This is a genomic window from Pseudoalteromonas sp. ABV4_021, from assembly GCF_056159365.1.
This window is the reverse complement of record NZ_JBSWVB010000001.1, coordinates 1,929,520-1,987,190: the sequence shown is the minus strand read 5'-3', so window position 1 is coordinate 1,987,190 and position 57,671 is coordinate 1,929,520. Positions and strand designations below refer to the sequence as shown.

Sequence of the window (57,671 nt, the reverse complement as noted above, 5' to 3'; positions counted from 1 at the left end):
TGTCCTAAAGTCGCTGTTAAAGCATTTTGATTATGGCAAAAATAACTTTTTAAGCCGTTTGTTTTCACCCAAAATCGACAAAATTTTATTTGCTGCAAATAAAGTTGACCATTTGAGTGTTGAGCATCATAAAGACTTGGCGTTATTACTCAATAATTTAGTGCTTGATGCGCAAAATGAATTGAATTACCAAGGCGTCATGGTGGAAACCATGGCGATGAGTTCAGTGAAAGCAACCAAGCAGGTACAAGTAAACGAAAGCGGAGAAATACTTAATTGTATTTATGGTAAATCAATTGAAAGTGAGCAGTTGCTAACGTATTTGCCAGCGCAACCACCAATGCGTCTGCTTTCACCCGAACAGTGGCCAAAAAATGGCTTTAACTTTCCGAGTTTTTACCCGATGTTAAACGCGCAGCATCAGCTTGAGCATGTCAGGTTAGACCATGTAATAGAGTATTTAATTGGAGATAAGGTGCTATGAGTGAGTTGCAACAAGGGCGAGTTATCAAAGAATGCGACCCGCAGAACGATAGCCAACTGGAGTCATTATTAGAACAAAGTGAGCAATTGCAGCAAGGTAAAGTTGTTGTCCAATCACACAGCGAGCTAGAAATGGCTGAAACGCCACTTGAAACCGAATTAGATTCGTTATCAAAGCCTACTAAGCCCAACTGGCTGGCGCGTATTTTTGTTTTATCGCTGGTGACGTTAGTGTTGTCTGAAGTCATTTTTACGATTATTGAGGCAATTAGCACGTCACCGTTTTTAGCCGCTGTGTACGGCGTGGCGGTGTCAACGGCTCTGGCTTTAGTTGGTAAAGTCGCTTTTCGTGAATTCCGTTTATTACGAAAATTAAAAAATACAAAAATTCAGCAGCATGATGCCGCTAGATTAATGCAATCTGTGCAAATTGGCGAAGCGGAAAGATTTCTAACTAAAATCAACGGTCACCTTAGTAACGACAAGTTAGCGCAAATGCTCTCCAAGCTCGACGCCCATCACACAGACCAAGAAGTGATGTCTCTGTATGCCAATACTGTTTTGGTCGAGCAGGACGAAAAAGCACAGAATATCATTAAAAAATACGCTTCTACCTCAGGTGTGATGGTGGCGATATCGCCTATCGCATTAGTCGATATGGCGGTGGTGCTTTGGCGTAGCACTAAAATGATTGAAGACATCACGCAAGTGTATGGTTTGCCGTTAGGGTATGTTAGCCGCATAAAATTATATCGTATGACATTAAAGCAAATGCTGTTTGCTGGTAGTGCTGAGCTTATCAGCGATTTTGCTACAACAGCATTAAGCGCTGAACTAGCTGGCAAGTTATCTGCACGCGCCGCGCAAGGTGTGAGTGTGAGTATCTTTACGGCACGTATTGGCTACAAAGCAATGGAATTAAGTCGCCCTCTACCAGGCTTACCTAGTAAGAAAAACTTGTTAACATCGTGCGTTAAACTCGCTATAGACAGTGTGAAAAACAAAGACAGCGGACAGGCTGGAAAATAAACTTTACGCATTCTTGGTCTTTTGTATACAATTTTAGCCGTCTAACAATCTAGCTTGCTTGTTGTTTTTTCAGTTGTGCATTAATTATGTAGTTAATAATTATGACAACAATTTAAGCAAGTAGTATGAAATCACAACTTTCGGATAACAGTTTATGTATCCATGGCGGAAAGCAACACGATCACGCCCATGGTCCTCTTAGCACGCCAATTTACCAATCTTCTACCTTTGTTTTTGATAACGCAGCGCAAGGCGCAGCGCGTTTTGCGGGCGATGAAGCAGGCTATATTTATTCTCGCCTTGGCAATCCAACAACCCGAGAGCTAGAACTTAAAATCGCGGCATTAGAAGAAATGGAAGATGGCGCTGCCACAGCTACAGGCATGGGCGCTGTATCAGCATCTGTTCTGAGCTTTTTAGCGCAAGGCGATCACTTGATAGCCTCCAAAGCAGTGTATGGCTGCACCTTTGCTTTGTTTTCACATATGTTACCTAAGTTTGGTATTGAAGTAACATTTGTTGATATGGAAGACCATAACGCAGTTGAAAACGCACTTAAACCAAATACTAAAATGATCTTTGCCGAAACGCCTATCAACCCAAACCTTGTGGTTATTGATCTGGCGTTTATTGGTGATTTTGCCAAGCGCCATAATTTAATTTCGGTAATCGATAACACCTTTATGACGCCGCTACTGCAAAAACCAAAGCACTTTGGAATCGATATTGTGCTGCACAGCGCAACTAAATACTTAAATGGTCATGGTGATGTGGTTGCGGGCTTAGTGTGTGGTAGCAAAGAGCATATCGAAACTATTAAGTTAACTGTGTTAAAAGATATTGGTGCAACCATTAGTCCGCACGATGCGTGGTTAATTATTCGCGGTATGAAAACACTCAGCGTTCGTATGGAAAGACACTGTAACAACGCACAAAAAGTCGCGGAATTTTTAGCACAGCACGAAAAAATCGAACAAGTATATTACCCTGGCCTAAAATCTCATCCAGGTAACAAGTTTATTGGCACGCAAATGAAAGCGGCCGGCGGTGTAATTGCGTTTGAGCTAAAAGGCACACTTGAAATGGGCGCGCAATTTATTAACGCAACGAAATTGTGCACGTTAGCAGTAAGCTTAGGTGATGCCGAAACCCTGATCCAACATCCCGCATCGATGACACACTCTCCTTATACACCTGAAGAACGCTTAGCAGCAGGGATTTCAGATGGGTTAGTGCGTATTTCTGTTGGCCTTGAAGAAGCTGATGATATTATTGACGATTTAGCACAAGCATTAGCGCAAATTTAATGTTCTCTATTTGGCTAAGTTGAAGAGGCTTTTAGCCTCTTTTTTTAGTCTTACTAAAGCTGAAAACGGTTTTTGTTAACATTTACCTTCCTTGTGAAAGTGATTTTGTGTAATGTTATTTTTACAGTTGTCTTGGTTTTATTCTCTTTATTTATAATGTTGGTTTTAAATGTTTACTGATGTGTAATTGTAAGTTTACATTTTTTGGCTTTATGGTAAGTACCAAAACTGCCGCAGTCATTACCTTTTGAGTAACTTTGTCATAACATCTAGAACATCTGAATTCAGCGTGTAATGTCACCGTTTTGCGTTTGAATGTTGTGCTTAAGCAAGTACGTCACTTGCTGATGAAGAGATGAAATTTATGGGCAAAAGTAGTAGTTATATTTCTAAACAGCCGGATGATAATGGGTTTATCAATTGGTCTGATGAAGAAAATCAAATTTGGTCAGAACTGATCGCACGTCAATTAGAATGTATAAAAAACAAGGCGTGTGATGAGTACATGCATGGCTTAGATAAGCTAAACCTGCCGTTAGACCGTATTCCACAATTAGAAGAAGTGAGTAAAGTGCTGCGCGAATCGACCGGTTGGGAATGTGCGCCGGTACCTGCATTGATTGATTTTGATGAGTTTTTTCGTTTGCTGGCAAATAAAAAATTCCCGGTAGCGACCTTTATTCGCTCACGTGAAGAGTTTGATTATTTGCAAGAGCCAGATATCTTTCACGAGATCTTTGGTCACTGCGCGATGTTAACACACCCTGCATTTGCAGAGTTTACACATAAATATGGTCAACTTGGCTTAGCTGCAGAGAAAAAAGACCGCGTATATTTAGCACGTTTATATTGGTTTACCGTTGAGTTTGGCTTAATGCAAACTAAAGATGGTCTACGCATTTATGGCGGTGGTATTTTATCAAGCCCAGGCGAAACCCAATATGTGTACTCAGATGTACCACAAATCAAGCCGCTTGAACCACTCGATGTGTTACGCACGCCGTACCGTATTGATATTATGCAACCTTTGTATTACACCATTAATGCAATTGAAGATTTATTTGATATTTCACAGCTCGATATTATGTCGCTTGTAGAAAAAGCAAAAGAGCTAGGGCTCCACGAGCCACTATTTCCACCTAAACAAAAGAAAGCAAGTTAGAAAAGGGTTTATTATGTCTGAATTAAGTGCTCAAAAATGTGAAGCGTGTCGTGCTGACGCACCAAAAGTTTCAGATGAAGAGCTAGCCGTATTAGTTAAGCAAATACCAGATTGGACACCAATTGTGGTTGACGGCATTATGCAATTAGAGCGTGTATTTAAGTTCAAGAACTTTAAACTAGCATTAGAATTCACCAACAAGTTAGGTGCAATGGCAGAAGATGAAGGTCACCACCCTGGTATTTTAACTGAGTGGGGCAAAGTAACCGTAACTTGGTGGAGCCACTCAATTAAAGGTCTTCATAAAAATGACTTTATTTGTGCCGCTAAAACAGATGCACTGCTAGAAGACTAATTGCTTCTAAACAATAAAAAGAGCGCTAATTAGCGCTCTTTTTTGTGTTTTTAGTTTATGCGTTTAACGCATTATTCGCTTACTGAGCGAAGTAGGGCGTTGATGCCTACTTTTTCACGTGTTTGCTGGTCAACTTTTTTCACGATAATTGCAGCATATAAGCTGTGTGAGCCGTCTTTTGATGGCAGTGAGCCTGGTACAACTACGGCGCCAGCTGGTACGCGGCCATAGTGGATTTCGCCTGTTTCACGGTCATAAATACGCGTGCTTTGACTAATATATACGCCCATTGAAATTACCGCGCCTTCTTCAACCACTACGCCTTCTACAATTTCAGAACGAGCGCCAATAAAGCAGTTATCTTCGATAATGGTTGGGTTAGCTTGCAGTGGCTCTAGTACACCACCAATGCCTACACCACCCGATAAGTGTACGTTTTTACCTATTTGTGCACATGAACCTACGGTTGCCCAAGTATCTACCATAGTACCTTCATCAACGTAAGCGCCAATGTTTACATAAGAAGGCATTAACACAACATTTTTGCCTACGAAGCTGCCCTGACGAGCCACCGCGTTTGGTACTACGCGCATGCCTTCTTGCTTAAACTGCTCTGGCGTGTAGTCAGTAAACTTAAGCGGTACTTTGTCGTAAAACTGGTTAACACCGTCATTCATTGGCGCGTTGTCACGAATTCGAAATGACAGTAGTACCGCTTTTTTCAGCCATTGGTGTACAACCCATTCACCTGAGATTTTTTCAGCCACACGTGCTTTACCTGAATCTAACAAAGCAAGGGATTCGTTAATAGCGTTGAAAACCTCATCAGAAACTGATGCCGGAGAAATATTATCGCGATTTTCCCATGCTTGCTCGATGGTTAATTTCAATTGTTCCATAGTGTGCCTTTAATCGTTTTCGGAATTGAATCTTTCAAGAAGGCGGTTTTTTAAATCGCCACATTCTTGTTCATTTAATGCGTTATAGTCAGCGTTAGATACCACAAAGAAATCTTCAGCACGTTCGCCTATGGTTGTGATGCGTGCGGCGTGGATATGTAACGCTAAACTTGAAAATACATCGGTTATTTTGGTTAATAAGCCTGGAATGTCAACCACTTGAATTTCTACAAGGGTGCGGTCTTTACGCCCATGTTGTGACACTATAACTCGGGGCTTAATATTAAAGCCTTTAAAGCGCTTTTTACGGTTCTTTTTGACTCGAACTTTCTTATTTGGTTCGTCAATAACTTGTTGAATTGACTTTTTGATTGAACTGGCGCGACTTTGACTCGTTACCGGCTCACCGTTTTGTTCTAAAATAACGAAATTATCAATTGCATAGCCGTCTTTGGTGTTCATTATTTGCGCGTGTAGTATATTGGCTTTTTTAGCGCCCAACACCGCTACTAAACGCGCAACTAAATTGGCTTGATCTGGACAGTAAACAAATACTTGGCTACCGCCATTAATAGGCTGACCAGAAAGCAGTACCAATCCTTTACTAGGATCTTTTGACGCCAAGATATGCTCGCATTGCCATGCAATCATTTGTGTTGAAAATCGCGTGAAATAATCGGGTTTAAAACGAAGCCACAATGCATCAATTTGGCCTTCTGCAAAACCTAAATTAAGTAAACGTTGTTTTGCTTGCGCTTTTTTATCGCGAATTTGGTCACGTAAATCCATTGGGTTTTCAAGACCACGACGCAGCGCACGTTGTGTGTGGGTATAAAGGTCGCGCAGAAGTGTACTTTTCCAATCATTCCACAAGTTGTCGTTGGTGGCGCGAATATCAGCAAGCGTTAAGCAATAAAGGTAATCGAGTTGCTTTTCATTTTTAACACGCGCCGCAAATTCAGCAATCACGTCAGGGTCGTTAATGTCTTTGCGCTGTGCAGTCACCGACATAAGTAAATGGTTTTCCACAAGCCACGCAATAAACTTGCCTTCAAAGGTTGTTAACCCGTGTAATTTGGCAAACTCTCTGGCATCCACCGCACCTAGCTCTGAGTGATCGCCACCACGGCCTTTGGCAATATCGTGGAAAATACCCGCTAAATACAATAGCTCTGGTTTTTCCATGCGTACTACAATTTCACGACACAGCGGAAACGTATTGGCGCACTCTGGCTGGAAATAATGATACAAATTTTGAATCAAACGATGGGTGTGTTCATCTACTGTATAGGCATGGAATAAATCGAACTGCATTTGCCCGACGATATTACGCCAATTCGGTAAATACGCCGATAAAATGCCGTGTTTATGCATTAACGTAAACGCACGGCCCATGCCATTGGGGTGCGAAATAAGCTTGAGCAGCATAGTGCGACACAGCGAATAATCTTGTAGGTCGCCTAATAAACGACGTCTTACCTGACGCAGCAAGCGAATCGTACTTGGGTAAATATGGGTAATTTGTGGGTTATCTGCAATGTACCAAAACAGCTCAATAATTTTTTCACGGTGAAAAAATACTTGCGGATCTTTCACCCGAATTTGATGACCAATTTGTTCAAAATCAGCGTCAATACTGGTTACTTTATAGTTTACATGGCCTGTTAAAATGCTTTGTTCGAAGTAGGATAACAGCATTTGGTTAAGTTCACGTACACGCCCCATAATGCGAAATAGACGCTTCATCATGCGCTCTACGGCGGCACGCCCATCGTCGCCAAACCCTAGCAGTTTTGCCGCTACCGGTTGATGATCAAAGAGTAATCGGTTTTCCATGCGCCCAGCGGCAAGATGTAATGCAAAGCGAATGTTCCACAGGTTAACAATGCATTCAAGTAACTCTTGATGCTCTTCAAACGTTAAGTAACCGTGTTCTACTAGTTCTTCGAGCGTTTGTGAGCGGAAATGCTTTTTTGCTACCCAAATAATGGTTTGTACGTCGCGTAATCCGCCTGGATTTTCTTTTAAATTGGGCTCGAGGTTATATGCCGTTCCATGACATTTTTTATGTCTTATTTCTTGTTCATCGCGTTTTGCGATAAAAAAGGTATCCGACTTCCAGGCTGACGTTTCAACTAACTTTTTTTGTAAATGAGCAAAATTATCAGGATCACCACAGATCAAGCGCGATTCAAGCAAGCTAGTGGCAAAATTAACATCGCTTTTTTTCTGTTCTATGGTTTGTTTGATAGTACGAACGCTATGGCCGATATCGAGGCGCAGATCCCACAAGAAAGTAACAAACTGAGCGATAGTTTCTTGCGTTGCTTTGTCTGGTTCTTTGTTGACCAGCAATAAAAAATCGATATCTGAGAAAGGGTGCAGTTCACCGCGGCCATAACCGCCAATGGCAATTAAATCGCCATGTTCGCGTAATTGATAGTGATCATAAAGCTGGCTTAAAATCGCATCGATGAGTGCTGCGCGGGCTTTTACTAAGCGCTCAACAGGCTGATGTGAAAATTGCTCTTCGAGCCAAAGGTAGAACTGTTCTAGAAGGTGCTTGTAGTCATCAAGTTGCTCGCATTTAGCGAGCAACTGGGTAAATTTTTTTGTTATTGCCATTGATGGCCTTCTTATTCGCTGTGTTCGATCACTCTTGGAAGCTCATCATCTGATCGTAGCGTAAGAATTTCAACTCCGTTTTTAGTCACAAGGAGCGTGTGTTCCCATTGTGCCGACAGCGAGCGGTCTTTTGTTACCACAGTCCACTCATCTTTTAGCAGCTTACATTGGCGTTTACCAACGTTTACCATAGGTTCAATAGTGAAGCACATGCCTTCTTGCAGTACTTCACCTGTGCCCGGTTTTCCGTAGTGCATTACTTGTGGCTCTTCGTGGAATTCAGCGCCAATACCATGACCACAGTATTCACGTACAATTGAGTAATTAAAGCCTTCAGCATATTTTTGAATTGCGGCGCCGATGTCACCTAAACGAACACCTGGTTTTACCATTTCGATAGCAAGGTATAAGCTTTTTTGGGTAATTTCACATAAACGCTTTGCTTGAATTGACGGTTGACCAACGTAAAACATTTTAGAAGTATCACCGTGGTAACCATCTTTAATTACCGTAATATCAATATTGATAATATCACCATCTTTTAGCGCTTTATCGTTTGGAATACCGTGACAAATTACGTGGTTTACCGAGGTACAAATTGACTTTGGAAAACCGTGATAATTCAAAGGAGCAGGGATCGCATCTTGCTCGTTTACAATGTAATCGTGGCAAATCTGATTTAACTCTTCTGTGGTCACGCCAACCTTAACGTGAGGCTCAATCATTTCTAACACTTCAGCTGCTAAGCGTCCTGCAACTCGCATTTTTTCGATTTCAGCTGGGGTTTTAATCACTGCACTCATTTAGGCTCCAAAATTCTTTAAATTGTGGTCAAACACGACACTTTTTAGATAAGTTGTTTGACTGAAAATTACTCATAAAATTTGAGTTCTGTTTGTTAATATGGTATAAAGCGCGCCGTCTTTTTACAATTAAAATTTAAATTTCCTCGGGATTTTTGAGTTGATTGTAGTGAAGGCACTTAAACTTTAATTTTAACACACACACATATCGGCACATACACTTGGGTGCAGTGAGCAAAATGCAAACTGTTGGTGCTATGGGATATGTGGAGGCCTAACCCAAAATTACAGAGGAATATTAAAATGGCAAACGTTTCTATGCGCGATATGCTACAAGCTGGCGTACACTTCGGTCACCAAGCACGTTACTGGAACCCTAAGATGAAGCCGTTCATCTTCGGTGCACGTAACAAAGTACATATCATCAACCTAGAGAAAACTGTACCTTTATTCAACGAAGCAATGTCTTTCCTTAAAGGCGTAGCATCAAACAAAGGTAAAATCCTTTTCGTTGGTACTAAGCGCGCTGCAAGCGAAGCAGTTAAAGAAGCTGCACTACGTTCTGACCAGTTCTACGTAAACCACCGTTGGTTAGGTGGTATGCTAACAAACTGGAAAACAGTTCGTCAGTCAATCAAGCGTCTTAAAGACCTTGAAACTCAAAGCCAAGACGGTACTTTCGAAAAACTAACTAAGAAAGAAGCGTTAATGCTTACTCGTGAAATGGAAAAGCTTGAAAAGAGCCTTGGCGGTATCAAGAACATGGGCGGTCTTCCAGACGCTATCTTCGTTATCGACGCTGATCACGAGCACATTGCTATTAAAGAAGCAAACAACCTAGGCATCCCAGTAGTATCTGTTGTTGATACTAACTCAAACCCAGATGGTGTTGATTTCATCATCCCTGGTAACGACGATGCTATCCGTGCTATTCAGCTTTACACTAACGCTGTAGCTGACGTGGCTGTTGAAGGCCGTGAAAGCAACATCGCTGTTCAAGCTGAAAAAGACGATTTCGTAGAAGCTGAGTAATAGCGCTTATCAAGCTTTCATGAAAGTATCATAGAAAGCTTGATATTCTGATGATTAGGGGGAGCTTGCTCCCGCTTATTTTAAATAGATTTTGGATTTGAGGACATACTAATGGCTGTAACTGCTGCCCTAGTTAAAGAATTACGCGAGCGCACTGGCGCTGGCATGATGGATTGTAAAAAAGCACTAACTGAAACTAACGGTGACATCGATCTAGCGATCGAGAACATGCGTAAGAGCGGTGCTGCTAAAGCTGCTAAAAAAGCGGGTAACATCGCTGCAGAAGGTACAATCCTTATCAAGCAAGCTGCTGGTTTCACTGCACTTCTAGAAGTTAACTGTCAAACTGACTTCGTTGCTAAAGACGAAAACTTCCTAGGTTTTGCTAACACTGTTCTTGATGCTGCTGCTGAAGCAAAAACTGACATCGAAACACTTAAAGCACAATTCGAAGAAACACGTGTTGCTCTAGTTGCTAAAATCGGTGAAAACATCAACGTTCGTCGCGTTGAGTACATCGATGGTGACAAAGCGTCTGCATACCGTCACGGCGACCGTATCGGTGTTGTTGTTACTGGTGAAGCTGACGAAGAAACACTTAAGCACGTTGCTATGCATGTTGCTGCTTCTAAGCCTGAGTTCCTTAACCCAGAAGATGTACCTGCTGAGGTTGTAGAGAAAGAAAAAGCGGTTCAAGTTGAAATCGCAATGAACGAAGGTAAGCCAGCAGAAATCGCTGAGAAGATGGTTGTTGGTCGTATGAAGAAGTTCACTGGTGAGATCTCTCTTACTGGTCAAGCATTCATCATGGAACCTAAGAAAACAGTTGGCGAATTCCTTAAAGAGAAAGGCGCGACTATCTCTGGTTTCACTCGCCTAGAAGTAGGTGAAGGTATCGAGAAGAAAGAAGAAGACTTCGCTGCTGAAGTAGCTGCACAAATCGCAGCAGCTAAAGGCGAGTAATCGACTTTTTTCACTTAGCAAAATGGCTTTTGCTTTTGCGCTAAGAGATAAAATTATTTAGAATAACCGCGCTATCATTAGCGCGGTTATTTTTTGCAACTTTTTCAGCCAGGATTACTATGAACACAAATCGTAAGCCAGTTTTTAGACGAGTTTTACTTAAATTAAGCGGTGAAGCTTTAATGGGCCAAGAAGGCTTTGGTATCGACCCATCAATTCTTGACCGTATGGCACAAGAAATTAAAGAACTTGTAGAGTTAGGCGTTGAGGTAGGTGTGGTAATCGGTGGTGGTAATTTCCTGCGTGGCGGCACACTTGCTGAAAACGGTATGAACCGTGTTGTTGGTGACCACATGGGTATGCTTGCAACAGTGATGAATGGCCTTGCGATGCGTGATGCACTGCACCGTGCCTATGTAAATGCACGTTTAATGTCTGCGATTCCACTTAATGGTGTATGTGACGCGTATAACTGGGCTGAAGCAATTAGCTTACTAAAAACCGGTCGTGTTGTTATTTTCTCTGCGGGTACCGGTAACCCATTCTTCACTACCGATTCTGCTGCGTGTTTACGCGGTATTGAAATTGAAGCTGACACAGTATTAAAAGCAACTAAAGTTGACGGCGTATACAGCGATGACCCGGTGAAAAACCCTGAAGCAACGCTTTACCCAACATTGACTTACAACGAAGTAATCGAAAAAGAATTAAAGGTGATGGACCTAGCGGCATTTACCCTAGCTCGTGACCACAATATGCCAATCAGTGTATTTAACATGAATAAACCAGGCGCGTTAAAACGTGTTATCCTTGGTGAAGATGAAGGTACGCTGATTACACATAAATCAGCAGAATAAGCTATTAGTTAGGAAGATTAACGTGATTAAAGAAATCCAACAGCATGCTGCAGAACGTATGCAAAAAAGTGTTGACGCGCTTGGCTCACAATTATCAAAAATTCGCACAGGCCGCGCACACCCAAGCCTTTTAGATGGTATTCAAGTATCTTACTACGGTGCTGATACACCACTTAACCAAGTGGGTAACGTAACAATTGAAGACAACCGTACACTTGCTATCACTGTGTTTGACAAAACACTTACGCAAGCAGTTGAAAAAGCAATTATGGCGTCAGATTTAGGTTTAAACCCTATGTCTGCAGGTACGGTTATTCGCGTACCATTACCGCCGCTTACAGAAGAGCGTCGTAAAGATCTTATTAAGATCGTACGTGGTGAAGTTGAAGGCGGTCGTGTTGCAATTCGTAACATTCGCCGTGATGCTAACTCAGACGTTAAAGCATTACTTAAAGATAAAGAAATTTCAGAAGATGAAGCGCGTCAAAGTGATGACGAAGTTCAGAAGCTAACAGATAAATACATCAAAGAAATGGATGCTATTTTAGCTGCTAAAGAAGCGGAATTAATGGAAATCTAAATCAATTTTTGAGCGCTTTGGCGCTCAATCATTGAACAACTAAATTATTAGTTTTAAAGCGCTGTCTAGGGTATACTAGACGGCGCTTTTTACTTTAGGAAACGACACTTAATGACAATCACTAAGGATGCTATTACCCAACAAAGCTTACCGCGTCATGTTGCTATTATTATGGATGGCAATGGGCGTTGGGCACAAGCTAAGGGTAAGCCTCGTGTGTTTGGTCATAAAAAGGGCGTCGAATCGGTGCGTAATGCGGTAAAGTTTTGTCGCCAACTAAATATCGAATCATTAACGCTTTTTGCATTTAGCAGTGAAAACTGGCGACGTCCGGAACAAGAAGTCAGCACCTTAATGGAGCTGTTCATGTTTGTGTTGACCAACGAAGTAAAAAAACTCGATAAAAATAACGTCAAGTTGAAAGTAATTGGTGATATTAGCCGTTTCTCTGAGAAGCTACAAAAAAGCGTAGCAAAAGCAGAGCAAATGACCATGGATAACACCGGCTTAACACTTAATATTGCAGCTAACTATGGTGGACAATGGGACATAGCAAACGCTGCGAAACAACTGGCAAAACAGGTTGAGAATGGTGAAATAGCCGCTGATGATATTGATGAAACTAAACTGTCACAGTACATTAGTATGCAAGAACAAGCGCCACTAGATTTGTTAATTCGCACAGGAGGCGACTTACGCATAAGCAACTTTTTATTATGGCAGGCTGCTTACGCTGAACTTTATTTTACTGATACACTTTGGCCAGATTTTAATGAACAGGCATTTGCAGAGGCAATTGCGTGTTATGTTTCACGAGAGCGTCGCTTTGGTTGTACTGGCGAACAAATAAAAGAACTACTCGCTCAATCGTGATTTTTACAGGGTAATTTGATTTGTTAATAAAACGCATACTGACTTCTTTAGTGCTAGCGCCAGCTGCACTTGCACTAGTTTTTTTTACACCACTTGAATTGTTTAGCTTAATTGCCGGATTGATTGTATTGCTCTCAGCGTGGGAGTGGTCGGCATTTATGGGGCTGAAAAGATTCGCTTCTCGCATCAGCTATGTTGCTGGCATGGCTGTTATTCTATTTATTGCGAACATTTACTGGCCGATTGAAAGCTTATGGCAAAATGGCCAACTTGTAGGCTCGGCTAATTACGTATTTACGCTTGCTGTTGCATGGTGGCTTGTTGCCTGCGCACTGGTATGGACTTATCCTAGAACCGCAAAAGCATGGCATGGCGGTTTAATGATGCGCGCAATTGCAGGTTTGTTAACGCTTCTGCCTATGTGGTTAGCGCTTAATGTGCTGCGCAGCAGCGAATATGCAACAAACACGACACAAGGCTCAATTCTAATTATGGTTGTACTGGGTATTGTGTGGAGTGCTGATATTGGCGCTTACTTCTCAGGTAAAAACCTTGGTAAACATAAGTTAATGCCATTAGTTAGCCCAAATAAAACTATTGAGGGGCTAGTGGGCGGTCTAATTTGTTCTGCGATTTTTGTTTTAGTATTTTGCTATTTTACTAAGGTACCTAGCGATAAATGGTTTATTTACGCTGCAATGGCCGCTGTTGTTGCCTTATTCTCAGCTGTCGGCGACTTATTAGAGAGTATGTTTAAGCGTGAAGTTGGCTTGAAAGACAGCGGCTCATGTTTGCCTGGCCACGGCGGTATTCTCGATAGAATTGATAGTTTAACCGCTGCAGCACCGCTTTTCGCTGCATTTTATGCGTGGACCTTGGTGGCGTAATGCAACGTATTACCGTTCTTGGCTCTACAGGTTCGATTGGCACTAGCACCTTAGACGTCATCGCAAGAAACGCAGATGCTAACCAAGTGTTTGCGCTGGTTGCTGGTCGAAATTGGCGCTTAATGGCAAAGCAATGCACGCAGTTTTTACCACAATACGCTGTAATGCAATGCCCTGATGCGGCAAAACTACTTGAGGCTGAAATTACGCGCATAGGAATTTCAACCAAGGTGCTGTGTGGCCAACAAGCGGCAGCGGATGTGGCCAGTGACAATAACGTTGATGCGGTAATGGCTGCGATTGTTGGCGCTGCGGGGCTATTGCCTACTCTTGCAGCGATTAAAGCCGGTAAGCGCGTGTTGCTCGCAAATAAAGAATCACTTGTAATGTCAGGCGAGCTTTTTATTGATGCAGTTAAGCAATCAGGCGCGACGTTATTGCCGATTGATAGTGAACACAATGCTATTTTTCAGGCGATGCCAGCAAGTGTGCAAGAGCATTGTTACAGCGCAAATTTACAGCAACATGGTGTTAGCAAAATTTTGTTAACGGGCTCAGGCGGACCATTTAGAACGCGTGACTTAAGCACCTTTGCCAATATTTCAGTTGATGAAGCCGTAGCCCATCCAAATTGGGATATGGGTCAGAAAATATCGGTTGATTCAGCCACCATGATGAATAAGGGCTTAGAGTTTATTGAAGCAAAGTGGCTATTTAATGCTGAGCCTAGTGATATTCAAGTAATCATTCACCCGCAAAGTATTATTCACTCAATGGTGCAATACACCGATGGTTCGGTATTGGCACAAATGGGCAACCCCGATATGCGCACCCCAATCGCACATGCTTTAGCGTTTCCAAAGCGCATTGAAGCGGGCGTTGAACCGCTAGATTTTACTACTATGCTTGATTTTAGTTTTAACGCGCCAGACTTTGAGCGTTACCCAAATTTAAAGCTTGCAATAGATGCTTGTTCAGAAGGGCAGTACGCAACAACCACAATCAATGCTGCGAATGAAGTGTCTGTGGCCGCATTTCTGGCAAAGAAAATCAGCTTTTTGGACATCTATAAAATCAATGCTCAGGTACTCGATAAAATCGCAAAGAGTCATAAACAGCTAAAAATTAATGACCTAGATATTATTTTGCAACTTGATAGCGAAGCGCGTCATCATGCAACGAATATGATTGCAGGGAGTTGTTAATGGAATTTTTGTGGAACTTACTGTCTTTTATACTAGTCATTGGCATTATTGTTGTTGTTCATGAATATGGTCACTTTTGGGTGGCAAGGCGCTGTGGAGTTAAAGTGCTGCGTTTTTCAATTGGTTTTGGCAAACCTTTGTTTAAATGGTACGACAAACTCGGCACCGAATACGTTGTCGCGGCGATCCCATTAGGCGGTTACGTGAAAATGCTCGATGAACGTGTTGAAGAGGTTGCGAGCGATGAACGTCATTTAGCGTTTAATAATAAATCAGTTTACCAACGCATTGCGGTGGTTGCGGCAGGACCAATGGCGAATTTTATTTTCGCCATTATTGTATCTGCCATTATGTTTATGGTTGGTGTGCGCTCACTTCTACCTGTCATTGGCGAGGTGGTGCCTGGCAGCTTAGCAGAGCAAGCAAGGTTGCAAGCAGGACAACAGATTACCGCGATAAACGACAAAGACGTATATGGCTGGCGTGAAACCTTATTGGTTTTGATGGAAAATATTGGCGAACAGCAAGTACGCGTTAGTGTAAAAGACGATGATTTAGGTTATCAACAAACGTATCTCGATTTATCTAATTGGCAGTTAAAAGACGACGGCAACCCCATTGTTGATATCGGTATTAAACCGTTCAGACCTGCAGAGACCATGCGTCTTGGTCATGTGCAAAAAGGCAGCCCAGCTGAATTTGGTGGGCTTCGGGTCGATGATGAAATTCATTTAGTAAATGGTGAAGCAATGCCATCATGGCATGCATTTGTCACTCGAATTCAGCGCTCGCCAAATACGCCATTATTGCTTACTATAAGCCGCGGCAATGACAAGCTAAATATTGAGGTTACTCCTGGTAGCAAAAAAAGTGAGCAAGGGCTTAATCAAGGCTACTTAGGTGTGATACCCTTTGTTGAAAATTGGCCATCGTGGATGATTGCAACACAACAATACGGCGTATTTGATGCCATTGTTTTGGGTGTTGATAAAACAATTCAACTAATCAATGTCAGTTTTGCAACAGTAGTTAATTTGATAACAGGACAAGTCTCTGTTGCGAATCTAAGTGGTCCAGTGGGAGTGGCAATTGGCGCTGGAGCCAGCACCAGTAGCGGCATTATGCCGTTATTGGAGTTCTTAGTATTTGTTAGTGTAAGTATTGGTTTTTTCAATTTGTTGCCGCTACCAATTTTAGATGGCGGTCATTTAATGTATTACATCATTGAACTTATCCGAAAAAAGCCAGTCTCTGAAAAGACACAAGAATTAGGTTTTAGGATTGGTGCGCTAATCCTTATATTGTTAACTTGCCTTGCGCTGTTTAACGATTTTACGCGGTTATAAAGGAAATCAAATAATAACATGGCTATAAGAAAACAATTGGCTGTAATAAGTTTATTGGGAGCGAGTTTTACTGCTCTCGGCCAACAAGACTCCTTTATTGTAGAAGATTTAAGAGTTGAAGGATTGCAGCGTGTTGCACTAGGTGCAGCATTAACGCATATTCCAATTAACATTGGTGATAACCTCGACAGTTACACAATTTCAAAAACAATCAAAGCGCTTTACGGCTCAGGCCACTTTGACAACATCAAAGTGGTACGTGATGGTGATGCGGTTATCTTTCAAGTAACCGAAAGACCAACCATCAGCATTATCGAGTTTGAAGGCAACAAAGATATTAAAGATGAGCAACTTAACGACAGTCTAGAGCAACAGGGGATCCGTAAAGGCGAACCGCTTGATATGGTTGTTGTAGACGGCCTTGAAAAAGGCCTTGTTGAGTTTTTCCACGGTATTGGTAAATACAACGCTGAGATTGAAGTATCAGTGTCACGCTTGCCACGTAACCGTGTAAAGCTAAAGCTTGAATTTAAAGAAGGTGATGCTGCGTCAATTCGTCAAATTAACATCGTTGGTAACGAGTTATTTTCTGACGAAGAACTTCTCGCATTGGCTGAATCGCGTCAAGATTTACCTTGGTACATGTTTATGTCAAATGACAGATACCAAAAGCAAACGGTACAAGGTGATTTAGAAAAAGTACGTAGCTACTACTTAGACCGCGGTTATTTGAAGTTCAATATTGATTCAACGCAAGTTTCAGTAAGCCCTGATAAAGAATCAGTATACGTTACAGTAAACGTTACCGAAGGTGAGCAGTTTACTGTTAAAGAATTCGACTTTATGGGTGACTTGCTCGGCCGTGAAGAGTTAATTCGTGCGGTTATTCCACTTAAAACGGGCAAACTATACAACGGCTCAGTGGTTACGGCATCGGAAGAGTTTATCAAAAACTACCTTGCACGTTTTGGTTATGCCAATGCTGAAGTACGTACCATTCCTGATATTGACGAAGAAAATAAAGAAGTAAAATTAACGCTATCAGTTGATCCAGGTAAGCGTATTTATGTGCGTCGTATTAACATCGGTGGTAATGAAATTACGTCGGATGAAGTAATTCGTCGTGAAATTACCCAGTTAGAAGGTGCGTGGCTATCAAATAACACGCTTGAGCGCTCTAAATTACAAGTGCAGCGCTTAATGTATATGGAAAACGTTGAGTTTGATGTATCACCGGTACCGGGTAAAGATGACCAAGTTGATGTAGATTTCACTGTAAAAGAGCAATCAGCGGGTAGTTTTAATGCTGGTCTTGCATACGGCTCATACAACAAGCTGCAATTTAATATTGGTGTAAGCGAGTCGAACTTCTTAGGTACGGGTGACCAAGTTGCCTTTAACGTAAGTACGGCTAAAGGTTCTCAAAACGTAAGCTTGTCACATACCGACCCGTATTTCACCAAAGACGGTATCAGTTTAGGTAACTCAATTTTCTTCTCAAACTTTGATGCAAGTAAATACAGCCTAATCAACTATAAGAGCAAACGTTATGGTATTGGTTCAAATATCGGTATTCCGGTAAACGCCAACAACCGACTTAACTTTGGTGCGACTGTTTCTAAAGAATTCTTATCTGAACTATCAGAATATGAACAAACACGTATTATGCGAGAGACGTTCTTAGATCCAGAAAACCCAGATGCAGGCTTTGAGTTCTTAAAGCTTGAATTAAGTGCGGGATGGTCACGTGTAACGCTTAACCGTGGTATGTTCCCAACGGCAGGTTCTAAACAAAGTTTAACGTTTAAAGCAACGACGCCTAATTCGGACCTTAACTACTTTAAGGTTAACTACGATTCGCGTTTCTACTGGCCGTTAAGCACTAACCACAAGTGGGCATTTTCAGCGAAAGCTGGATTTGGTTACGGTAATGGTTACGGTACTACCAATGGTTACGATCAGATTTTACCAGTACAGGAATTCTTCCGTATTTCTGAAATGGATTTACGTGGCTTTGAGCGTAATACAATCTTACCACAAGCTATTGTAGTATCTCCTAATTGGTTACCGGGCACACCAAATCCTGATGGTACGCAAGGGCCAATTGGTAGTGATCCTCAATTTGATACAATTCGAACAGCGGGTCGTATCGGTGGTAACGTAAAAGCCGTTGCTGGCCTTGAAATGATTGTACCTACGCCATTTCTTGATGACGAAAACAGCAGTTCGGTGCGTACCAGCTTATTTATTGATGCGGCGAATGTTTGGGATACAGAGTTCGATGTAGATCGCTATTCTAACTTAACGCCGGATGAGCGAGCGATACTTGAAGATTATTCAGACCCAAGTCGTTTCCGTTCGTCAGCAGGTTTATCTATCCAGTGGATTTCGCCTATGGGCCCTATGGTAATTAGTTTTGCCTACCCACTGAAAAAAGAAGATGATGATAAGACTAAAGGCATCAGCTTCAACATTAGTAACACATTCTAAAAGGAATAAATTCGTGAATAAAATGATTAAAACAACCGCCATGACTTTGTTAGCTACTTTTCTAATGGGTGCTTCTGCAAGTTCATTCGCTCACAAAGTTGCTGTTGTAAATGTACAACAAGTATTTAGTGGTTCTCCGCAGGCGTCTGCGATTAAAGCGACGTTAGAAGAAGAGTTCCGCGAGCGCAGACAAGCACTTGAAAAGCTACAAGGCGATATTCGTTTTGAAGTTGAAAAATACCAGCGTGAAAACGCAACAATGAGCAAAGCGCAAAAAGAAGCAAGCCAAAAGAAAATTCAAGAGCTACAAAAAGCATTGCAAGAGCAAGGTCAGCCACTTCAGCAAGAAATGCAAATGCGTCAAGCACAGGAAACTAAAAAGCTAGAGACTGTGATTTTTGATGCTATCGCTGCAGAAGGTAAAGCAGGTAAGTATGACGAAGTAAAACCTGCGGGTTCACTTCTTTACTTCAACGAAAAATCAGTGGATAACATCACCTCTAAAGTAGCAGAGCGTGTAGCAAAGGCTAAATAATAAAGCTTATGAAATTACAGCAAATCGCTGAGATTTTAAATGCTGAGCTGGTCGGTGACGACTCGCTCAGCATTTCTCGTATAGCAACCCTAGAAAATGCGACCGGCAACGAGATTGGTTTTCTCGCTAACAAAAGATACCGCAGCAAACTTGCCAGTACTCAAGCAGGAGCGGTGATTTTGTCACCGCAAGATGCAGATTATTTTACTGGTAATAAAATTATTGTTGCGAATCCGTACTTAGCCTACGCGCTGTTAGCGCAAGCGATGGATACCACGCCAGAACCTGCGACTAATGTTCACCCCTCGGCAATCATTGACCCAACGGCAAAGCTTGATAAATCGGTATCGATTGGCGCTAATGTGGTGATTGAAGAAGGTGTTGAAATCGCTGCTGGCAGTTCAATTGGTGCTGGTAGCTTTATTGGTAAGGGTGCTAAAATAGGGACCAATACGAAAATTTGGGCTAATGTAACGATTTATCATCAAGTTGAGATTGGTAATTCGTGTTTAGTTCATGCTAATACCGTAATCGGTGCCGATGGATTTGGCTACGCCAATGAGAAAGGTCAGTGGGTGAAAATCCCGCAGCTTGGTACCGTTGTTATTGGCGATAATGTTGAAATTGGCGCAAGTACAACCATCGACCGTGGCGCCATTGATGATACTATCATCGAGCGCAACGTGATTATCGATAACCAAGTACAAATCGCGCATAATGTCGTGGTTAAAGAAGGCACCGCGATTGCTGGATGTAGCGTTATTGCAGGCAGCACAACTATTGGCAAGTACTGCCAAATTGGTGGCTTGTCAGGTATCGCAGGACATATTGAAATTGCCGATGGCGTTGTTTTAACGGGTATGTCAATGGTAATCAGTGGCATTGATAAACCGGGTGTTTATTCTTCGGGTGTACCGCACAGTGAGAATAAAGACTGGCGTCGTAATATGGCACAGTTACGACAGCTTTCAGCAATTAATAAGCGATTAAAGGCAGTGGAAAAATCCCTGCCGGAGCGTGACGAGTAGTCTTCGTCACGTACTAAATTATCGCGCAGTATAAATACTCGCGCGAAGAGATTAGTTAGGTTAAGGAAACACATTTTGGCAGAACAACTAAACAGCTTTGATATTCAAGAAATCCTAAAGCTATTACCGCATCGTTACCCAATGTTATTGGTTGATAAAGTCGTTGACTTTGAGCCGGGCAAAACGCTTCACGCGATTAAAAATGTCACAGCAAATGAGCCAATTTTCACAGGCCACTTCCCTGAACAGCCAATTTTCCCTGGCGTAATGATTTTAGAAGCATTAGCACAAGCAACAGGTTTATTAGGTTTTAAAACAACTGAAAACCGTGGTGACAATGAGCTATATTTATTTGCAGCCATTGATAACGCGCGCTTTAAACAACCTGTGTTACCGGGTGACACAATGCATTTACACGTTGAATTCTTAAAGGAACGCCGCAACATGTGGAAGTTCTATGGTGAAGCGAGAGTTGACGGCAAAGTAGTGTGTTCAGCTGAGTTAATGTGTGCAAGAAGAGAGTTATAATACGTGATCCATCCTACTGCAATTATTGAGCCTGGCGCTCAACTTGGCAACAACGTAAAAGTTGGTCCTTACAGCTACATCGGCAACGACGTGGTGATTGGTGATGATTGTATCATCGAATCACACGTCGTAATTAAAGGGCCGTCAACAATTGGTTCTGGTAACCATATTTTCCAGTTCGCTTCAGTGGGTGAAGCGTGCCAAGACAAAAAGTACAAGGATGAACCAACCAAGCTGATCATTGGTGACAACAACGTGATCCGCGAATGTGCCACAATCCACCGAGGTACCATTCAGGATGAAGGCATCACCAAGATTGGCTCAAATAACTTATTTATGGCGTATACACACGTTGCCCATGACTGCGTGATAGGCAATAACTGTATTTTCGCTAATAACGCAAGTGCTGCTGGTCACGTACATATCGGTGATTGGGTAATTTTGGCCGGCAATTCAGGTATTCATCAGTTTTGTCATATCGGTTCACATGCGTTTATTGGCATGTACTCTGGTGTTAACCAAGATGTACCGCCGTTTGTAACAACTATCGGCACACCAGCACGTCCTGTGGCAATCAACACTGAAGGTCTAAAACGTCGCGGCTTTGAGTCAGACGAAATTATGGCATTACGTCGCGCATACAAGCAGTTATACCGCAAAGGTAATAAACTGGATGCGGCACTTGTTGAAATGGAAAAAGAAGCCGAGCAGTTTAAAGCAGTGCAAAACATGATTGATTTTGCCAAAAGCTCAAATCGAGGGTTAATTCGTTAATGATCTCGAATGAGCCACTTCGAATTGCACTTATCGCCGGGGAACACTCCGGCGATATTTTAGGTGCAGGTTTAATTAAAGCACTAAAACAACATTACCCAAATGCCACATTTGAGGGCATTGGCGGTCTGCGTATGCTGGCTGAAGGGTTTAAAACCCATTTTCAAATGGAAGAACTCGCCGTAATGGGCGTTTTTGAAGTACTGCCTAAGTTATTTCGTCTACTCAGCATTAAAAAGCAAATTGTACAGCGTTTTATCGATAATCCGCCGGATATTTTCATTGGCATTGATGCTCCCGACTTTAACTTACGCGTTGAAAAGCCGTTAAAGGCTGCTGGTATTAAAACCGTGCATTATGTTAGTCCATCGGTATGGGCCTGGCGTGAAAAACGTGTTTTTAAAGTGGCAGAAGCCACTAATTTAGTGCTTGCATTATTACCATTTGAAAAAGCGTTTTACGATAAACACAATATTCCATGTGCGTTTGTCGGCCATACTTTGGCGGATGAGTTGCCGCTCGAAGATGAACAAACTGCTAGTAGAGCACTGTTTGATTTATCAGCTACAGATAAAGTGTTAGCTGTTCTGCCGGGCAGCCGAGGCTCTGAAGTCACGTTGTTAAGCGAACCCTATATTCAAGCGGTGTTGTTACTTAAAGCAGAGATACCAAAGTTAAAAGTGTTGGTGCCTTTAGTTAATGAAAAACGCAAAGAAGAGTTTTTGGCTGTCGCAACCAAGCTCAATGCGGCAGACATATTTACCCTTGTTGATGGCAAATCGCGTGAAGTGATGACCGCCGCTGATGCGGTGCTATTGGCGTCGGGTACGGCAGCACTTGAATGCATGTTGCTTAAGCGCCCAATGGTGGTTGGCTACAAACTAAAAGCCCTGACATATCACTTAGTGACACGCTTATTTAAATTTAACATTGAGCACTTTTCACTGCCTAATTTATTGGCGGGCAAGCAACTAGTGCCTGAGTTATTACAAAATGATTTAACCCCTGAAAACTTGGCAGCAACCCTAAAACCATTGCTAGAAGAAGATCAAACAGCATTAAAACAAACGTTTTATGAAATGCATAAGTCATTAAGGCTCGACGCTAGTAAACAAGCGGCGCTGGCTGTAAGTAATGTAATAGAGAACAAACATGACTGAGATTATTCGTCCAAATACGCAACTTATTGCAGGTGTCGATGAAGTAGGGCGTGGTCCGCTCGTGGGCGATGTGGTCACGGCTGCGGTTATTTTAGACCCATCAAAGCCAATCGCGGGTCTTGCCGATTCAAAAAAGCTAACCGAAAAAAAGCGCTTGGCACTTTACGAAGAAATTATTGAAAAGGCGCTGTGCTTTCATATTGCCCGCGCCAGCGTTGCAGAAGTTGACGAGCTTAATATTTTGCATGCTACCATGCTTGCCATGAAGCGCGCGGTAGAAGGGCTTAATATTCCTGCCGAGTTTGTATTTATTGATGGCAATCGTTTACCCGATATCAATGTACCTGCACAAGCCGTTGTTAAAGGTGATAGCTTAGTTGCCGAAATTAGCGCAGCATCAATTCTTGCCAAAGTGACCCGTGATAACGAAATGAAAGCACTCGATACTGAGTACCCAAATTATGGCTTTGCTGGCCATAAAGGTTACCCAACCAAGGCACATTTAGAAGCACTTGCACTTCACGGTGTTACGCCGCATCATAGACAAAGCTTTAAGCCCGTAAAAACAATAATAGAACAGACCAACAATTGCTAATTAGTGCTTGGTCAATCAAGTTAGGCAGATAATGCAAGACCCTAAATTTATACACTTACGTGTTCACAGTGATTATTCAATGGTGGACGGCTTAGCAAAAACTAAGCCTATCGTCGGTAAAATTGCAGAGCTGAATATGCCTGCATTTGCCATTACTGATCAAATGAACTTGTGCGGTTTAGTGCGCTTTTACGGTGCTGCGCATGGTGCTGGCATTAAACCAATTGTTGGCGCTGATCTGTGGTTACACAGTCCTGAATTTCCCGATGAGCCTTGTCGCTTGGTCGTACTTGCTAAAAATAATGCAGGCTATAAAAACCTTACACTGCTTATTTCCAAAGGCTATCAACGCGGCCACCTTATGCAACGTCCTATGGTTGATAGAGAGTGGCTTATTGAGCATAAAGAAGGCCTTATTTTACTCTCAGGTGCCAAAGATGGTGACTTGGGTAAAGCCTTATTAAAAGGCAATAATGATTTAACTAAATCCATTGGTAACTTTTATTTAGAACACTTTAAAGGTCATTACTATATTGAGCTAACGCGCACTGAACGCGAGCAAGAAGAAGATTATTTGCATAGTGCAGTTGCTTATGCCCAATATTCAGGTTTGCCAGTTGTTGCCACCAACGAAGTCGTGTTTCTCAATAAAGAAGACTTTGAAGCCCATGAAATTCGTGTGGCAATTCATGATGGTTACACTTTAGATGATAAACGCCGTCCAAAACGTTTTTCCGAGCAGCAGTATTTAAAAACCGAAGAACAAATGTGTGAGCTGTTCGCGGATATTCCAGAAGCACTGGAAAACTCGGTAGAAATTGCCAAACGTTGTAACGTTACGATTCAACTTGGCACTTACTTCTTACCAGATTACCCAACGGGCTCACTCTCGATTGAAGACTTCTTAGTAAAAGTATCGGAAGATGGTCTGGAAGAACGTTTGCAGTTCTTATTCCCCGATGAAGAAGATCGCAAAGTCAAACGCGTCGAATATGATGACCGCTTAAGAATTGAACTTGATGTAATTAACCAAATGGGTTTCCCAGGTTACTTCTTAATCGTAATGGAATTCATTCAGTGGAGTAAAGATAACATTATTCCGGTGGGTCCAGGGCGAGGCTCAGGTGCAGGTTCATTAGTTGCTTATGCGCTAAAGATCACCGATCTTGATCCACTGCAATTTGACTTACTTTTCGAACGTTTCTTGAATCCAGAACGTGTATCCATGCCCGATTTCGACGTCGATTTCTGTATGGACCGACGCGATGAAGTAATCGACCACGTTGCCAAACTCTATGGCCGTGATGCAGTGTCGCAGATCATTACCTTTGGTACGATGGCGGCAAAAGCGGTAATACGCGATGTAGGCCGTGTGCTAGGTCACCCTTATGGTTTTGTTGACCGTATTTCAAAATTAGTACCGGGCGATCCGGGCATGACATTGGCAAAAGCCTTTGATGTTGAACCGCGTTTACCAGAGGCCTACGACACAGACGATGAAGTAAAAGAACTTATCGATATGTGCCGCATTTTAGAAGGCTGTACACGTAATGCCGGTAAGCACGCCGGGGGTGTTGTTATTTCACCGACAACCATTACCGACTTCGCCGCACTTTACTGTGATGATGAAGGTAAATTCCCGGTTACCCAATTTGATAAAAATGATGTAGAAACAGCGGGTCTGGTTAAGTTCGACTTTTTAGGGTTACGTACTTTAACCATATTGCAGTGGGCTCTCGATATGGCCAATGAGCGCTTAACGCGCGAGCAAAAAGAACATATCGATATTGCCGCTATTCCGCTAGATGATCCGAAAAGTTTCGAGTTACTGCTGCGTGCAGAAACAACCGCAGTATTCCAGCTTGAATCGCGCGGCATGAAAGACCTTATCCGTCGCTTAAAGCCCGACTGCTTTGAAGATATGATTGCATTGGTTGCACTTTTCCGTCCAGGTCCGTTGCAATCGGGCATGGTAGATAACTTTATCGACCGTAAGCACGGACGAGAAGAAGTATCTTACCCCGATGCGCAGTATCAGCACGAAAGCTTGCAGCCTATCTTAGAGCCAACCTATGGCATTATTCTTTACCAAGAACAGGTAATGCAGATTGCTCAGGTATTAGCAGGGTATAGCCTTGGTGGCGCTGACTTACTGCGTCGTGCAATGGGTAAGAAAAAGCCTGAAGAAATGGCCAAGCAGCGTTCAACCTTTGAGGATGGTGCAAAGCAAAATGGCGTAGACGGCGAACTTGCGATGAAGATCTTCGACTTGGTTGAAAAATTCGCAGGTTACGGCTTTAACAAATCACACTCGGCAGCATACGCACTGGTATCTTATCAAACGCTGTGGATGAAAACCCATTATCCAGCAGAGTTTATGGCGGCAGTTATGTCAGCCGATATGGATAACACCGATAAGATTGTTACCCTTGTTGATGAATGTGAGAATATGAAACTCACATTATTACCGCCTGATGTAAACTCTGGTTTATATAAGTTTACGGTAAATAATCAAGGCGAAATTGTTTACGGTATTGGGGCAATTAAAGGTGTAGGTGAAGGCCCGGTAGACGCAATTTTAGAAGCGCGAGAAGCTGGCGGCCTATTTAAAGATTTATTCGATTTCTGTGCGCGCGTCGATATTAAGCGTTTAAATAAGCGTGTGATTGAAAAGCTGATTATGTCAGGGGCGATGGATAAATTGGGTCCTGAGCAAACACAAAGTGCACGTTCTATTTTAATTGCCAGCTTACCTGATGCGCTTAAATCGGCCGATCAACACAATAAAGCAGAAGCACTAGGCCAAAGCGATTTGTTTGGTTTATTGGCAACAGAGCCCGAAGAAGTTGCCGCTGCATTTGTGCAAGCACCTAAATTTACCGACAACGAATGGTTAGAAGGTGAGCGCGAAACACTGGGACTTTATTTGACCGGTCACCCAATTAATCAATATCGTGCAGAACTTAAAAATTATGTGTCTGGTCGACTTGTCGATTTACAACCGACGGAACGTGATGTAACGTCTACAGCGGCAGGTTTAGTGATTAATGCGCGTACCTTAATTAATAAAAAAGGAAAGCGTTGGGGGCTACTGACACTGGATGATAAAAGTGCTCGAATTGATATTCGTTTATTTCCTGAACAGTTCGAAACTTACCAAGAACTGCTGCAAATGAACAATATCTTGGTGATATCTGGTGTGGTCAGCTTTGATAACTTCTCAGGTGGTATTACAATGACCGCTCGCGAAGTTGCAAGTATTGAATCTGTTCGTGAAAAGCGGGTTAAAAACATAAAAATGACGGTGAAAATGCAGGAAGTGAGTGATAACTTCTTGTCTCGATTAGAGCATACCATCACCCCGTATAAATTTGGTACTTGCCCAATAAGAATTCAATATGAACGCCCAGATGCAACAACTGAGCTTTCATTAGGAACACAGTGGTGTGTTACACCCAGTGACGAGTTACTTGCTAATCTCTCACGCTTAGTAGCACAGAATATTGAACTAGAATTTAATTAGGTAGTTTAGAGCATGAGTCTCAATTATCTTGATTTTGAACTTCCAATTGCAGAGTTGGAAGCAAAAATTGAAGAACTTAAAAACGTAGGTCGCGGTGGTGAACTGGATCTGAGTCTAGAAGAAGAAGTTTCACGCCTTAAAGATAAGAGCGTAGAGCTGACCAATAAAATTTTCTCTGATCTAGGTCCATGGCAGGTTTCACAACTTGCTCGTCACCCGTTACGTCCGTATACCAAAGATTATATCGAGCGTATTTTTACCGAGTTTGACGAATTAGCAGGCGATCGCGCATTTGCTAATGATCCGGCTATTGTAGGCGGTATTGCACGTTTAGATGGCGAACCAGTAATGGTTATCGGTCAACAAAAAGGCCGCGATACAGCAGAGAAAATTAAGCGTAACTTTGGTATGCCAAAACCAGAAGGCTACCGTAAAGCGTTACGTTTAATGGAAATGGCAGAGCGTTTTAATATGCCAATTATCACGTTTATCGACACGCCAGGAGCATACCCGGGTGTTGGTGCTGAAGAACGTGGTCAAAGTGAAGCAATCGCTAAAAACCTTAAAGTGATGGCAGGCCTTAAAGTGCCAGTGATCTGTACGGTAATTGGTGAAGGTGGTTCGGGTGGTGCATTAGCAATTGGCGTGGGTGACCGTGTTAATATGCTTCAGTACAGCACATACTCAGTAATTTCACCGGAAGGTTGTGCGTCAATTCTTTGGAAAAGCGCAGAAAAAGCCCCGCTTGCTGCAGAAGCTATGGGTGTAAGTGCCGATCGTGTTAAGAGCTTAGACTTAATTAACTCGATTGTTGAAGAGCCACTAGGCGGTGCACACCGTAACTACGATGCAATGGCGAAATCGCTTAAAGCACAAATTAAACGTGACTTAGGTGATTTGAAAGCTTTATCATTAGAAGAAATGTTAGAGCAGCGCTATGAGCGTTTAATGTCTTTTGGTTACTGCTAATTAAAAGACTTTGGAAAAAGCCGCATTTTGCGGCTTTTTTTGTTTATGAAAGATATTTATTCCACTTTTAAATATGAGCTTAACAACACTGAAAAAACGCGCTTTACTGTTGCGCTTTCTGGCGGTGTTGACTCGGTTGTATTATTACATTTAGCGAAGCGTTATCGCGATGAATTCACGCACATTGAAATCGACGCTGTGCATATCAACCATGGCTTAAGTGATAATGCCGATATGTGGCAGGCGTTTTGTGCCGATTTATGTCAGCAATGGCAAATCCCGTATACGGCTTACCGAGTAAGCGTAAAGAAAGCTAATCGTGAAAGCTTAGAGGCGGTGGCACGCACGGCACGTTATAACGCACTAAAAGCGCACTTGCATAGCGATTCAGAATTATTACTTGGACAGCACCTTGACGACCAAGTCGAAACGTTTTTTATTCGTTTAAAACGCGGAGCAGGGCTGTTGGGATTAGGTGCGATGAAGCAACGCTCTCGCATTGAAAATGGTTTACCTGTATTTCGCCCATTACTAGGCATTATGCGAAAAGAAATCGTTGAGTACGCAAAGGCTCAGCAACTTTCAAATATTAATGATGAATCAAATCACGACGATCGCTTTGACCGAAATTTTTTACGTAATAAAATCCTTCCTGAACTTAATGTACGTTTTAAGGGTTTTAGCAATACCGTTGCTCGTGTAGTGAGCTTACTGCAATCTCAACAACAATTACTGGATGAATACATTGCCGAAGACGCGAAAAAGTGCATTTTTCAACAGCGTTTTCTGCTCAATGAGGTAATTGGTTTTTCGCGTGCGCGTATTGATAATTTAATACGCTACTGGCTACAGCAAAATAACCTAGTTTTACCATCTCAAAAGGTGCTCAATCAAGTTAACCAGCAAGCATTTAAGGCAAAAATGGATGCGCAAGTGAGTATTGAATGTAGTGGCTTTGCGATTAAACGCTACCAAGATGCTTTGTTTATCGTGTTACCTCAGGCGGCGCCTGAAAATCAAGATAACATTGGGCTAAGTTCACTGGTTATCGGTAACCAAGAGTTTAGTGTAGAAAAAACAGCTCAAGGTGTGCGTGCGCCATTTATGGATGAACACGTTAATCTACGTTTTGATATTGGCGCTGAAAAGTTTACCTTACAACACCGAAACTGCACTAAGTCGGTTAGCACATGGCTAAAAGAGGCTGGTATTCCCCCTTGGCAGCGCCCATTGGTTGCAGGAATTTACTATAATAGTCAACTTGTTCAAGTGATTGGCTTGGGCATATCAAAACATGCATACGCCGAAAATGGGCTATGTTGGCAACAAAAGGAAGCAAATGAAAACTAGTCAAGCAGTTGGTTTTTCACTTATCGGGCAAGCTTATATCGGCTTAATTGTATTTGCAGTGGTTTTGGCGGTTAGCCTTATTTTTTCGTTTAATCTCACTGTGGTGATCTATGGCGCTATTTTTGGTGCGATTACTGCTGCGTTGCTGCTGTGCTATTGGTTAGGGAAAGGCGGAAGTTTCTTTTTATTAGCGGTAATGTGTCCACTTATTTGTATTATCGTGACACCAATTACCAGCTTTTTTGAAATAGCCAATGTGCTCGGGGCTTTTTTTGTTGGTTTGTGTTTGCTGCTTACCGGTTATCGTCTAAAAAAAGGAAGCTAGTGCTTCCTTTTTTCTTCTTGCTATGCCTTAGTTTGTTTTGCAACAATCCCGTCCGTCTTGTTTTGCTGCATAAAGCGCTCTGTCTGCGCGTTCAAAAATACTGTTAGGAGTATCTTTTGCCTTACTTAATGAAAAACCAATGCTGGTGGTTACTGAATGGGTTTTCAGTAGTTGGTGACTGTGCACGCGTTTTTTAATGCGATTAGCTAAGATATGACTTACTTCATAGTTGTCGTCATCAATTAAAATGGCAAATTCATCACCACCAAACCTAAATACGGTGTCGGTGCCTCTTACGCAGTCTGTCAGAATATTGGCAAAATCAATCAATACTTGATCGCCCACTTGGTGCCCATGTTGATCGTTTACTTGCTTAAAGTTATCTAAATCTAGCAACATTAAACCAAAGCTGCGGTGATGACGGCGGCTTCGTTCAAGCTTACGGTATAGGCAATCATCAAACATACTGCGGTTATTTAGCCCGGTTAATGCATCTTTGGTAGCCAGTTTTTTCACACGTGAAAACAATAGTGCATTGCGCAGAGGGTAGACTAGTGCGGTATGTAATCTTGCTAACTTCTGCTTTGCGTATTGTGGTAAGTTTTGGCAAAAGTAAATAAGCTGGCCAAGACGTTCGCCATCAGCCATTAGGTCAAAGGCGTAGTTTTCACCTTCAATTTTACTGCCAGTCATTTCAATTACCCCTTCGGTACTATGAAATTGTAGGCCTGCAAATTGCACTACGCGTGATGCTTCAACCGAAAAGATGTTTAATAATTTTGTAAGCTCAAGTGTTTTTTGAAGTTGCGTTACTAACGCATGGGTATGGCTTATGTCATTCTGTTCAGAATAGATCTGGCCATACGGCAAATAATCGCCGTTGCTGTCTGTTTGACGCGTTAAAACATGTACGTTTTCCACTTAACTACCCTCATACTACCGCAAAATATTAAGTACATGGATATTTAAGCAAAATCTAAGCCATTTTTATTAAGTGGCAGAAAAACAGACACTTGCTATATTTAATTGATTAGAGAGACTCGCTTCTAATGAATTCGTCAGTTTTTCGACATAACGCTTATTATATTGGTAGAGGTGGTGTTTGCAGCATACGTTTGGTGTTTACTTCTATATCTTGATTGCCGCTGTGGTGCTGATTTGGCTGTTTAAACGCTTTAATCTGCCACCCATTTTGGCTTATTTAGCGGTTGGAATTCTCGCCGGTAAAGACGGCTTTGCGTGGCTTGAACAAAGCGAACAAATGCACTTTATTGCTGAACTTGGCATTGTTTTTTTGCTGTTTAGCTTAGGATTAGAGTTTTCAATTCCTCGTTTACTTGCTATGCGCCATATTGTTTTTGGCGTCGGCGTAATGCAAGTCGTAATAACTACCTTAGTGGTCATGGTGCTGTTGTGGTTATCGGGCATCTCAATGATCGCGGCATTCAGTATCGGTAGTTTAGTTGCCTTGTCGTCAACCGCGATTGTGGTCAAACAAGTCAGTGGCTCGCCATTATTGCGCTCAAGACCTGGGCAGCTGGCGATTGGCGTTTTGCTATTTCAGGATATCGCGGTAGTGCCTTTATTAATCGCACTTCCGCTTCTGGCAAATGGCTCAGAGTCGTTATGGACCACCATTTTAACGGCGTTGGCAAAAGGCGGGATGGTTGTTGCGCTATTGATGGCCGTTGGCAAATGGGTACTTCCGAGAATTTTCAGTGAAATAGCGCAAACACGCAGTGATGAATTATTTGTGTTGACCACCATATTGGTTGCACTTATTGCGGCAGCGATAACGTCTGCTTTTGGCTTATCCATGGCGCTAGGCGCTTTTCTAGCAGGCATGATGTTAGGTGAAAGTGAATATAAGCATCAACTAGAAGCCGATATCCGCCCATTTAGAGATATTTTAATGGGGTTATTCTTTATCACCATCGGCATGCAGCTTGATATGGCTTTTGTTGTGGCTAACTTACAATGGATTGCACTTGGGTTATTTGGCTTGCTGACACTGAAAGTGGCGATTACGTATTTTGTGACGAAAGTGGCGGGCGAGAATCATGAAAATGCGTTGGCAAGTGCACTTATGTTATGCCAGATGGGTGAGTTTAGCTTTGTCTTAATATCACTCGCATTAAAATACGCTTTGTTAAATTCGGCGAATGCATCCTTGCTGTTGTCAGTTGGTGTATTAAGTATGGCGATAACGCCTTATTTGGTGGATAACGGCGCTTCGCTGTCGTATAAAATTCTCAATAAAGTTGCCCCTAATTTGCTGACAAAAAATAGTCAAAGTTATGACAACAGCGATGCTCAGTTTGATGAATTTAGTCAACATGTTGTGATTTGCGGATATGGTCGTGTAGGGCAAATTATCGCGCGTTTTTTAAAAACGGAGGCAATTCCGTTTGTTGCGATAGATAGTGACACAGTGCGCGTTAAAGAGGCGCAGGCCGCTGGAGAAAATATCTATTTTGGTCAGGCAAAGCAAAAAGAGGTGCTAAAAGGTGCCAATATTGCAAAAAGCCGCCTTGTGATTATTACCTTTGCCGATAAAGACAGCACATTTGCGATTATTAATAGTATTAAGCAGCTTGCACCTAAGGTTAAAATTTTAGTGCGCATGCGCGATGATAGGTATTTATCTGAGCTCAAAGATAAAGGCGTTACAGAAGTAGTACCTGAAAAGTTAGAGGCCAGCCTTATGTTGGTATCACATGTACTGTTTTTAACTGGGGTACCCATGCGCCGTATTTTAAGGCGTGTGCAAGCAGAGCGTAGCAATCGCTATGGCTTACTACACGGTTATTTCCCAGGTGATAGTACACCATTGACCCCCGATTCATCTGATCACCTTGAATTTTTGCATGCAATCGCGATTACCGAAGATGCCTATGCACGAGGATTATCCTTAGGTGATTTAAACTTAACTAAACGGCGGGTTGATGTGACCGGACTTCGTCGTGATGGTAATGAATTAAGTTTCCCGCCAAGTGATACTGTATTAAAAGCGCAGGATATTTTAATTGTGCGCGGCAAACCGCGCCGTGTTGAACGTGCTGAGCGTTTTATACTAGAAGGGCGCTAGCCCGTTTACCATAAACTTACTGCATATTGGTGAACTCTAAAAACGCCATTATTTCATCTAATTGTGCTAAACCATCTTGGTAGCCAATATCAATCAAATGCTGGGTGTATTCTTTTTCAAAGAGTAAATAACTCACCAGTGACGATTCTGAATGTTTTTTCACACCAATACTGCGCAGTAGCATTTTTATTGGCACAGGCATAGTGTCGTAGTACTGAGTGGCAATGGCATTAAAGTTTTGCGAAGGGTTTATTACAAAGTGCGCGATGCGCTTAAGTTCTTTATGTTTATCGCGCGCAGGAATAAGGGACAAAGTTCGGTTAATACGTTCTAGCCGTTCAATGTCTGCACGTAAGGTATCGGAGAAAATGGTATCAAGCAAATGGCCGGCAATCGTTGAAATACCGGGGTAGTGTGGCTGAAAACCAAAATACTTATTATCAATAGGTTGCTCAACACCAATTACAAAGACTTTTTCCGCGCCTAAATGAATTGCAGGACTCAGCGGTGCATGTTGGTGCACCGAGCCATCGCCAAAGTAGCCTTGACGAATTTTGGTACTTGGGAAAACCATAGGAATGGCACTGGACGCCATTAAATGTTCAATATTAATTGTTGTTTTCTCACCACGTCTTTTGGCTCTGCGCCAAGAGTTGGCATGCTTAGCTTGGAAAAACGCGACGGAATCACCGCTCGAATAACTTGAAGCAGTAATCGATAGTGCCTCTAAGTAGTCGTTGCGAATATTATTATCGATGCGTTTTAAATCGAGCACTGAGCGCAATAACTCTCGTAATGGTTGGTTATTGAGCAAGCTTGCGGGTGGGTGGTTTTCATAATCCGACTGAAAACTACGTAACATATTAATAAAAATATGACCAAATACCGATGAAAAGTTGGTGTGATAAACCTGCTCGGTGCGAAAATTTTTCCACACATGTTCTAACTTTTTAACGGCTAGCTGATAACACGAAGCGTAACAACCGAGTGCCGTTGCATTAATTGCGCCCGCTGATGTACCATTTATGATAGCAAATGGCGTTACTTGATTACGCGGCAAGTTTTTCGCAATTGCTTTTAAAACGCCTACTTGATAAGCCGCTCGTGCGCCACCACCAGTAAGTAGTAATGCAATTTTTGTTTTATGTTTTGAACTATTCCCGCTACTATTCATCAGATACTTTGTATTCTCCCTTTATTGTTAATTTAGAGCACTTTAGATCTAAAATAAATATTTGAACAGTGAAAAATATGACAACGAATTCTCAAAATAAATTACCTTACATTGTCGGACTCTCTCTGGTAGCAATCGTGATAGCGGTAGCAGCCATGCAATTAATGAAAGGCGACAAACCAGTAGAGCCGGGTGAAAGGCAAGTAATTGAATTGCCTCAACCCACTGAACCTTTAGAGCCAGAGCAAGAAACACAAGTTGTGACCAACGACCCTGTGATTGAGCCGGTGGTTGAGCAAGTGGTTGTAACTAAAGAGCCTGAAACTGAAGAGCCAGTAACGCCAGAAGTGACACGTGTGCTGCCTTCGCTTGATGATAGCGATTCAGTTGTACGAGAGTCGCTAGCAGATGTTGTATCGGTTAATTTGTTAAAGCTTGTTGTTAGCGATGATTTAATTCGCCGTGCGGTGGTTTACACCGAAAACTTAGCGGACGGTAAGCTTGCTAAAAAGCATCAAATGTTTGTTTCACCAAAACAAGCGTTTAGCGTAAACGACGGTGCAATTATTACCGTAAATCCAGAGAGTTTTGAGCGCTACGATCCGTATGTCAGCTTATTTACTAAGCTTTCGGAAAAACAAATTGTCGCATTAATTGATGAATATAAACCGCTTATCCAAGATGCGTATGACGAGATTGGTTTATCGGATTATGAGTTTGAACAACGTCTTGCACTGGCGATTCAGCATTTACTTGATACTCCAGCTGTTCCGCTAGATACGCCGCTTACAAGCCAGTCTGTAACATATAAATATGCGGTACCTGAATATGAAGCCTTATCTGACGCACAAAAACAGCTACTGCGTTTAGGTCCAGATAATATGACGCAGGTGAAAGCCAAGTTATCGCGTCTGTTAAAACAGCTTTAAGGTTAATTGTTGCGCAGTTGATTAGCATGAACAAAGTTTTGCTTGAACTTCATCAGCAAAATAGTGATAATCCCTGCGCGCAGTTGAGCAAAACCCTTTGTTTAACTGAGTTATTATGGTGATCTTATTGGTCCTCCCGCAATAATAGCGCGTGAATCTGGTCAGGCCCGGAAGGGAGCAGCCACAGCGTGTGACTTATGTGCCGGGATGTGGCTGGTAAGATTGCCACCCAACTTCTCTCGTTTACTTTCTCAATGTTTACCTTTTAAGTTTCTACTTTCTCATTGATTATTAGTTATATTTTCTTATTTTACTCCTTTACTTAACAGTCATTGTTAAATCGTTATACCTTGTATTTACTTAACACGTAGCAACGCAATACGCTTGTTTTGATTGCCCTGCGTCGAATATTTCTTTTTCTCTTTTTCCTATATTTCTGTACTTCTGTGTCATCTAACTATCAGTTTTTATTCGGTTAATTGATGACGCATTAAAAGTGTCCGCAGCGGACACTTTTTCTGTCCGCGGACAATCTGATTTTTGCATGTTTAAATTTAAGTTGTTGAAATTATTTTAAATTTAAATTTGGCATGCAACTGGTATTAAGTTAATCAGTTTATCGTTTAGGAATAGAATAATGGTAGTAATGTCCGCTTTCTTTATTGTGCCAGCGTTTATGTTGTTGGCTTCATTGTTTATCAGCGTATTTGAACAACACACACGATTTTAGGGAAAAACATGATTAAAGATACCAGTGGCCAAGATCAAGTAATCAAACAAAAGCCAAAACTATTAAAACCGGCTTTAGCGATTACGTTAATGCTATCTGTTGTTACATGGACAGGGTTTGCCATGTTTAACAGTGATAACGCTAGTATGTCGATAGATAAAGCGCAGCTGCAGTTAGCAAAAGTAGAGCGAGGCAACCTTGTTCGTGATGTTGCTGCAACCGGTAAAATTGTAGCGGCGAATGCGCCAAAAGCGTACAGCCCTGAACAAGGCTTTGTCTCATTGAATGTAAAAGCAGGCGATACAGTTGAAAAAGGCCAAGTGATTGCTGAGGTTGAAAGTCCTGAGCTTAACAATAGCTTAAAACAACAAGAGTCAGAATTGGCTAGGCTCAAGGGCGAACTTGCACGAAGTGAGCTGGCGGCAAGACGCCAAGCACTCGCACTGACCAAAACACTTGATTTAGCACAAGTAGAGTTAAACGCGGCAGAACGTGAAAATCGCCGGGCTCAACTTTCAATTGAAAAGCGTTTGATCAGCCAAATTGATTTAGAAAAGGCGGTGGATGATTTAGCCAAAGCCAAACTCACTTACAAACATGCACAACAAGAAGTTGAATTGGCAAAAGATACCTTGTCATTTGAGCTTCAATCATCGAAAAGCCAAGTTGCAAGACAACAGCTGATGGTTGATGAACTGCAGCGTAAAGTGGGAAATTTAGCAATAAAAGCCAGTGTATCAGGCATTGTTGGCAATTTATTGGTTCAGCCAAAGACGATGGTGGTAAAAAATCAAGCCTTGTTAACGCTTGTCGATTTATCGGCATTTGAAGCTGAACTGCAAGTGCCAGAAAGCTACGCGAATGACTTAGGCATCGGCATGACGGTTGAATTAAAAATTGGTTCAGAGCAAATCACAGGGCAACTCTCGGCAATTTCGCCAGAAGTAAACAACCGCGAAGTGACCACCCGAGTGCGTTTTGAAACCAGTGATATCAGTAATATTCGTCAAAATCAGCGATTGTCAGGACGCATTCTACTTGAAAACCGAAGTGATATTTTAATGGTGAGACGCGGTGGGTTTTTAAATGCTGGGGGCTATGTTGCATATAAGATAAACGGCGACCTTGCGCAAAAAGTCGAAATTACCACGGGCGTTACCAGTATTAATCATGTAGAGGTGTTAGCCGGGTTAGATGCTGGCGACGAAATAATTATCTCAAACTACGACACATTCAAAAACGCGGATGCGCTATTGCTACGCTAATCAACAGGAAAGAAGGCAAAAAAATGTTAAAAATGAATAATATAAGCAAGGTGTATCAAACAGAAATGGTACAAACTCATGCACTTCGTGATTTTAATTTAAGTGTTGAGGAAGGGGAATTTATTGCCGTTACAGGGCCATCGGGTTCAGGTAAAACCACCTTTTTAAACATTGCCGGTATGTTAGAGCCATTTACCAGTGGTGAGTATCTACTTGATGGCATTGATGTCGGTAAGCTAAATGATAATCAACGTGCCGATCTGCGCAATCAAAAAATTGGATTTATTTTCCAAGGGTTTAATTTAATTCCAGACCTTAATTTATATGAAAACATTGAAGTGCCGTTGCGCTACCGCGGTATAAAAGCCGCAGAGCGTAAACGCCGTATTGAACAATGTTTAGAGCAAGTGGGGCTCGCAAGTCGCGCGAAGCATTTGCCGCAGCAACTTTCCGGTGGACAACAACAACGTGTAGCAATTGCGCGTGCGCTTGCCGGTGAGCCTCGTTTTTTACTTGCCGATGAACCAACGGGTAACTTAGACAGTTTAATGGCACGCCAAGTAATGGAATTACTCGAGCAAATCAATCGCGATGGCGCAACCATTATTATGGTAACTCATGATGCAGAACTCGCGCGTCGTGCACCACGTAATATCCAAGTTGTTGACGGTCAGCTTGCTGATTTTACCTTGTATCAAGTTAACCCTAATGTGGCTGTAGGAGCATAACCATGTTGAGTCATTATATTGATTTAAGCTGGCGGAGCTTTAAGCGAACGCCGCTTGTCAGCTTTTTAATGGTGCTGGCAATTGCTATTGGCATAGGTGTCACTATGACGAGTCTATCTGTGTATCACATGATGTCGATGGACCCAATTCCAAATAAAAGTAAAAAGTTGTTTGCTGTTCAATTGCAAACTATGGATGAGGTTGAAACATGGTTCTCGTCAGATGATTTGCCTTATCAGTTGACCTATAAAGATACAACTAATCTGCTCAATGCAGATTTACCGTACAAACGCGCGGCCATGATGAAAACGGGGTTTTCGGTACACTTAAACTCAGATAAGGTTAAACCGTTTTTTGAAACTACCCGCGTTTTTTCGCGTGATGCATTTGAAATGTTTAATTTATCGTTTATTCATGGCGGTGTATGGAGTATAGAGCAAGAAGAAAGTGCTGCACCTGTGGTGGTGATATCTCAAAGCTTGAGTAAAAAGCTATTTGGCAGCGACAACAGTGTCGGCCAAACACTTTATCTTGACGATCTCAGTATGCGCGTTGCCGGTGTGGTTAAAGACTGGCAGTTACACGTTAAATATTATGATTTAAACAATGGTTCATTTAACGACCCCGAACAAATCTTTATTCCGTTTTCGTTAATCAAAGCGAATGAAATTAATACCTGGGGTAATACCAATGGTTGGAAGTACGAAGTTGTAAAAACGTTCTCAGATAAATTAAATTCAGAAAAAGTATGGTTACAGTTTTGGGTGCAGCTCAATAACGCCGCTGAAAAGCAAGCTTACAGTGAATATTTGGCAAACTATATTGCACAGCAGCAAACTCAAGGGCGCTTTAACCGTAAAGATGCCCAGTACAAACTAAGAGATGTAAATGAGTGGATTGCTTACTGGGAAGTTGTGAACGAAGACAACAAAATAATGGTCGCACTGAGCTTTATGTTTTTGGCGGTGTGTATTGCCAATATTTTAGGGCTACTGCTCGCTAAGTTTTTACGTCGTGCACCTGAAGTTGGTGTTAGGCGCGCGCTAGGAGCAAGCAAACGTCAGGTGTTTTATCAGCATATTGTTGAGGTGGCGATGCTTGGTTTATTTGGCGGCGTAGTAGGGATTTTAATTGCACAACTTGGCCTTTTGGGTATTCGCCAAAGTTATAGTTATTACGACAGTCTTGCCAATATGGACCTTATCATGTTGCTAACAGCGCCGGTGATCGCGATTGTTGCGTGCATAATAGCGGCATTGTATCCCGCGTGGCTGGTGTGCAAAACTAATCCATCTACGTATTTGAAAACCCAATAAGGACCGTATTATGTTAGAAATTAAGCCTATTTTTAATGCGCTGTTACGCTCCAAAGTGGGAGCCGTGTTATTGCTTATTCAAATTGCAATTACCACTGCAATCGTCAGTAACGCTGCGTTTATTATTAACGACCGTATTGAATATTTAAATCAACCCACCGGCTACCAAGAAGACAATATGTTTAAATTTAATGTGATGATGTTTGGTACCGATGTGGATTTAATCCAGCAGGTTGAACTTGATGAAGCGACGTTGCGCCAAATACCAGGTGTCATAAATGCCGCACATATTAACGCCGTACCTTTAACTGGTGGCGGTTCTTCAACGACATTTCGTTTAAAGCCTGCGCCTGATAAAGCGAAAACAGATACCGCCAGTTATTTCGAGACTGATGAGCATGGGTTAGATACATTGGGTGTAGAGCTTATCGCAGGGCGCAATTTTACCCAAGACGAAGTAGTTATAAATCGAGATTTTAGCAAACACCCGAATGTAGCATTAGCGACAAAAGCATTGATGGATGAGTTTTTCCCCGATGGCGACGGGCTAGGTAAAATCATTTATATGGGCGACCAACCGCTAAAAGTGGTTGGCATTATCGGCATGATGAAAGGCCCATGGTTAAAGCTAGAAGAGCGCAAAGATAAATCGGTAATTTTGCCATTGCTATACCCTCATAAGTTACAGCAATTTTTGGTACGCACTGAACCGGGTCAACGCGCTGAAGTCATGAAGAAAATTGAGAGTGTTATGCATCAAAGCTACGGCAAACGCGTTATTCAAGACTTAAAAGGGTTAGATAAGAAAAAAGCGAATTATGTAGCGGAAGATTTATTAATGATGCGTATGTTGGTGATTCTAATCAGTGTATTAGTATTAGTGACCGCGCTAGGTATCTTTGGTTTAACCTTGTTTAATATTAATAAGCGTACAAAGCAAATTGGTACACGACGTGCGCTGGGCGCGCGAAAATCCGCAATTGTTAAGTTTTTTGTTGTTGAAAATAGCATTATTTGTTTGGCGGGCTTAGTGTTAGGTGTTTGTGGCGCAGTCTTGTTAGGTCAACAATTAATGACCCAATACTCAGTGCCCGCGCTATCGTATGAGTATGTTGCAATTACCGCGTTAGGCGTATTTGTGATGAGCTTACTTGCTGTAATCGGCCCAGCCAAGCGCGCGGCCAATATTGCGCCAAGTATTGCGACACGAACGATTTAACCATTTGCAATGTCTTCGTGCTACACTCAGAACCGTCGGTGTAGCACGAATAAATAAAAGAAAAACAAATGGATAAAATTCTAATCATTGATGATAACCCAGCCGTTCTTGAAGCATTATCGCTGCTGTTGGAAATTCATGGCTATGATGTTGTAACGGCCAAAACGCCGTTTGAGGCAGAGCAAACGGTACGTTATCAACGTATCGCGTTGGCGATTCAAGACATGAACTTTGCCGCTGATACCACTTCTGGAGAAGAGGGTATTAGCCTTTTCTATACGCTACGCCAATTAAATGCAAACCTACCTATCATTCTCATTACAGCCTGGACTGAACTTGAAACCGCAATTGAGTTAGTTAAAGCAGGGGCTGCTGATTACATTGCCAAACCATGGGATGACAACAAGTTACTTACCACCATTGCAAATTTAGTCGCGTTAGGCAAAGCGCAGCAGGATAATGCTGTGTTAGCGCGGCAGCACGATGAACGTCACTTACCACATCAACAAGCGAATTTAGCAGGGCTTATTTATGCAAGTACTGCGATGGAGCGGGTAGTGGATATGGCACTGCAATTAGCTAAGTCAGATGTGTCAGTGTTGATCACAGGGCCCAATGGCAGTGGTAAAGAGCGCATCGCTGAAATTATTCAACTCAACTCAAATTTAGCCCATCAGCCATTTATTAAAGTGAATGCAGGCGCATTACCCGGAGAATTAATTGAAGCCGAGCTATTTGGTGCGGAAGCGGGTGCCTACACCGGTGCCAATAAACAGCGTATCGGACGATTTGAAGCAGCCGATGGCGGCACGTTATTTTTAGATGAAATTGGTAACTTACCACCTTCAGGTCAAATGAAGCTATTGCGCGTACTGCAAACCGGCGAGTTTGAACGTTTGGGTTCAGTACAAACAAAGCAGGTTAAAGTACGCGTTATTTCAGCAACTAATGCTGATTTACAACACGATATTAAAGCAGGACGTTTTAGAGAAGATCTCTATTATCGCCTCAATGTAATAGAGTTACGCTTGCCGCCGCTGGCTGAGCGAAAAGACGATATTATGCCGCTCGTTAAACACTTTTTACCAAACCGTGAATGCGGATTAGCAACTGAACAAGCGCTGGTAAATTACCCTTGGCCTGGGAATGTTCGCGAGCTTGAAAATGCCTGTAAACGCGCAGCTGTATTAAAACCAAGTGGCCAATTAGCATTAACGGATTTTGGCTTGGCGACACCAATGAGCGAGGTAAAAACCGCGGTAAATAATGAGCCAAACAAAACAGAAATCGAAGCGGCGATGCGCGAATATCAAGGCGTTATTGCAAAGGTGGCTCGTCATTTTGGCTTATCTCGCCAAGCGCTTTATCGTCGTTTGCAAAAATTCGATATTGACTATTGATAACAGTTTATGAAAACTTTTTTTGCTCATTATCGTATCCAAACTAAATTGCAGTTGGCGGTTGTAATAAGCCTTATTCTGGTACTGATCCCGTTATTACTGGTTCTGGATGTCTCGCTGAAACAAAGTGCCCTGGTTATATTAATTACTTTGTGTGCGGCTTGGTTTCTTAGCGGCTTACTCACACAATCGGTCAGCTCTGGGTTTCAAGCCCTTGAAACCGGATTGTTAAATTTCAAAGATGGCGAATTTTCTAGCCTGCTAGCATACGATGCGTCAGATGAATTAGGCCGCCTTTGCCACATTTACAATCAAACGGCAGACCATTTACGCCAAGAAAAGCAGTGGATTTATCAGCGAGAATTAATGTTGGACAAAGTACTGCAATCTTCTCCTCAAGCCTTGGTGCTGATTGATAGCAATGATTATGTGGTGTTTAGCAACCACAGTGCTAATCGATTATTTGATAGCGAACACAAACTAGAAGGCTTAAAGCGTGACGAGCTCTACAACGCCGCTAATGAACAAATAAAACAAGCAATGGAAGCAGGCAGAGATGGTTTGTTCCATTTACAGCACGAAAAAGATGAAAGTGAAACATGGCATCTTTCTACAGGTCAGTTTCTATTAAACAATCACCAACACCGCTTATATATTTTTAAACAACTTACGCGCGAATTGAGTCGTCAGGAAGTTGCGGTATGGAAGAAAGTGATACGTATTATTAGCCATGAATTAAATAACTCGTTAGGGCCAATGTCATCGATGTTACACAGTGGCAAGTTGTTATCGCAAAATGTGGATGAACCGCGATTGGAGCGTGTTTTCTCAACATTGCAGGAACGAATTAGTCACTTGAATGAGTTTGTGCAGGGTTATGGTAAGTTTGCCAAGCTACCGCTGCCTAAATTGGAGTTACTTGATTGGCAAAGTGTGCTGAATAATGTGCAGCAGCAATATGCTTTTAAACTTGACGGGCACGAGCCAAAGCACCGATGTTTTGCTGATCATATTCAACTTGAACAATTGTTGATTAACTTACTCAAAAACGCCCATGAATCAGGCTCGAAGCCACAAGAAATTGCGGTTAGTATTGAAAACAAACAAAGCGGCACCGTTATCAGCGTGATTGATGAAGGGCCCGGCATGAGTGAATCAGTTATGGCAAGTGCATTGGTCCCATTTTACTCAACGAAAGCCAGCGGCAGTGGTTTAGGTTTAGCGCTATGTCGTGAAATTGCCGAAGCTCATCATGGTCAGCTCAGTTTGCATAATCGTTCAGGTGGTAAAACGGGGTTAGTGGTAAACGTATTTTTACCCCATGTAAAATAAATAGGTAGTCATTGAAGGTGTTAAATCACTTTTAATTTTCTTTAATCAAGGTGATTTATAACTTAGGCTGTTATTTGTATCAAACGCATAATCTAAACGAAATATAAACTCAGCTAGGTTACAATAACTAAAATCGGTTGTTTGTCCCCAAATTATGCAGCGTGTCTCTAATCAATGGCTTCTTTTCTAAAATTTTGTTAAATTTTTATGACTGGTTTAGATAAACAGCAATAAGCACGTTAAATATTACTTCCCCAGCAGGTTACCTTTGAAATTCCCGTTCACTAAATTTAGCATTTTTGTTTTTATTTGTTGGTGTTTGCCAGCCACAGCAAAAATAATATTGCACACTGATAATGCACATGATTTAGCAAGTTTTAAACAAAGTGAAATGCGCAGCTTATCGTCTGAAACAAATATCTTAGCCTTAACACTGCAAACTCATAAATTACATTTTGAGTTTGTGCCGCTTAAGCGTTCGTTAAAGTTTATGGCAAAAGGCCAATCGATTTGTATTACGAATAAAATTAAAACGCATCAGCGCGCTCAGCAATTTATCTTTAGTAAACCCATTAATTTGTTTTTGGGCAGACGGCTCTATCAGTTCTCAGATTTATCGTCGCAAGGTATTAACGAGCCGATTAGCTTGGCTGAATTGTTTGTGCAGTATCCACAACGACGCTTAATTGTGTCAGACCAGATTTCATACGGCGATAAATTAGATCAGCAAATTACCGAGTTGCCTGAGCAAAACAAAATTGTGCGACGCGGTGCATCTCATGTACAAGGTATGCATGATATGTTTAGTGAAAAACGCGGTGAATACGCGCTTTTTTATCCACTTGAAATGAGTGCGAGGAAATGGCAAGAATCAACGGTAAGTTACACGGTTGCGGGTATTGAACCTTATGTTTTAGGTCGTTTAATGTGTGTAAATAACCCGGAAACAAGGCAGTTTATTGAAAAAGTGAATAAGCAAATTGATGCATTAAATCAAAACGGGGCGTTATTGCGTGCTCATCTTAAATACTATCATAGTGATTTTCATCAAGACGTCACACGCTTTGTAACTGCTGAGTTTTCTGCCGCGCACTAGCGAACCAAAATACGGGTTAAGTCGCTTGCTCTTGGCATTTTTGAGTAAAGTCTTTTTGCACAATTTCAAGCGCTTGCAGTACAGTTTTTGCATCAAGTTCATGTTGTTCTAGCAGCATTATTAAATCAACGGCTAATTGAACGTGTTTAGGCGCGTTTGCTAGGGTATTACTCTCAGTCATCACTGTTCTCACGTTTTGCAACGGCAGCGGTTGCAAACTCGATAGCGTCTCTTACGCGTTGTTCCATTTCTAAGCGTTCACTTTGTGACGAATAAAACGCCATATCAACTTCAAAACGAATGTATCGTGCAGGTAATTGATTCAATGCAGTACAACAAAAATCAGCTAATGTGTCTTTGTCGTACTTCGCTTCAATTTTTTGCTTTTCAATTTCGTCGGTTAATAGTTTTTCGTAATAATTATGAATATCGTCATGTAATTTCATGCTATTCCTTAAGATTACTTAATGAGACTGTTCTTAGTATTGCTTATATCTTTGGAATCGTCTATGCATTTGTCATGCTTAAATAAAGTTGTTTATGAACGTTTACTAAGTTCTCAACATTTCGCTGGTAACCGCCACCTGACGCCGTAAAAATAGGTATGTCATGGGATGCACAAAATGAAATAACACTTTGCTCGCGTTGTTTTACGCCCGCTAAGCTGACGTTAAAATAGCCAAGTTCGTCGCCGCTAAAAATATCGGCTCCGGCATTGTAAAGCACGATATCAGGTTGCTCCATGAGCAATGTAAGTAAGCATTGCTGTAACATGGTTTGGTATTCTTGGTCATTGGCATGTTTATTGAGCGTAAAATCGTAATCTGAATGCTGCTTTTTAGCTGGGAAGTTTTGCGCACAGTGCAATGATATTGTCACGATATCTTCCATCGCTTGCGCGCATACCGCTGAACCATCACCTTGGTGTACATCAAGGTCGAGAATAACAACTTTGCTTACCAAGTTGTTATCAAGTAAATGACGTGCGGCAATTACCAAATCATTAAAAATGCAAAAGCCACTGCCAAAACTGGGGAAGCTATGGTGATAGCCGCCGCTTATTTGACTCGCGATTTGTGTTTCAAGGGCAAGCTTTGCTCCTTGAATTGATGCGCCAATTGAATAAAGCGTGCGCTCAACAAGTTGTGGCGACCATGGGAATCCCATTTTACGCACCGCTTTTGGCTCAAGGGTGCCTGCGACAAACTGCTGTACAAAGACTCGGCAATGTATTTTGCTAATATCATCTAAGCTTGCTTTTTCGGGCGTGATAAAGCGAAATTGTTCAGCTAATTCATGCTTAATAAATTGATAAAGCAATTGGTATTTTTCAATTGGAAAGCGATGGTTTTCGGGCAGTGATAAAGATGAGTAACTAGGGTGATAAAAAATCGGTATCGTCATTATCGGTTTGATTTCTCCGCCAGTTGAATTTTTTCTTCGACAGCCGTAATGGCCTTGCGGCAACGGCCCAACCTGCCATGTAGCACAAGAATTTCGTTATTTAATACCTTGGCGCGCTCACTACTGCAGTTTATTTTTTCGTTTTGCCTAAGTTCAATCATTTCTTGTAAGCGACGCTCAAACTCATGGTTTTGAGATAGTTCACGATACAACTCTTGCGATGATTGAATGATCTTTTTAACTGCTTTTTTGTAGCGGGTAACTGGCTTAAACTGCTGTTCTTTTTTCCAAACGCTGGTTGCTTTTAACGCGGTAATAATAGCGTTAATTTGCTGTGAAATTGACTCAAGAGCAAAGCGCTGAGCATGTCTTCGCTCGCTTGAGGGTAGGGCGTCGATGTTATCAAATACTTCGGTTAGGTAATCGCTAAGCTTTACGCTTTTGGTACGAAACAAATGATGTTCAAATAAACCATGCTGGTTTTTAACAAAGCGCTCACTTTTAAATAAATTTTGCTGGTCAAACTGTTGGCAGCTAACTTTTAAGCGTTCTACTTGGTTTTTAAGTGTTTCGACTTGTGCACTTGTTTTAAGCATAGACATCTAAAATTAATTTAATCGCTAACACAATGACAACGGTATTGAACACAGGTTTAATTAACTTACTGCCGAATTTAATCGCTGAATGTGCGCCTATCCAGGCGCCTAGCATGATAAACGCGCCCATAGTTAAACCTAGCATAAAATGCACATGGCCAAGTGCCACAAAGGTGGCCAGCGATACCACATTACTGATGAAGTTCATCGAGCGTGCTAAACCACAATTCAGTAATATACCCATTTTATACAGAAAGCTGTTTGAAGCGGTCCAAAATGTGCCCGCACCGGGCCCTGCAACACCATCATAAAAGCCCAGAATAAGCCCTTGCCAGCTTTGCTTTACTTTTAGTTGTGAGTTTTCGGGAGGTAGCTGCATATTTTCTGCGAATTGGCTTTTATTAAATAAGCTATATATTGCAACCACAATAATTACTATGGGAAGTAGTAAGTTAAGAAACTCTTGAGTAAGAAAATCAACAATTAATGTGCCAAGGATTGCACCTAGGGCAGTTGCACAGGCTGATACCAACCAAAAACGCGGATTAAAAAGCTTTTTCTTATAATACGTAAAACTCGCAGTTAATGAACCAAAACTAGCGGCTAATTTGTTGGTGCCAAGTGCTAAATGCGGAGGCAGGCCAGCGGTTAAAAGGGCTGGCACGGTTAGCATACCGCCACCACCGGCAACAGCGTCTATAAACCCAGCGGCTAATGCTGCGGAGCAGAGCACAAGCCAAGTTGTAGGCTCTAAAGCTAGTTCTATCATTAATACTCGATTTTTCGTTTGAACGGGGGCAGCGAATCCAACATGGCTTTACCGTAGCGCTTGGTAACTAAGCGTCTGTCTAAAATGGTTATTTCACCACGATCAGATTCTTTACGAAGCAGTCTACCACAGCTTTGTACTAATTTCTTTGCCGCTTCGGGTACGGTGATAGACAAAAATGGATTACCACCTTTCGTTTCGATATATTCACTTTGTGCTTGCTCTATCGGCGACGTGGGCACTGCAAATGGGATTTTGGTGATGATTAAGTTTGTCAGTAAATCGCCTGGTAGGTCTAATCCTTCTGAAAAACTTTGGGTGCCAAACAAAATTGACCCTTTTCCATTTTTAACTTTGTCGCGATGAAGCGTAAGTAACGCATCGCGAGAGGCCTCACCTTGCAGTAATAAACTGAAGCCTTTTTTTCTTAGACCCTCTGCCACTTGGTTCATTTGCCAATAAGAGGCAAATAACACCAAATTTGCCTGATCTTTTTTAATGTAATTGGGCAGGGTTTTAATTAACTCGTCGCTAAATTCTTTATGATTTGGCTCTTTGCTGATGTTTGGAATAGTCAGTACTGCATTTTCTTTATAATCAAAAGGCGATTGCGCTTTGATGTACTTAACCCCTTCGATAGGTTTCAAGCCAGCTTCAAAAGCAAAGTGGTCAAATGAACCAAGTGCCGATAAAGTAGCAGAGCAAAGCACCGCACCGGCACATTCTTGCCATAGCTTATCGTGTAAATAATAGCCGACTTGAATAGGACAGTCTGCTAACAGGTAATCAACGTGATTTTTGTATTCAAGTTGCTTAAGCCAGCGTGCATGGGGAGGATTAGATTGCTCGATAGACAAATTACCCCATAACTTAGCGAAGCCATCGAGGCGCGTTAAGTAATGGCCACTTTCAGATAGTAGCGGTTCGGCCACTTTTTTACTCACGTCGCCATCAGACAAATCTAAGGTAAGCGCGTCGTGCATTTTGGTGAGAAACTTAAGCATATTGTTTGATGATTGCTTTAAATCTTTCACCCAATTGCTGATACCTTTTGGCAACTGCCCTTGCTCAAAACGGTGTACATTATCTTCGTTAAATTCAAAGTAATTATCGGCAAAAAATGTTTTCACATTTTTTAAGTCTTTTGCACTGTCGTTAATGGCATCTGCAAGTTTAAAGTTGAGACCCGTTGCGCGTGTTGAGCTGATCGCATTAGCCATTTTTTGGTTAAATTTAGCTAGCTTATCTAACCACTCTAAGGTAGCGACTAAAGTACTTGATGCCGATGAAAAGTCGCGTGCTACTTGCGGCAAATGATGTGCTTCATCGATAACGTAAATACTGTCTGACGGTTCAGGTAAAATAACCCCAGCACCGAGTTCTAGATCTGCCAGTAATAAAGAGTGGTTTACAATAATCACATCAGCTTTGGCTAAACGGTCGCGAGCGCTATGAAAAGGGCAGTGCGCATGGCTAGCTAATTGACGCTGGCACGAGTGTTTGTCACTTTGAATTAAACGCCATACATTGTCGGAGATGACTTTAGGCCAAGTATCTCTATCACCTTGCCATGTGCCTTTTTTATAGGCGGCTTGCAGTTGTTTTAAACTCTCTTGCTCTTTTTCATTTAGAGGCGCATCGGTGGTCGTTAAAAAATTAAGCTGCGATGGATCATCAACGAGCGCGTTGTATAAACGCTCAGCGCAAACATAACGCTGGCGCCCTTTTGCGAGCTCAAAGCTAATTTCAATACCTGAGTTCTTTGCAAAAAATGGCAGCTCTTTATTGATTAATTGCTCTTGTAACGCAACTGTGGCGGTTGAAATGATCAGGCTCTTTTTGTGCTGCTTTGCGTAGGGAATAGCACCGATACAATATGCTAACGATTTGCCTGTACCTGTGCCAGCTTCTATGACCGCAATGCGCTCTGTGCGGTGGTAATTTCCTGCTAAGGTTTTAGCGATTTCCGCCACTAGGTAATTCTGACTCGGACGTGAGCGGTAATCAGGTAATTTGGCTGCAATATTAGTATGAATAGTGCGAATGGTTTTTTTTAGGGAGTCAGCCAGCATGTTAGGTCCGAGAAAAGGCGTTTTCGCGATTTTAAAGGTGCTTGTAATTAATAACAATGCAATACAGGGATTTTTTCTTTTGTTAGACTGTCGCGATAATCAAGTTTAATAATAGTTGTAATGGTAATTGAGCGTACTTTTTCTGGGTTAATTTTAACCAAACAACAGTTTGACCGCGACGGTAAGCTGATTTTAGTGTTTTGGTTAAAATCTAAAGAAGGCCCCGTACGCGTCGAAGTTACAGGCGAACAGGCGGTGGTATTTTGTTTGTCGGAAGATGTCAAATGGTATAGCGATGCGCTTAATCGTGAAGGTATCGCTTTTGAGCAAAAATTACTTCCTCTTAAACATTTTAATCAAAGTAACGTTAGCGGCTTTTATTTCACTAGCCTAAAAGCCTTTTTTGCTGCAAAAGAAACAGCAAATGAAGTCGGTGTGATCCTGTACGAACAGGATATTCGCCACGCTGAGCGCTATTTAATGGAGCGTTTTATTCAAGGGCAAGCGTGGGCAAAGGGGCAATATAAGTTTAGCCAGGGTGTGCATTGTTTGTATCAAGCAAAACTGGCTAAAAGTGAACAAACGAGTTTAGCCGCGCACGAATTGACTTGTGTCTCACTCGATATAGAGTGCAGTGGGTTAGGGGTGCTCTATTCGATAGGCTTTTATAATGCGAATTACCAAAAAGTGGTAATGATAGGGCAAGGTGAAGGTCATGAATGGTTGGAGTGGGCTGCTGATGAAACTGCTCTACTCAAGCGCTTTGTTGCTATCACACAAGAATTAGACCCAGACGTATTCATCGGTTGGAATGTTATTGATTTTGATTTTGTGATGTTAGCTAAGCGAGCAGAAGCGCTTGGTATAAAGTTATCGCTTGGGCGCTTTGCTAGCCAGCTTCGCGTGACGCAATCAAAAATCAATAAACTTAACTTACCCGGGCGTATGGTGCTCGATGGCATTGATATGCTGAAAAACGCAAGCTACCATTTTTCCAGCTTTCGTTTAGGGCAAGTAAGCCATGAATTACTCGGTGAAGAAAAGCTGATCCAAGGTGGCGATACACTTGCAGAAATCGAACGCCAGTTTAAGCACGAAAAACTAGCGTTAGCCAAATACAATCTGCAAGACTGTAAGCTGGTATGGGATATTTTTCAGAACAAATCGCTAATCGATTTTGCGATAGCAAGATCCAAACTAACAGGGCTTGATTTAAACCGCCTAGGTGGTTCCGTCGCAGCGTTTACCAATTTATATTTGCCGCATTTACATCGTGCTGGGTATATCGCCCCTAATTTAGGTGATTCCCCAGTACAATTTGAAAGCCCTGGTGGCTATGTAATGGACTCACTTCCTGGTCTTTATAAGAATGTCTTAGTACTCGATTATAAAAGTCTTTATCCGTCAATTATTCGTACTTTTAAGATTGATCCTATGGGGTTAGTTGAAGGGTTAATGCAAGATGGCACGATAGAGGGGTTTAACGGTGCTCAATTTTCTCGCACCAAACATTTTATTCCTTCGCTTATCAACCAGCTATGGCAAGCAAGAGAGGCGGCAAAAACAGCCAAAGATGAAACAATGTCTTACGCCATAAAAATTATTATGAATAGTTTTTATGGCGTATTAGGTTCGACCGGATGCCGGTTTTATGACCCGCGCTTGTCAAGTTCGATTACCATGCGTGGTCATGAAATCATGAAAAAAACCAAGCAGTTAATTGAAGAAGCCGGTTACCAAGTAATATACGGCGATACAGATTCAACCTTTGTCTCGATAGACGGAGAAGCCTCTAAAGCAAAGTGTAACGACATAGGTAAGCAATTAGTTAACAAAATAAATAGCTACTGGCAGGCTGAATTGAGTGAAAAAGGGTTAGACAGCGCACTAGAAATTGAGTTTGAAACTCATTATCAGCCATTCTTTATGCCTACATTGCGCGGTGAAACAACTGGGTCGAAAAAGCGTTATGCTGGTATTAACCAAGATGGAGAGCTAATATTTAAAGGCCTTGAAGCGGCACGTGGTGATTGGACTCGTTTAGCGAAAGAGTTTCAGACCGAGTTGTACCAACGACTATTTAGCAATCAAGCTGTCGATGAATACATCACACAACAGGTTAGTGCCCTTAAATCAGGCGCATTTGATGACAAACTTGTATATCGTAAGCGCTTAGGGCAAGAGCTTGAAATGTATCGCCGTAATATCCCACCTCATGTTAGAGCTGTATTAGATTACCAGCTAAAACACCCCGATTTTTTCATCAAACGAGGCGACTGGGTGAATTATCTTGTAACACTTGATGGCCCCGTTTACTTAGCTGATGGTGATGTGTCAGAAGTGAATCGAATCGATTATCAACATTACTTAGATAAGCAACTAAAGCCAATTGTAGAGGCGCTTGAAAAGGCGTTAATGTTAAATTTTGAACAGTTAGTTAATGAGCAACAAAGCCTTTTCTAAAAAGTTCAAAAAAAATGTAATTTTTTGATTACAATTAAAGCTTACGAGGTTGTTTTATTTTTTTTATTTTAAATCAATGTTTTATATTTATTTTGTACCTAAAAGCGGTGTGTTTCTAAGTGTGTATAAATGTGATCTAACTGAAACATCTAAGTCTTAAATGTTAAAACTTTATAAACACATGTTGACCGGTGTTTGCCCTTATGATTATTATTGCCCTCGGATAAATGAGTTTCGACTCAAAAAAATCAATCAACAATTTGTTAGATTGTGAATAAAAGTAAATCCACAAATGTGGTCCAGGGAGAAATCTAAATGTTAAATAATAAACTAGCGAAGGCGGTTCGTTTAGCGATCGCTTTCGGTGGTGCTAGCACTGCTGTTTTTGCAGCAAACGCTAATGCCGCTGAAGAACAAGCAGCTGAAGCTGTTGAACGTATCGAAGTAACAGGTTCTCGTATCAAGCGTACTGATATGGAGGGTGCTAACCCTGTAGTTGTAATCGACAGAGCATCTTTAGACAATTCAGGTCAATTAAGTGTTTCTGACGTGTTAAACAGATCTACGTTTAACTCTTTTGGTTCAATCCAACCTTCATCTGGTAATACTGCACAAAGTCAAGCTACTGTAAATCTACGTGGTTTAGGTTCAAGCCGTACATTAGTGCTTATCAATGGTAAGAAAATGCCAGGTTCACCTGTAATGGGCGGTGGTGCAGCTGACTTAAACACAATTCCTTTCGCTGCAGTTGAACGAATCGAGGTTATGAGTGACGGTGCGTCTGCTGTATATGGTTCAGATGCAATTGCAGGTGTTGTAAACATCATCCTGCGCGACGATTTTGAAGGCGTTCAAGTTCAAGCTCGAGCTGGTAGCCCTAGCCGTGACGGTGGCGGTGATGAGTCTTCATTCTCAATCATCACTGGTCTTTCAAATGACAAATCAAGCATTGTTTTCAGCTATGAACATGACGAACGCGATATCATTTTCGCACGCGACCGTTGGTTTACGTCTTCTACGGACGATGGTTCAGGCACTTACGGTGGTACTACTGGTTTAAGCTGGTACGGTCGTAATATCTTAGATATGACCACGTTTGAATTTAACCCAATGATCAGCGGTCAAGACTGTTCACAATACGGTGACCTATTCAGTTATCATAATGATGCGCCAGACTTCCCAGATGATGACGGCTGTCACTTCGATTACACAGCTGTATCAGCAGATGCTGCGTCAACGAAACGTGACTCAGTATTTGTAGACTATGACTATGAAGTAAGCGATAACACTACGTTTAACTTCCGTTCTTTACACGCTCGTAATGAGAGCTTTGGTCGCTATGCTCCTGCTGCAGGTTGGTTCACATTCCCTATGGATATGCCAGCTGAAAATGGTCTAACAGCAGTAAACGAAGGTGACCGTGGTTACTACCGTTTCAACAACGTTGGCCCATCACGTGATACTTGGCAGGTTAGTAACATGCAAGACTGGGCTGCTTCTTTAGAAGGTCTTACAGAACTATTTGACTGGCATGTAGACGCTCACTACAATCGTTATGACATGAACGAGTGGGGTCAAGGTTACGTTCACCGTCCAAGCGTTGAGCAAGCAATTCGTGATGGTTGGGACCCTCGTGACCCAGACCAGTCAAAATACACCTCGCAACTTGCTGACCTAGCTGCAAACAGTAACCGTCGCTCAGGTAGTACACTTCGTGAACTTAGTGGTGGCATGACGTTTAACGAACTAGCTGATTTTGGTGCAGGTTCAGTAGCTCTTTACGTTGGTGCAAACTATAAAGAGACAACATATTTTGACCAAGCTGAAGCACAAAACGAAGCTAAGAATATTATTGGTACAGCAGGTGGTTCTGCATCGGGTGACCGTGAAGAGTACGCAGTTTTTGCTGAATTAGTAGTACCAGTACTTGACAGTTTAGAATTTAACTTCGCTGGTCGTTATGATGACTTTAGTGATGTAGGTTCATCGTTTGTACCTAAGGCTTCACTTCGTTACCAACCATTTGAATCTCTTGTTGTACGCGCATCATGGGGTCAAGGTTTCCGTGCTCCTACACTTGAGGATTTATACAAAGCGCCTTCAGAGTCTGCAAGCAGCGCGAAAGACGTAGTACTTTGTTCATCAGCGGGAACTAACCGTGCAGATTGTCGCACGCAACAGCACACGACTTACTTCATTGGTACTGAAAACCTTAAACCTGAAGAGTCAGAAAGTATTAATTTTGGTATCGTGTATAATGTAACGGACAATGTTGACGTTTCATTCGATTACTACAATATTGACATCACTAACCAAGTTTCTTCTCTATCAACTCAAGACGTATTTGATTTAGAAAACATTGGTTTACTAGGCGACCCAGAGAATCCAAATGATAACGCGCCAGGTTATGAAGGTGCAGCTGTAGACCGTGGTGGTAACCCTACAGGTCGTTCACTTCTTGTTACAGCACCTATGGCGAATATTCCAGGTTTCTCTACAGATGGTTTTGACTTCAAAGCAAATGCATTATTTGATTTAGGTGGTGCAGGTGAAATTAAGACTAACTTCGCTTGGTCAGAAGTTTTGTCTTATGAAGAGCCAGATATCATCGGTTTACCTAAAGTTAACAAGATCGGTCGTAATGGTCTTCCTGAGCGTCGTATCTCACTAGGAGCGACATGGTTATTCGAAGATCACACTCTTAATGTGAATCTTAACCATATCGCATCTCAGGCTGAAGAAACTGAAACAGATGAAACTGGTACAATCTTCACTGCAGTTGGTGAGTTAGACGATTACAACATCGTTGACTTAAACTATACATATGCAACACCTTGGAATTTAGACATTACTGCTGGTGTTAATAATGTAACAGATGAAGATCCTGTTTTAGATAGTGACTTAGGTTACGATTCAAACTTATATAGCATCGTTGGTCGTTTATACTTTGTAGGTTTCCGCTACAAATTCTAATTAGATTTAAGATGTATTAAAGCCTGCAATTGCAGGCTTTTTTTATTTGTATTGGATCGATTTAGCTAATATACAACAATAATAAAGGAGTTTTTTTGATGACTTCACATTGGAGCGAGTATTGGAAACAAGGTCATTTAACGTCATTTGGTGAAAGTTATAAAAAAACTTATACGGGAGTGTTAAAAGATCAATGGCTCCCCTTATTTTCAACTCTAAAAGACGGATTTAAATGCCTTGATATTGCAACAGGAAATGGCGGGTTAGCGATTTTAGTTGATGATTTTACATTCGTTAATAAGATAAGAGGCAGTATAACTGCGATTGATTTTGCTAAAATTAATAACCATGCGATTGATAAAGCGCACAAGTTTAAAAACAATATTTTATTTAGAGAGTTATTTAAAGCTGAAGATGTAGACAAATTGGATGACAATTACGAGTTAATTATTTCCCAATTCGGTATCGAGTATTCTGATATTAGTGAGTCGATAATTGCATCTAAAAAGCGTCTAAGTGCTAATGGTAAGATCGGCTTAATGATGCATCATTCTAATTCTGCAATAATTCAGCGAAATGAAAGAACGCTTACGTTAGTGAGGTCAGAGGCGTTTAGAGCCTGTATGGATCATTTTATTAAGCTAATTAAATGCTCTTTTGATATAACGAGTAAAGAATCACTTAGGCTATTAAAAGTAAATAGAGATGCTGAGCATCACCGACATCAATTAAATTACTTATTAAAAGAATTATTTGAACATGATGAAATGGCTATAAAGGATACGAACTTACCTGAATATGTATCTCAGTTTATGAAAATTGGCGTAATTTCAGAACGTCATGTTAAAAAGCAATTTATCGAATATCTTAAGACACAGATCGAAACATTACAGAATCGTTTGTCTGAATTAGTAGAAGCGGCCTTAGCACCAGATAAATTATCTTCACTTATTAAATACGCGAAGTTAAATGGATTGGCCGCTACCGAACAAAGTGAAGTTCTGAATGAATCTGGCGAAATACTAGCTTGGTTTGTGGTCTTCGAACACAGTCATATTGAATGAAATCATAATCGTTTTGTCGAGTCTATAGAAGTAAGCTTATATAAAGAAGCATGACTTTTATGCTTCTTTATATACTTATGCGTACCCAAACGCATATTTAGTCATTAAAAAACAGAATATCTTTATCAATTCAGCCTAAAAACCTTTCAATAACATTCTACCTAGGCGTTTTTTTTGAAAAAAAAAAATAATTGCGTTAATTGTTAATAATTTTTTACTAAAGCCAATCTGATATGGCTATAAACTATCTTTCTTGGACGGTATAGCGCGATTAACAAAAGGTTAAATGTAAACAGTTTGTTTATTAAATTGTTGCATTAAAGCATTTGTTTATCTTAGAGCAGTATTTTACTAAGTTTGGCTGTTGACACTCTTCTATGCATTTAGCATTATTGGTGAGTTGGTGCATTTTTTATGTGCACCATTCATGATTGAGTTTTAATCAGTTTAAATTCTAAAAAAGTAACATTACTTAATTGGTTGGGAACTATGTCTGTTAAAATCAGAAAAAGTCTTGTAGCTTCAGCGTTGGTTGGCGCGGTTGCACTTACAAGCAGCAATGTGATGGCAGATCCTTTGAAAGACATTCACAATGTTGAAGGTCAGACTATTAAGGCTGCACAAAAGTCTCAGAACAAAATCGATAACGTATTCGAGCAAACAGTTGAACTGAAAGCGGAGTATGACACTACGATTAACCAAACTGAGATCCTAAAAGTTTATAATGATCACCTAGCACGTTTGGTTGCAGACCAAAATGCGGGTATCGAATCATTAAATAAACAAATCAAAGAAATCGATACAACTAAACGTAACGTTGTGCCTTTGATGTATCGCATGATCGATACGCTTGAGCAATTCATCAAAGCGGACGTTCCTTTTGACACTGAAAAGCGTTTAGACCGTGTTGAAAAGTTACGTGAGTTAATGACTAACTCATCAGTAACGACTTCTGAAAAGTACCGTCAGGTTCTTGAAGCATACCTTACAGAGAAAGATTACAGCACTGTTGTAACTGCTACTCAAGGTGCTATCAACCTAGATGGTCGTGATATCACTGTAGACTTCGGTCGTGTTGGTCGTATCGCTTATGTAGCTCAGTCTCTAGACCTTAAGAATGCTTGGGTTTGGAACAACTCTACAAAGCAGTGGGACAAGCTAGGTGACGAATACATCAGCCCTATTACTGATCTTATTCGTATGGCGCGTAAGCAAAAAGCTTACGATATTGTTAGCCTTCCAATCTTTGGCGCGGAGTAATCACGATGAAGAAACTATTTAAAGGTTTAGCAGTTGCTACTGTTCTTTCTGTTTCTGCAGGTGGCGCGCTAAACGCACACGCAGATACAGCTGCTCTAGATAAAATCCTTGAGCAAGTTAAGCAAGACCGTATCTCGTCTGGCAAAATTAACAAGCAACGTGAGCAAGAGTTCTTATCAGCTCGTGCTGACAAGCAAGCGTTATTAAAGAAAGCTCAACGTGAACTAGCGGCTGAAGAAGCTCGCGGTGATCGTCTTAAGAAGCAATACGCACAAAACGAAGCGACACTAGCGTCTAAAGAAGCAGAATTAGAAACTGCTAAAGGTACGCTTGGTGAGATGTTCGGTGTTGTACGTCGTGCTGCATCTGAAACAATCGGTTCAATCGAAGCGTCACTAGTTTCTGCTGAAAAGCCAGGACGTGAAGAAGTTCTTCGTTCTCTAGCTGCTGCTAAAGAACTACCAACTACTCGCGAACTAGAAGAGCTTTGGATTGGTCTTCAAACTGAAATGACTGAGTCTGCGAAAGTATCATCTTTCGAAACTACAGTTGCTCAGTTAGACGGTTCAGAAGTTAACGCTAAAGTTACGCGTATTGGTAACTTCAACCTTATCTCTGATCAAGGTTACTTAATTTACCACCCAGAAACTAAGCAAATCCAGCCGCTAGGTCGTCAGCCTGATGGTTACGTATTGTCTTCTGCTGAAGCGCTACGTGCTACTTCAGCTGGTTCTTACACTGGTTTCTATACAGATATCACTCGTGGTTCAATTCTACGTCTAAACACGCAGAAAGCGACTCACGAAGAGCGTTTCCACCAAGGTGGTACAGTTGGTTACCTAATCGCAGTACTACTAGTTATTGGTTTCATCATCGCGATTATTCGTCTTGCTGACCTTACACTAACTACTGGTAAGATCCGTTCACAGCTTAAGAATCTTAACACACCAAACGAAAACAACCCGCTTGGTCGTATTCTTAAAGTTTACCAAGACAACAAGTCAGAAGATGTTGAAAACCTTGAGCTTAAGCTTGATGAAGCGATTCTACGTGAAACGCCACGCATCGAAGCTGGTGTTAACATCATCAAGATCTTCGCAGCTATCGCAC

General features: G+C 41.7%; 49 protein-coding genes and 1 other RNA gene (2 of these 50 only partly in view). 39 read left to right on the top strand and 11 right to left on the bottom strand.

Annotation, left to right across the window (positions count from 1 at the left end):
* The 5 genes from ACXAFE_RS09300 to ACXAFE_RS09280 all read left to right on the top strand — a co-directional run.
* On the top strand, positions 1–484 hold the end of the coding sequence (locus ACXAFE_RS09300; protein WP_475151655.1) for a YcjX family GTP-binding protein. 953 nt of this gene lie to the left of the window's left edge; the window shows 484 of its 1,437 coding nt (coding positions 954–1,437); its start codon lies off the left edge, out of view; its stop codon occupies positions 482–484.
* Entirely contained in the window at positions 481–1,512 is a 1,032-nt protein-coding gene (locus ACXAFE_RS09295; protein ID WP_475151652.1) for a TIGR01620 family protein, read from the top strand. The genes ACXAFE_RS09300 and ACXAFE_RS09295 overlap by 4 nt, the downstream gene beginning before the upstream one ends.
* Positions 1,513–1,637: 125 nt before the next feature.
* The gene (locus ACXAFE_RS09290) at positions 1,638–2,819 is read left to right on the top strand and encodes a trans-sulfuration enzyme family protein (RefSeq protein ID WP_010559686.1); all 1,182 of its coding nucleotides are present in this window, start codon (positions 1,638–1,640) and stop codon (positions 2,817–2,819) included.
* Positions 2,820–3,183: 364 nt separating this feature from the next.
* Positions 3,184–3,981 (top strand): phenylalanine 4-monooxygenase, encoded by a 798-nt coding sequence (gene phhA, locus ACXAFE_RS09285; protein WP_010559687.1) that lies wholly within the window; start codon positions 3,184–3,186, stop codon positions 3,979–3,981.
* A gap of 13 nt (positions 3,982–3,994) precedes the next feature.
* A complete protein-coding gene (locus ACXAFE_RS09280; RefSeq protein ID WP_010559688.1) occupies positions 3,995–4,336 on the top strand; it encodes a 4a-hydroxytetrahydrobiopterin dehydratase in 342 nt (113 codons plus the stop codon).
* Positions 4,337–4,407: 71 nt separating this feature from the next.
* Here the strand turns inward: ACXAFE_RS09280 and dapD are convergent, their stop codons facing one another.
* The 3 genes from dapD to map are packed head-to-tail and all read right to left on the bottom strand — an operon-like array spanning position 4,408 to position 8,663.
* Entirely contained in the window at positions 4,408–5,235 is an 828-nt protein-coding gene (gene dapD / locus ACXAFE_RS09275; protein ID WP_475151648.1) for a 2,3,4,5-tetrahydropyridine-2,6-dicarboxylate N-succinyltransferase, read from the bottom strand.
* A gap of 9 nt (positions 5,236–5,244) precedes the next feature.
* A complete protein-coding gene (glnD, locus tag ACXAFE_RS09270; protein WP_475151645.1) occupies positions 5,245–7,860 on the bottom strand; it encodes a [protein-PII] uridylyltransferase in 2,616 nt (871 codons plus the stop codon).
* A gap of 11 nt (positions 7,861–7,871) precedes the next feature.
* Positions 7,872–8,663 carry a type I methionyl aminopeptidase gene (map, locus tag ACXAFE_RS09265; protein WP_100913748.1) on the bottom strand — a complete coding sequence of 264 codons (792 nt, stop codon included), beginning with the start codon at positions 8,661–8,663 and terminating at the stop codon, positions 7,872–7,874.
* 303 nt (positions 8,664–8,966) lie between these two features.
* On the opposite strand from map, the gene rpsB reads away from it, so the two are divergent.
* The 19 genes from rpsB to ACXAFE_RS09170 all read left to right on the top strand — a co-directional run bounded on the left by rpsB (position 8,967) and on the right by ACXAFE_RS09170 (position 29,683).
* Positions 8,967–9,695 (top strand): 30S ribosomal protein S2, encoded by a 729-nt coding sequence (gene rpsB / locus ACXAFE_RS09260; RefSeq protein WP_038642257.1) that lies wholly within the window; start codon positions 8,967–8,969, stop codon positions 9,693–9,695.
* Positions 9,696–9,806: 111 nt separating this feature from the next.
* Complete coding sequence (gene tsf, locus ACXAFE_RS09255) at positions 9,807–10,658, top strand: translation elongation factor Ts (RefSeq protein ID WP_475151639.1); 852 nt, start codon at positions 9,807–9,809, stop codon at positions 10,656–10,658.
* A gap of 119 nt (positions 10,659–10,777) precedes the next feature.
* The gene (gene pyrH / locus ACXAFE_RS09250; RefSeq protein WP_010559694.1) at positions 10,778–11,515 is read left to right on the top strand and encodes a UMP kinase; all 738 of its coding nucleotides are present in this window, start codon (positions 10,778–10,780) and stop codon (positions 11,513–11,515) included.
* Positions 11,516–11,537: 22 nt separating this feature from the next.
* Positions 11,538–12,095, top strand: coding sequence for a ribosome recycling factor (frr, locus tag ACXAFE_RS09245; RefSeq protein WP_100913747.1), 558 nt, complete (start codon positions 11,538–11,540; stop codon positions 12,093–12,095).
* Positions 12,096–12,206: 111 nt separating this feature from the next.
* Entirely contained in the window at positions 12,207–12,968 is a 762-nt protein-coding gene (gene uppS / locus ACXAFE_RS09240; protein ID WP_475151624.1) for a polyprenyl diphosphate synthase, read from the top strand.
* A gap of 20 nt (positions 12,969–12,988) precedes the next feature.
* On the top strand, positions 12,989–13,855 hold the full coding sequence (locus ACXAFE_RS09235) for a phosphatidate cytidylyltransferase (RefSeq protein ID WP_475151618.1): 867 nt from the start codon (positions 12,989–12,991) through the stop codon (positions 13,853–13,855).
* On the top strand, positions 13,855–15,060 hold the full coding sequence (ispC, locus tag ACXAFE_RS09230; protein WP_475151612.1) for a 1-deoxy-D-xylulose-5-phosphate reductoisomerase: 1,206 nt from the start codon (positions 13,855–13,857) through the stop codon (positions 15,058–15,060). The genes ACXAFE_RS09235 and ispC overlap by 1 nt, the downstream gene beginning before the upstream one ends.
* A complete protein-coding gene (gene rseP, locus ACXAFE_RS09225; protein WP_475151608.1) occupies positions 15,060–16,406 on the top strand; it encodes a sigma E protease regulator RseP in 1,347 nt (448 codons plus the stop codon). Before ispC ends, rseP begins: the two co-directional genes overlap by 1 nt.
* Positions 16,407–16,424: 18 nt before the next feature.
* Complete coding sequence (bamA, locus tag ACXAFE_RS09220; RefSeq protein WP_475151601.1) at positions 16,425–18,896, top strand: outer membrane protein assembly factor BamA; 2,472 nt, start codon at positions 16,425–16,427, stop codon at positions 18,894–18,896.
* A 13-nt stretch (positions 18,897–18,909) separates the two neighbouring features.
* Positions 18,910–19,431, top strand: coding sequence for an OmpH/Skp family outer membrane protein (locus ACXAFE_RS09215; protein ID WP_010559701.1), 522 nt, complete (start codon positions 18,910–18,912; stop codon positions 19,429–19,431).
* Between the two features lie 8 nt (positions 19,432–19,439).
* Positions 19,440–20,459, top strand: coding sequence for a UDP-3-O-(3-hydroxymyristoyl)glucosamine N-acyltransferase (gene lpxD / locus ACXAFE_RS09210; RefSeq protein WP_475151596.1), 1,020 nt, complete (start codon positions 19,440–19,442; stop codon positions 20,457–20,459).
* A gap of 75 nt (positions 20,460–20,534) precedes the next feature.
* Positions 20,535–20,987 (top strand): 3-hydroxyacyl-ACP dehydratase FabZ, encoded by a 453-nt coding sequence (gene fabZ, locus ACXAFE_RS09205; RefSeq protein WP_010559703.1) that lies wholly within the window; start codon positions 20,535–20,537, stop codon positions 20,985–20,987.
* A gap of 3 nt (positions 20,988–20,990) precedes the next feature.
* Complete coding sequence (lpxA, locus tag ACXAFE_RS09200) at positions 20,991–21,761, top strand: acyl-ACP--UDP-N-acetylglucosamine O-acyltransferase (protein ID WP_237130982.1); 771 nt, start codon at positions 20,991–20,993, stop codon at positions 21,759–21,761.
* Positions 21,761–22,921 carry a lipid-A-disaccharide synthase gene (gene lpxB / locus ACXAFE_RS09195; RefSeq protein WP_475151592.1) on the top strand — a complete coding sequence of 387 codons (1,161 nt, stop codon included), beginning with the start codon at positions 21,761–21,763 and terminating at the stop codon, positions 22,919–22,921. The genes lpxA and lpxB overlap by 1 nt, the downstream gene beginning before the upstream one ends.
* Positions 22,914–23,516 carry a ribonuclease HII gene (gene rnhB, locus ACXAFE_RS09190; protein WP_475151588.1) on the top strand — a complete coding sequence of 201 codons (603 nt, stop codon included), beginning with the start codon at positions 22,914–22,916 and terminating at the stop codon, positions 23,514–23,516. The genes lpxB and rnhB overlap by 8 nt, the downstream gene beginning before the upstream one ends.
* A gap of 31 nt (positions 23,517–23,547) precedes the next feature.
* Entirely contained in the window at positions 23,548–27,039 is a 3,492-nt protein-coding gene (gene dnaE / locus ACXAFE_RS09185) for a DNA polymerase III subunit alpha (protein ID WP_475151587.1), read from the top strand.
* 12 nt (positions 27,040–27,051) lie between these two features.
* Positions 27,052–28,008, top strand: coding sequence for an acetyl-CoA carboxylase carboxyl transferase subunit alpha (gene accA, locus ACXAFE_RS09180; protein ID WP_054979858.1), 957 nt, complete (start codon positions 27,052–27,054; stop codon positions 28,006–28,008).
* Between the two features lie 45 nt (positions 28,009–28,053).
* Positions 28,054–29,358, top strand: a complete 1,305-nt coding sequence (tilS, locus tag ACXAFE_RS09175; RefSeq protein ID WP_475151583.1) for a tRNA lysidine(34) synthetase TilS — start codon at positions 28,054–28,056, stop codon at positions 29,356–29,358.
* On the top strand, positions 29,348–29,683 hold the full coding sequence (locus ACXAFE_RS09170) for a hypothetical protein (protein WP_475151581.1): 336 nt from the start codon (positions 29,348–29,350) through the stop codon (positions 29,681–29,683). The genes tilS and ACXAFE_RS09170 overlap by 11 nt, the downstream gene beginning before the upstream one ends.
* Before the next feature lie 27 nt (positions 29,684–29,710).
* On the opposite strand, the gene ACXAFE_RS09165 is transcribed toward ACXAFE_RS09170, so the two are convergent.
* Positions 29,711–30,604: a GGDEF domain-containing protein gene (locus ACXAFE_RS09165; RefSeq protein ID WP_475151578.1), complete on the bottom strand. Its 894-nt coding sequence runs from the start codon at positions 30,602–30,604 to the stop codon at positions 29,711–29,713.
* Positions 30,605–30,785: 181 nt separating this feature from the next.
* Between ACXAFE_RS09165 and ACXAFE_RS09160 the strand changes: the two genes are divergently transcribed.
* Complete coding sequence (locus ACXAFE_RS09160; RefSeq protein ID WP_475151574.1) at positions 30,786–32,771, top strand: monovalent cation:proton antiporter family protein; 1,986 nt, start codon at positions 30,786–30,788, stop codon at positions 32,769–32,771.
* Positions 32,772–32,787: 16 nt separating this feature from the next.
* Here the strand turns inward: ACXAFE_RS09160 and ACXAFE_RS09155 are convergent, their stop codons facing one another.
* Entirely contained in the window at positions 32,788–33,945 is a 1,158-nt protein-coding gene (locus ACXAFE_RS09155; RefSeq protein ID WP_054979853.1) for a patatin-like phospholipase family protein, read from the bottom strand.
* Positions 33,946–34,022: 77 nt separating this feature from the next.
* On the opposite strand from ACXAFE_RS09155, the gene ACXAFE_RS09150 reads away from it, so the two are divergent.
* The 9 genes from ACXAFE_RS09150 to ACXAFE_RS09110 all read left to right on the top strand — a co-directional run bounded on the left by ACXAFE_RS09150 (position 34,023) and on the right by ACXAFE_RS09110 (position 43,960).
* Positions 34,023–34,874, top strand: a complete 852-nt coding sequence (locus tag ACXAFE_RS09150) for a DUF3014 domain-containing protein (RefSeq protein WP_475151572.1) — start codon at positions 34,023–34,025, stop codon at positions 34,872–34,874.
* A 125-nt stretch (positions 34,875–34,999) separates the two neighbouring features.
* An RNA gene (gene ffs, locus ACXAFE_RS09145) (signal recognition particle sRNA small type) lies at positions 35,000–35,096 on the top strand.
* A 516-nt stretch (positions 35,097–35,612) separates the two neighbouring features.
* Positions 35,613–36,869, top strand: coding sequence for an efflux RND transporter periplasmic adaptor subunit (locus ACXAFE_RS09140; RefSeq protein WP_475151569.1), 1,257 nt, complete (start codon positions 35,613–35,615; stop codon positions 36,867–36,869).
* Positions 36,870–36,892: 23 nt separating this feature from the next.
* Positions 36,893–37,597 (top strand): ABC transporter ATP-binding protein, encoded by a 705-nt coding sequence (locus ACXAFE_RS09135; RefSeq protein ID WP_475151566.1) that lies wholly within the window; start codon positions 36,893–36,895, stop codon positions 37,595–37,597.
* 2 nt (positions 37,598–37,599) lie between these two features.
* Positions 37,600–38,913: an ABC transporter permease gene (locus tag ACXAFE_RS09130; RefSeq protein WP_475151562.1), complete on the top strand. Its 1,314-nt coding sequence runs from the start codon at positions 37,600–37,602 to the stop codon at positions 38,911–38,913.
* 10 nt (positions 38,914–38,923) lie between these two features.
* Positions 38,924–40,132 carry an ABC transporter permease gene (locus ACXAFE_RS09125; RefSeq protein WP_475151559.1) on the top strand — a complete coding sequence of 403 codons (1,209 nt, stop codon included), beginning with the start codon at positions 38,924–38,926 and terminating at the stop codon, positions 40,130–40,132.
* Between the two features lie 68 nt (positions 40,133–40,200).
* Positions 40,201–41,532, top strand: coding sequence for a sigma-54-dependent transcriptional regulator (locus tag ACXAFE_RS09120; protein WP_475151557.1), 1,332 nt, complete (start codon positions 40,201–40,203; stop codon positions 41,530–41,532).
* Between the two features lie 9 nt (positions 41,533–41,541).
* Positions 41,542–42,864: a sensor histidine kinase gene (locus ACXAFE_RS09115; protein ID WP_475151554.1), complete on the top strand. Its 1,323-nt coding sequence runs from the start codon at positions 41,542–41,544 to the stop codon at positions 42,862–42,864.
* A gap of 343 nt (positions 42,865–43,207) precedes the next feature.
* Positions 43,208–43,960: a hypothetical protein gene (locus ACXAFE_RS09110; protein ID WP_475151552.1), complete on the top strand. Its 753-nt coding sequence runs from the start codon at positions 43,208–43,210 to the stop codon at positions 43,958–43,960.
* 16 nt (positions 43,961–43,976) lie between these two features.
* Here ACXAFE_RS09110 and ACXAFE_RS09105 read toward each other — a convergent pair whose 3' ends face one another.
* The 6 genes from ACXAFE_RS09105 to dinG all read right to left on the bottom strand — a co-directional run bounded on the left by ACXAFE_RS09105 (position 43,977) and on the right by dinG (position 48,801).
* A complete protein-coding gene (locus ACXAFE_RS09105; protein ID WP_475151550.1) occupies positions 43,977–44,141 on the bottom strand; it encodes a YbaM family protein in 165 nt (54 codons plus the stop codon).
* Positions 44,134–44,406 (bottom strand): late competence development ComFB family protein, encoded by a 273-nt coding sequence (locus ACXAFE_RS09100; protein WP_475151547.1) that lies wholly within the window; start codon positions 44,404–44,406, stop codon positions 44,134–44,136. The genes ACXAFE_RS09105 and ACXAFE_RS09100 overlap by 8 nt, the downstream gene beginning before the upstream one ends.
* A gap of 61 nt (positions 44,407–44,467) precedes the next feature.
* Positions 44,468–45,364: a histone deacetylase family protein gene (locus tag ACXAFE_RS09095; protein WP_475151544.1), complete on the bottom strand. Its 897-nt coding sequence runs from the start codon at positions 45,362–45,364 to the stop codon at positions 44,468–44,470.
* A complete protein-coding gene (locus ACXAFE_RS09090; RefSeq protein WP_475151540.1) occupies positions 45,364–45,960 on the bottom strand; it encodes a primosomal replication protein in 597 nt (198 codons plus the stop codon). The genes ACXAFE_RS09095 and ACXAFE_RS09090 overlap by 1 nt, the downstream gene beginning before the upstream one ends.
* Positions 45,953–46,729, bottom strand: a complete 777-nt coding sequence (locus tag ACXAFE_RS09085; protein WP_054979844.1) for a sulfite exporter TauE/SafE family protein — start codon at positions 46,727–46,729, stop codon at positions 45,953–45,955. The genes ACXAFE_RS09090 and ACXAFE_RS09085 overlap by 8 nt, the downstream gene beginning before the upstream one ends.
* Positions 46,729–48,801: an ATP-dependent DNA helicase DinG gene (gene dinG, locus ACXAFE_RS09080; RefSeq protein ID WP_475151535.1), complete on the bottom strand. Its 2,073-nt coding sequence runs from the start codon at positions 48,799–48,801 to the stop codon at positions 46,729–46,731. The genes ACXAFE_RS09085 and dinG overlap by 1 nt, the downstream gene beginning before the upstream one ends.
* Positions 48,802–48,921: 120 nt before the next feature.
* Between dinG and ACXAFE_RS09075 the strand changes: the two genes are divergently transcribed.
* The 5 genes from ACXAFE_RS09075 to ACXAFE_RS09055 all read left to right on the top strand — a co-directional run.
* A complete protein-coding gene (locus ACXAFE_RS09075; RefSeq protein ID WP_475151532.1) occupies positions 48,922–51,264 on the top strand; it encodes a DNA polymerase II in 2,343 nt (780 codons plus the stop codon).
* Between the two features lie 315 nt (positions 51,265–51,579).
* A complete protein-coding gene (locus ACXAFE_RS09070; protein ID WP_475151530.1) occupies positions 51,580–54,237 on the top strand; it encodes a TonB-dependent receptor plug domain-containing protein in 2,658 nt (885 codons plus the stop codon).
* A gap of 98 nt (positions 54,238–54,335) precedes the next feature.
* On the top strand, positions 54,336–55,301 hold the full coding sequence (locus ACXAFE_RS09065) for a hypothetical protein (RefSeq protein ID WP_475151527.1): 966 nt from the start codon (positions 54,336–54,338) through the stop codon (positions 55,299–55,301).
* Between the two features lie 489 nt (positions 55,302–55,790).
* Positions 55,791–56,561, top strand: a complete 771-nt coding sequence (locus ACXAFE_RS09060) for a DUF3450 domain-containing protein (protein ID WP_010559750.1) — start codon at positions 55,791–55,793, stop codon at positions 56,559–56,561.
* Positions 56,562–56,566: 5 nt separating this feature from the next.
* Positions 56,567–57,671 carry the 5' portion of a MotA/TolQ/ExbB proton channel family protein gene (locus tag ACXAFE_RS09055; RefSeq protein ID WP_475151526.1) on the top strand. Its footprint extends 260 nt past the window's final position, so the window shows 1,105 of its 1,365 coding nt (coding positions 1–1,105); its start codon is at positions 56,567–56,569; its stop codon lies off the right edge, out of view.

Bases quoted from the DNA above. Each gene is read 5' to 3' on its own strand.
- ACXAFE_RS09125 (WP_475151559.1), top strand. From the start codon at position 38,924: ATGTTAGAAATTAAGCCTATTTTTAATGCGCTGTTACGCTCCAAAGTG.
- map (WP_100913748.1), bottom strand. From the start codon at position 8,663: ATGAGTGCAGTGATTAAAACCCCAGCTGAAATCGAAAAAATGCGAGTT.
- ACXAFE_RS09065 (WP_475151527.1), top strand. From the start codon at position 54,336: ATGACTTCACATTGGAGCGAGTATTGGAAACAAGGTCATTTAACGTCA.
- tilS (WP_475151583.1), top strand. From the start codon at position 28,054: ATGAAAGATATTTATTCCACTTTTAAATATGAGCTTAACAACACTGAA.
- ACXAFE_RS09295 (WP_475151652.1), top strand. From the start codon at position 481: ATGAGTGAGTTGCAACAAGGGCGAGTTATCAAAGAATGCGACCCGCAG.
- dapD (WP_475151648.1), bottom strand. From the start codon at position 5,235: ATGGAACAATTGAAATTAACCATCGAGCAAGCATGGGAAAATCGCGAT.
- dnaE (WP_475151587.1), top strand. From the start codon at position 23,548: ATGCAAGACCCTAAATTTATACACTTACGTGTTCACAGTGATTATTCA.
- rpsB (WP_038642257.1), top strand. From the start codon at position 8,967: ATGGCAAACGTTTCTATGCGCGATATGCTACAAGCTGGCGTACACTTC.
- ACXAFE_RS09075 (WP_475151532.1), top strand. From the start codon at position 48,922: ATGGTAATTGAGCGTACTTTTTCTGGGTTAATTTTAACCAAACAACAG.
- ACXAFE_RS09130 (WP_475151562.1), top strand. From the start codon at position 37,600: ATGTTGAGTCATTATATTGATTTAAGCTGGCGGAGCTTTAAGCGAACG.
- ACXAFE_RS09170 (WP_475151581.1), top strand. From the start codon at position 29,348: ATGAAAACTAGTCAAGCAGTTGGTTTTTCACTTATCGGGCAAGCTTAT.
- ACXAFE_RS09155 (WP_054979853.1), bottom strand. From the start codon at position 33,945: ATGAATAGTAGCGGGAATAGTTCAAAACATAAAACAAAAATTGCATTA.
- tsf (WP_475151639.1), top strand. From the start codon at position 9,807: ATGGCTGTAACTGCTGCCCTAGTTAAAGAATTACGCGAGCGCACTGGC.
- ACXAFE_RS09135 (WP_475151566.1), top strand. From the start codon at position 36,893: ATGTTAAAAATGAATAATATAAGCAAGGTGTATCAAACAGAAATGGTA.
- ispC (WP_475151612.1), top strand. From the start codon at position 13,855: ATGCAACGTATTACCGTTCTTGGCTCTACAGGTTCGATTGGCACTAGC.
- lpxD (WP_475151596.1), top strand. From the start codon at position 19,440: ATGAAATTACAGCAAATCGCTGAGATTTTAAATGCTGAGCTGGTCGGT.
- rseP (WP_475151608.1), top strand. From the start codon at position 15,060: ATGGAATTTTTGTGGAACTTACTGTCTTTTATACTAGTCATTGGCATT.
- dinG (WP_475151535.1), bottom strand. From the start codon at position 48,801: ATGCTGGCTGACTCCCTAAAAAAAACCATTCGCACTATTCATACTAAT.
- phhA (WP_010559687.1), top strand. From the start codon at position 3,184: ATGGGCAAAAGTAGTAGTTATATTTCTAAACAGCCGGATGATAATGGG.
- lpxB (WP_475151592.1), top strand. From the start codon at position 21,761: ATGATCTCGAATGAGCCACTTCGAATTGCACTTATCGCCGGGGAACAC.
- ACXAFE_RS09085 (WP_054979844.1), bottom strand. From the start codon at position 46,729: ATGATAGAACTAGCTTTAGAGCCTACAACTTGGCTTGTGCTCTGCTCC.
- accA (WP_054979858.1), top strand. From the start codon at position 27,052: ATGAGTCTCAATTATCTTGATTTTGAACTTCCAATTGCAGAGTTGGAA.
- ACXAFE_RS09070 (WP_475151530.1), top strand. From the start codon at position 51,580: ATGTTAAATAATAAACTAGCGAAGGCGGTTCGTTTAGCGATCGCTTTC.
- glnD (WP_475151645.1), bottom strand. From the start codon at position 7,860: ATGGCAATAACAAAAAAATTTACCCAGTTGCTCGCTAAATGCGAGCAA.
- ACXAFE_RS09280 (WP_010559688.1), top strand. From the start codon at position 3,995: ATGTCTGAATTAAGTGCTCAAAAATGTGAAGCGTGTCGTGCTGACGCA.
- ACXAFE_RS09140 (WP_475151569.1), top strand. From the start codon at position 35,613: ATGATTAAAGATACCAGTGGCCAAGATCAAGTAATCAAACAAAAGCCA.
- ACXAFE_RS09150 (WP_475151572.1), top strand. From the start codon at position 34,023: ATGACAACGAATTCTCAAAATAAATTACCTTACATTGTCGGACTCTCT.
- rnhB (WP_475151588.1), top strand. From the start codon at position 22,914: ATGACTGAGATTATTCGTCCAAATACGCAACTTATTGCAGGTGTCGAT.
- ACXAFE_RS09115 (WP_475151554.1), top strand. From the start codon at position 41,542: ATGAAAACTTTTTTTGCTCATTATCGTATCCAAACTAAATTGCAGTTG.
- ACXAFE_RS09090 (WP_475151540.1), bottom strand. From the start codon at position 45,960: ATGCTTAAAACAAGTGCACAAGTCGAAACACTTAAAAACCAAGTAGAA.
- uppS (WP_475151624.1), top strand. From the start codon at position 12,207: ATGACAATCACTAAGGATGCTATTACCCAACAAAGCTTACCGCGTCAT.
- ACXAFE_RS09100 (WP_475151547.1), bottom strand. From the start codon at position 44,406: ATGAAATTACATGACGATATTCATAATTATTACGAAAAACTATTAACC.
- ACXAFE_RS09095 (WP_475151544.1), bottom strand. From the start codon at position 45,364: ATGACGATACCGATTTTTTATCACCCTAGTTACTCATCTTTATCACTG.
- ACXAFE_RS09060 (WP_010559750.1), top strand. From the start codon at position 55,791: ATGTCTGTTAAAATCAGAAAAAGTCTTGTAGCTTCAGCGTTGGTTGGC.
- pyrH (WP_010559694.1), top strand. From the start codon at position 10,778: ATGAACACAAATCGTAAGCCAGTTTTTAGACGAGTTTTACTTAAATTA.
- ACXAFE_RS09120 (WP_475151557.1), top strand. From the start codon at position 40,201: ATGGATAAAATTCTAATCATTGATGATAACCCAGCCGTTCTTGAAGCA.
- ACXAFE_RS09290 (WP_010559686.1), top strand. From the start codon at position 1,638: ATGAAATCACAACTTTCGGATAACAGTTTATGTATCCATGGCGGAAAG.
- bamA (WP_475151601.1), top strand. From the start codon at position 16,425: ATGGCTATAAGAAAACAATTGGCTGTAATAAGTTTATTGGGAGCGAGT.
- ACXAFE_RS09105 (WP_475151550.1), bottom strand. From the start codon at position 44,141: ATGACTGAGAGTAATACCCTAGCAAACGCGCCTAAACACGTTCAATTA.